The organism is Acinetobacter sp. ANC 5045, from assembly GCF_004331005.1.
GTDB lineage: Bacteria > Pseudomonadota > Gammaproteobacteria > Pseudomonadales > Moraxellaceae > Acinetobacter > Acinetobacter towneri.
In genome coordinates this window covers 172676-230346 of the sequence record NZ_SJNS01000001.1, presented here as the reverse complement: position 1 = coordinate 230346, position 57671 = coordinate 172676, and the positions used below count along the sequence as shown (strand labels likewise).

Here is a 57671-nt window from a genome sequence, read left to right as displayed (position 1 = left end):
AGCAGCTTGTTCTGCGCTGATTACTTTGTCGTGGAGGGAGGCTAAACGGATGCGATCTAAAGACATGGCGAACTCTCGTAAAATACTAGACTGATACCGATTGTACCGATCAAAAAAGGTATTTTGCATAGGTGTTAGGCTAAGGTCTAATTTTTTGCCTAAATGGTGGTATAAAAATATAAAATAATACATAAATAATTGAATTTAATCGTTTATTTATATATCAAAAGGTAAATATTACAATTTGTTTGATATATTTTTATACAATTTTGATATGCACCATCTGAATTTTTTACTTTGATCGTCCATCCGATTTGCTGTTGGTCTGAAATTGGTATATAGCAAGCCAGATAGAGATCAAAAGCGTCAGCCGTTTAGAAGTGTTCACTCAAACTTTGTTTGATTTTTTCCAGCGTGCCAACATTATTTTTTTCTTCAACGATTTCAGGTTGTAACGGCAGGGTAATGATGGCTTCAAGACCACCGTGTTCACGGTTTTGAATGGTGAGCTCGCCCTGATGAATATCGACAATACGTTTTACAATTGCCAAACCTAAGCCACTGCCTTGTACAGTACGTGCTTCATTGCCGCGTACAAAAGGCTGCATTAAATCGGCAATTTGGTCTTCTGGAATGCCTGTACCGTTGTCTGCCACGCTAATCCGAATGTGTTCATCCAGCACTTCTGCAGACAACTCAATTGGCTCTGCACCATAGCGTTTCGAGTTATTAATCAGGTTGCCAATCAGACGTTTCAGCGACAAACTGCGCGCCTGAATTAAAGGTAATTCTTGTGCGTTAAAGCGAATATCCAACGGTTTAAATTGAATAATCAATTCCTGCAGCAAAACATTTAAATCGGTTTCTTGTAATTCTTCATCGGAACCATCACGCATATAAGAAATGAATTGATTTAAAATCGCATCCATATCTTCTACATCGTAAATTAAGCCTTCTTTTAAAAAATCATCATCGGGCATCATTTCGGCACTTAAACGAATCCGTGTCAGTGGCGTGCGCAGGTCGTGTGAAATACCTGCCAACATGATACGACGGTCACGTTCAGTCTGTTCCAAGGTATAAATCATGTGATTAAAGGCTTGGTTGACCTCACGAATTTCCTGCGGACCGTGATTGGTTTCTAAATAAGGTGCTTTGCCTGTTTTACTGTAGCTATTGGCGGCATTTTGCAGACGACGCAAAGGACGATTCAGCTGACGTACTAGAGTTAAAATAATCGCTGCAGCAAAAAGCGGAATACCCAAAAGCCAGCCAAAGACCAGTTCAGGGCTGTAGTTGGCATAGGTTTTAAGGGGTTCACGTACCCAGTTGCCATTCATTTCTGGGGTTTGAATCCAAATACGCGGGCTTGGTTTGAACTGGAAATAGACCGTGACATCCTGCATTTTTAATTCAGTTGCCAGTTTCTTTTCTATTTGTTGGGTAAAAAACTCTGCAATGACTTTTTCCCGTACATTAGGAAACTCACGTGGATCGGTTACATATTCAATGCCGACCCGATTTTTAAGCCACGCATCGACATCGACTTCGGCTTCATTGTGAAAAATGCGCAAATCTGGATTGTTTAAAATTTCCAGTTCAACCGCTAAATAGCGGGCGTGTTGTTGAATTTCAGGTAAATACAAGGTGCGCCAAAAGAACCACAACGACATAAACAGGCTAAACAACACCACAAAAACCACCAGTACCGTGGTGCGCATGGCTGCAGAGCGTGGTTTGATTTTGTCCAGAAAACGCTCCCAGCGGGTACGTTTCTTTTCAGAATACGCCACATAGTCGGTAAATTCTTGTGGGTCGATGGGTTCGAGTTTCACATCTTGTCCTGTGGCAGAGGTTGTAAAGCGAATTTAGTGAGTGAAATTTTATGATGAATATACTTGTTATTGGAATGTCTGTTCTTTAAATCTAGCACAATGATCGGTGTGCATAAATGTTGATCATTGCATGAAGATGTGAGGCTGAAGCCTCACATCATTTTCAACTTATTCCGCACCATCTGGAACAAATACATAACCGACACCCCAAACCGTTTGAATATAACGTGCACGGGCAGGGTTTTCTTCAATTAAACGACGTAAACGTGAAACCTGAACATCAATCGAACGCTCCATCGCCCCCCATTCACGACCACGCGCCAAATTCATTAACTTGTCACGGGTTAAAGGCTCACGAGGATGTTGTACCAACGCTTTGAGTACTGCAAATTCACCTGTAGTTAGGGTCACGACCTGACCTTCACGTGTCAAAGTACGGGTCGATAAATCTAGTGACCATGGGCCAAAACCAACCACTTCCATTTGCTGACTTGGTGCACCTGGTACCTCGCGCACTTGACGACGCAATACAGCACGAATACGCGCTAACAGCTCATTTGGATTAAACGGTTTTGGTAAATAATCATCTGCACCTGCTTCAAGTCCTGCAATACGGTCAGAGTCACTGCCGCGAGCCGTCAGCATAATAATTGGCGTGTCGATGTTAGATTGACGTAAACGACGGCAAATACTTAAACCATCTTCAACAGGCAGCATAAAATCAAGCACGATTAAAGAGAACAGTTCACGCTGTAACAAACGATCCATTTGTGTCGCATCGTGGGCAGTTTTGACCACAAAGCCCTTATCTTCCAAGAAACGCTGTAACAGGGTACGTAAACGCACATCATCATCGACAACGAGAATGCGTTCAACGCGGTCAGTTTCGCTGTGTACGGCATCTGTTTTTTCAGCAGGTACAACTAAACTCATGATGTGCTCCTTTATTCTTTATTGTCATCGTAAACAAAAAGTTGAGTTGGCTTTGAGTATACGATTCATTGGTATCTATTGCCTATGCTCTAAAGCAACAAATATTGCAGACAAAATCAAGACATAGATACCAAATATATACAGCATTCCCATGCGAAAAACTGACATATTTGTCCGTTTGAGTCTAACATAAGCCTGAATTTTATTTAGATTTATAAAATTTAGCCGAATTGGCAAAAATCGCCAAAAAACCACCATTTATAAAATTCATAAAACAATTGTGGATTTTATAGTCTTGGTCTTTATAATCATGGCTTTTAGTACTTATCCTTGTAGGATCACACACGATGACTGACTTAGTTCAGCAGTTAGCAAAAGAACTTGCCGTACGACCAAATCAAGTAGAAGCTGCCATCAAACTTATTGATGAAGGTGCTAGCGTTCCATTTATTGCACGTTACCGTAAAGAAGTGACGCAAGGTTTAGATGATACGCAGCTACGTCAGCTCGATACACGTTTATCGTATTTACGTGATTTATATGAGCGTCGCGAAAAAGTAATAGAATCACTCAAAGAACAAGATAAATTATCTGATGATTTATTGGCACGGGTTAACGCTGCTGAAACCAAAAATGCTTTAGAAGAAATTTACGCGCCTTACCGTCCAAAACGCACCAGTAAATCGTTTAAAGCTAAAGAAGCAGGTTTAGGCCCAATTGCAGCGCAAATTTTTGCAGAACAGGTTGAGCCAAGCGAAGCTTTAGCAGGCTTTAGTCATGCAGACTATCCTGATGCAGACAGTCAGCTAGATGCGGTACAACACATTCTGATTGATGAATGGGCACAAAATATTGCCTTAACCACAGAATTAAAAGAAATTTTTGCCAAAACAGCGGTATTAAAAAGCTTGGTTGCTTCTGAAGAGAAAAAAGAAGTGGGCAAAAAATTCCGTGATTACTTCGATTTTTCAGAAAACCTCAACAAAGTGCCTTCACATCGTCTATTGGCGATGTTGCGTGGTCGCCAAGAAAACGTCTTGGGCTTAAAAGTTGATGGTGAAGACAGTGCGCCTTTGGCACGTATTGAAACTGAATACAATTTAGATCAGATTCAGCCGCAAGCACGTCAGGACTTTTTAAAGCAAACGGCAAAATTGTTCTGGTTGGGCAAAGTGCGTCCACAAATCGAACATTCATTATTGACTGAAAAGCGTTTGGCTGCCGAAGCTGAAGCGATGGATGTCTTTGCAGAAAACTTGCGTCATTTATTGCTTTCTGCACCTGCAGGTGCGCGTTGTACGCTGGGCGTAGACCCTGGCATCCGTACAGGTGTCAAACTGGCTGTGGTGAACCAATCTGGCGATGTGGTTGCACATAGCACGGTTTATCCATTTGCACCTAAAGAAGACAAAGCAGGCGCGATTGAAGAACTTGCTCGTTTATGCCGTGAGCACAATGTTGATTTAATCGCGATTGGTAACGGGACTGCAAGCCGTGAAACTGAAGCGGTTGTGGCAGAAATGATGGCGGCGCACAGTGACTTGAAATTAACACGTGTGTCTGTATCTGAAGCGGGTGCATCTGTGTATTCAGCTTCTGAATTGGCATCGCAAGAGTTGCCAGAACTAGATGTGTCGATTCGTGGTGCAGTGTCGATTGCACGTCGTTTGCAAGACCCATTGGCAGAGTTGGTAAAAATTGATCCAAAATCAATCGGTGTGGGTCAGTATCAACATGACGTGAATCAGGCAGGTTTAGCAAAAACCTTAGAAGCTGTGGTAGAAGACTGTGTGAACTCGGTCGGTGTCGATGTCAACACGGCATCTTCAGCAATTTTGGGTTATATCGCAGGTTTGAATAAAGCCATTGCACAGCAAATTGTTGAATACCGTAAAGAACATGGCCGTTTTGACAATCGCCAAGCTTTGAAAAACGTACCGCGTTTAGGCGAACGTACTTTTGAACAAGCAGCAGGTTTCTTACGTATTCAGGCAGGTTCTGAGCCTTTGGATGCTTCTGCAGTGCACCCTGAATCTTATGGTTTAGTAGAAAAAATTGTGGCTGCCAAAGCGACCACGGTTAAAGATATTATTGGTAATACTGAAATTATCCGTTCGGTGAATGCTGAAGAATTTGTGGATGAGCAAGTCGGCTTACCAACTATTCAGGATGTTTTGTCTGAATTGGAAAAACCAGGTCGTGACCCACGTCCTGAATTCCGTACGGCTAAATTCCGTGAAGATATTACTGAAGTGGCGCAGTTGACTGAAGGCATGCAGCTTGAAGGTGTTGTAACCAACGTGACCAACTTTGGTGCTTTCGTGGATGTGGGCGTACATCAGGATGGTTTGGTGCATATTTCTGAGTTGGCCAATGAATTTGTGGCTGATCCGCATAAAGTGGTGAAACCAGGTCAAATTGTTCAAGTGCGTGTGTTGCAGGTTGATGTAGAGCGTAACCGTGTGAATTTATCGATGCGTCCTGAAGGTTCGGCTGCACCTGCAAAAGCAGCGCGTGCACCACGTCGTGATCAAGAACAGCGTACAGAGCGTAAGCCACAAGCGAAACGTCCACAGCAGTCACGTCCTCAGACTGAGCGTCCACAAGCGAAAAAACCACAAGCCGCTAAACCACAAGAAAATAAAATTGGTGGTTTAGGTGCATTGTTGTTACAAGCAGGGATTAAAGGTTCGAAGTAATTTTGAATTGCTCTAACAAAAAGCTCCCGAAATTCGGGAGCTTTTTGTTTTGCAGGAACATTTTTATATACAGATTTTTTGATGGATTTTAAATCAACGGTACAATCCAACTCACCAAAATCAGCATAATTCCCAAATGTCCAAGTTTACGAGTCACTGCGACTAGTTTTGACGGTGGTGCTTCAAGTTGGCGAGCATATTCCTGAAGATTTAAACCTTGTGAGGCTTTGCTGCTAAATAAAAATACGCCCAAATCAATACAAATTAAAATCGTGCCGACATCGGCAACAACCTCTAAAAGTTCATATTCTTGCTGATAAAGCGCCGTTGCAACCTGATAACTCAGAAACAAGGCAAAGGCAAAACAGCCATACTGTAAAATGAGGGCCAGTGCTCGCATAATCCATTCAAAATACTTAAAACAGCTGTGTTATAGCATAAAAATGCGGTGCAATTGAATGTTTTGTTATGGTTGAGATTGTGGATCTTAAATAAGCAATTAACGGATTAAGCCTTGCAGAACAAAACTTGTGGCAATACTGCCTGCTGCCAATTTAGACATGAAATAACTGTAATTAGAAGAGGCAGAAACTTCGGACATCGCACCAGATGAATGCGACATGGACACGGCAAGTTGGCTGCGATAGCCCAATTCGACTAACAAGACCACCAGGCCTGTCAGTGTCATCACTTGAAATGTGTCTACATGATTGCGCGTAAGCTCAGTATATAAGTGATAAAAACTTAAGCCCGCAGCAGAAAAACAAAATAGCTTAAACAGATACAGAGTTTTCATGTGTTGTACCTTTCATTATTGTAATGTCATTTTGAATGCTATTTCTTAAACCAATATTAAAATCACATGAAAAGTTGCGGCTGCACAATTTAAAAATTGTTGAAGTGATGTTGTATTGTTGTGCGCTGTTCAACCTAAGCTGTAAAAACAAATAGGCGACCCGTAGGTCGCCTAAAGCAAAACTTGAATTGTGTATAAATTACCAGTGTTCACCTGGGAACAAGCGCGCATACGCTTTTTGTACCCAGTTCAGTTTTTGCTGCTCGCCCACAGAAGCGGTAGAGCTTGGGAATAAGTTATAACCAATCGACATGAGTTTGTTGTTAATGTCTGGTGCAATCGCATAAGTGATTGAAGCCAAACGACCCAAATGTGTCGCAATTTTCTTCGGACGTTTCACAATCGCATAAGCAATTAAATCTGCCGCTTGCTCAGGTGAAAGGGTGGGCACGTACTTATAAATTTTGGTTGGTGCGATCATTGGGGTACGAACCAATGGCATATACACCGAAGTAATCGCAATTTTGTGTGTATGCGCTTCTGCAGATAGACAGCGACTAAACGCATCCAATGCGGCTTTAGATGCCACATAAGCCGAGAAACGCGTTGCGTTGGCTAATACACCAATCGAGCTGATGTTGATGATGTGACCATCTTTACGGTGCATCATCTGCGGCAAAATATTGAGTACCAAACGCACAGCACCAAAATAGTTGAGCTGCATGGTACGTTCAAAGTCGTGGAAACGATCAACCGACTCATGTACTGCACGACGGATTGAGCGGCCTGCGTTGTTAATTAAAATATCAATATGATCGACAGAGGCAAGAATTTGTTGCGATACAGCATCAATAGAGTCCATATCGTTTAGATCACAAGGGAAAACTGAAGCCTTGCCACCACGTGCTTCAATTTCAGCTTTGACTTGTTCGAGCGTTTCCTGAGTACGTGCCACCAAAAGCACATGCGCACCTGCATCGGCTAGCTTATGTGCCACGGTTAAACCAATACCACTCGATGCACCTGTAATAAGGGCAACTTTACCATTTACACGCTGTTGAAAAAGTTTCTCTAATTTTGGCTTCACGCTAATATTCCTGATTTAGATTCCTGAGTTGTCATTTTTATTGAGATTGATGATTCAAATTTCAGACTGAATTTGAACTGTTTTACTTGGCTTTATGATAGCCGATTGCACAAAAAAAGCTATGGAATAAGTGGTTGAATTTAAAAATGAATTTAGAGTAATTGCTCTATTTTTGTGAGCTGTATATCTTTATTTTTACCATGAAATAAAGCTAATGCAAAGACATACAAAGAAAAATTAAAATAAAAAAGCATCCTGTTGAAATTAATCAGCAGGATGCCAGTACAAAGTTTGAACTGATGAGTTTTTATACGGCTGCTAAAGCTTGCTCTAAATCGGCAATTAAGTCATCGGCATGTTCAATCCCGATGGATAAACGCACCATATCTTCACTCACACCAGCCGCTTTGAGTTCATCTGCACTCAACTGACGGTGAGTGGTGGTTGCAGGGTGGCAAGCCAGACTCTTGGCATCGCCAATATTGACCAAGCGTGTGAATAATTGCAGTGCATCAATAAAGCGGGTTCCGCCTTCACGGCCATCTTGCACACCAAAAGACAGAATTGCAGAAGGTTTGCCTTTCACATATTTTTGTGCCAACGCATGTTGCGGGTGATCTTTCAAACCTGCGTAATTGACCCATTTCACTTTTGGATGTGCCTGTAAATATTCCGCTACTTTTTGCGCGTTTTCAGTATGGCGTTCCATACGCAGGCTTAAGGTTTCTAAACCTTGTAAAATTAGGAATACGTTATGCGGGCTAATCGCTGCACCTGTATTGCGTAGTGGTACTACACGTGCACGTGCAATAAATGCTGCAGCGCCTAAGGCTTCTACATAGTTCACACCATGGTAACTTGGGTCAGGTGTATTTAAGGCTTTAAAACGCTCAGGATATTTGCCCCAAGGGAATTTACCGCTATCGACAATAATGCCGCCAATAGACGTACCGTGACCACCAATATATTTGGTCAGTGAGTGAATGATGATGTCTGCGCCAAAATCAAATGATTTTTGCAAGACAGGCGTGGCTACAGTGTTATCCACCACCACTGGAATGCCGTATTCGTGCGCAATTTTCGCAATCGCTTCAAGGTCAATAATATTGCCCAATGGGTTACCAATGGATTCTACAAAGACCAGTTTGGTTTTGTCATCAATCAGGTCGCGTAAGCTTTCAGGCTGTTGATAATCGAAGAAACGTACTTCAATGCCTTGTTTAGGCAAGGTGTGGGCAAATAAGTTGTAAGTACCGCCGTATAAAGTTGATACTGAAGCAATGTTATCGCCTGCTTCGGTAATGGTCTGAATTGCGTAGGTAATTGCAGCCATACCCGATGCTAAAGCCAATGCGCCAATCCCGCCTTCAAGTGCTGCAACACGTTGCTCCAATACTGCAGTGGTTGGGTTCATAATACGGGTGTAAATATTGCCTTGTACTTTTAAATCAAATAAATCGGCACCATGTTGCGTATTATCAAAGGCATAAGAAGTGGTTTGGTAAATAGGCACAGCCACGGCTTTGGTGGTTGGTTCTGGGCTATAGCCTGCATGAATGGCCAAAGTTTCGTCTTTATAGGTCATGTTTACTTCATCTTCGTGAGTTAAATTGGTTTGAGTCTAGCACTTTTAAATATGAAAGAAAGTGTAAAAATGCTGCAATATTTAGCTGTAAATTTGATATAGCAGGCAAAAAGTCCTGTGCTTATCCGCTGATCGCTAGAGTTGTAACAAAGCATGCAAGATGTTTGTGGTGTCTTATTTTTTCTCCGTATTCAGGTATAATACCCGATTATTTTTTCGCTCATTAGAGCAGGGGCTGCTCATCTGAGCCCCAGATTTGGTTTTCTATTGAGGAGTCCTACGTGGCCCAATATATTTATACGATGAACCGAGTGTCGAAAATGGTTCCGCCTAAGCGCGAAATCTTGAAAGACATCTCCTTATCATTTTTCCCAGGTGCGAAAATTGGTGTGCTTGGTTTAAACGGTGCAGGTAAATCGACTTTGCTCCGTATTATGGCGGGCGTAGATAAAGATTTCTCTGGTGAAGCTCGTGCACAGCCAGGCATCAAAATTGGTTATCTTGAGCAAGAACCACCACTAGACCCGAGCAAAGATGTACGCGGCAACGTGGAAGATGGTGTGCGTGAAGCTTTAGATGCTTTAGAGCGTTTAGACCAAGTTTTTGCAGAATATGCAGATCCAGATGCAGATTTCGACAAACTTGCAAAAGAGCAAGAGAAGTTAGAAGCGATTATCCAAACTTGGGATGCACACAACCTGAACAATCAGCTTGAACAAGCAGCGGCAGCATTAAATTTGCCAGCTTGGGATGCTGATGTTAACAAATTATCGGGTGGTGAGCGTCGTCGTGTGGCTTTATGCCGTTTGTTATTGTCTAAACCAGACATGCTGCTTCTAGACGAGCCGACGAACCACTTGGATGCAGAATCTGTATCTTGGTTAGAGCGTTTCTTAAAAGACTTCCCGGGTACGATTGTGGCAATTACCCACGACCGTTACTTCTTGGATAACGTTGCAGAATGGATTTTAGAACTTGACCGTGGACATGGTATTCCATATCAAGGTAACTACTCTTCATGGTTAGAGCAGAAAAATAACCGTTTAGAGCAAGAACAGAAGCAAGAAGAATCTTTTGCTAAAGCCTTGAAAAAAGAATTGGAATGGGTACGTTCCAATGCGAAAGGCCAGCAAAAGAAAAACAAAGCGCGTATGGAGCGTTTTGAAGAGCTTAACTCGCGTGAATTCCAACAGCGTAACGAAACTTCTGAAATTTATATTCCACCTGGCCCACGTTTAGGGAACAAAGTGGTGGAAGTGGAAAACATCAGCAAGTCATTTGGTGATCGCTTACTTTACGAAAACCTTTCCTTTACTGTGCCGCCTGCAGCGATTGTGGGGATTGTCGGTCCAAACGGTGCGGGTAAAACGACTTTATTCCGTATGATGACTGGCGAGCAGCAACCTGATACGGGCAGCGTGACTTTAGGTGACTCGGTAAAAGTGGCTTATGTCGGTCAGATTCGTGACACTCTAGATGATGACAAAACTGTTTGGGAAGAAGTTTCTGGCGGTTTAGACATTTTGAAAGTGGGCGATTATGAAATTGCATCGCGTGCTTATATTGGTCGCTTTAACTTTAAAGGTCAGGATCAGCAAAAACGCGTTGGTGAATTGTCGGGTGGTGAGCGTAACCGTTTACAACTGGCAAAAATTCTACAGCAGGGCGCAAACGTGATCTTGCTGGATGAGCCATCAAACGACTTGGATATTGAAACTTTACGTGCACTGGAAGATGCAATTTTAGTCTTCCCAGGTACAGTGATGGTGGTATCGCACGACCGTTGGTTCCTAGACCGTATTGCAACGCACATCTTGTCATTCGAAGATGAGCAACCAGAATTCTTTACAGGTAACTATACTGAGTTTGAAGAATATCGCCGTAAGAAATATGGTGATGATCTGGCAACCAAACGTAGCAAATACCGTAAAATTGGCGCTTAAGTCTAAAAACTTGAGTTCTCATTAAAAAAACCAGCCGAGAAGGCTGGTTTTTTTATATTTGCTCGATGATGTGGTCTTGTGATCAACCTAGCAACATTTTTCTTAATCTAGATGTAGACCAGTGAGGTTTAAACTTCCCACTCATGTGCACATTCACGGCACTTCCATTTTTTTTGTGACTGCATAAAGGCTTGCATAGAAATTTTGAAATCAGGCAAATCACGATAAAACAAGAAACCTGCAATTACACACAGCACAAATACCGCCACAGTAATGCTTTGTAAGGTTGTGCCTGCACCATCACCAAAAATCCACATGGCGATACTGATCAAGACAAGAAGTAATAAGACAAATACCGCTGGAATAAGCATCACCAAGCTTTTTGGCACCACAGGACGCGGTGTTGTTTGACCTGCCTGCGCAACAGGCATGATTTTTGGGCTTTGACATTTAGGGCATCGGTATTGCATTACAACTCCAAAATTCTAATCTGATCGTTATTCTAACCAAATGTACGGCAAATCAAAAACAGTCTGTCAGAAAACAGGGCAATAAAAAAGCCCAAGTCATTGCTTGAGCTTTATTATAAGATGAAGATAAGTGAATTTATATTCATCTTGAATATGGCGTCCCTACGGGGATTCGAACCCCGGTTACCGCCGTGAAAGGGCGATGTCCTAGGCCTCTAGACGATAGGGACTTGATGAGGCAACACAGGTAAAGCCTTATTTAAACTTGGTGGAGTCAAGCGGGATCGAACCGCTGACCTCTACAATGCCATTGTAGCGCTCTACCAACTGAGCTATGACCCCAGTCTGTGTGAGCGCAATATTAGGGCTATTGCGCTCACACGTCAACAAAAAAATGAATTAAGCTGGATCAATTGCATCATTTTTCGGCAATTTGATGCTTTCATTCAGTTTTTCCCAGACTTTAACTTCTTTTTTGCTTGGTCCGCCAACCACTTCTAAGGCATGACGCAAACGCGCAAAGGTCAGGTCAGGACCAATGGTGACCATGGTTTGCATCACAGGTGTAGATGCGGTTGAACCTGCAATTGCAATAAAGAACGCAGGCATGAAATCACGCAATTTGATTTCCATTTGGTTGGCTAAATCCATTAGGGTTTGGCTCACCGTGTCGTTGTTCCAAGTAAATAGACTTTCTAAACGCCAAATTGCAAATTGTAGGCTTTGACGCACTTGTTCTTCAGACAGTTTTTTACTTTCAAACTGTTCCTTGCTCAAGCTTGGGAAATGGTTGAAGTAATGTGCAGACCAATTGACCGCTTCTGAGAGTAAATTAATACGCGGTTGAATCGCGGCAGCAATCTCTTCCAATTTGGCACGATCTGCTTTCCAAGCCAATAAGGTATCTAACAGCTCAGCAGGTGAAAGCGCTTTAATCCATTGACCATTCAGCCAATTGAGTTTTTCCACATCAAAGATAGGGCCGCCTAGTGAAACACGTTGAATATCAAAGTGTTCAATCATTTCGGCTAAGGTGAATTTTTCACTTTCATCTGGCATTGACCAACCCATGCGACCTAAATAATTCAGCAAAGCTTCAGGTAATACGCCAATGTCTTTGTAGTAGTTGATTGAAGTTGGGTTTTTACGTTTAGATAATTTTGATTTGTCTGGGTTACGCAACAATGGCATGTGGCATAACACAGGCATATCCCAACCAAAATATTGATAAAGCAATTGGTGTTTCGGTGCCGATGGAATCCATTCTTCACCACGAATCACGTGAGTGATTTGCATCAAATGGTCATCGACCACGTTGGCCAAATGGTAAGTTGGCAAGCCATCTGTTTTCAGCAAAATTTGCATATCGACTTGCGCCCATGGAATTTCCACTTCACCGCGCAGCATGTCATTAAATTTACATACGCCTTCGGTTGGCACTTTCATACGAATAACATGCGCTTCGCCTGCCGCTAAACGACGCTGCACTTCATCTGCAGACAAGTTTAAACCACGACCATCGTAGCGCGGGCTTTCACCACGTGCTTGTTGTTCTGCACGCATTTGATCTAGTTCTTCGCTAGTAGCGAAGCAATAGAAAGCATGCCCTTGTTCAACCAATTGCAAGGCGTATTGCTTATAAATATCCATACGTTCAGATTGGCGATACGGTGCATGTGGGCCGCCGATATCTGGACCTTCTGCCCAATTTAAGCCTAACCAACGCAATGAATCCAAAATCATTTTTTCAGATTCAGGGGTTGAGCGCAGTTGGTCAGTATCTTCAATACGAAGAATAAATTCACCACCGTGTTGTTTGGCAAAACATAAGTTAAACAAGGCGATATACGCTGTTCCCACGTGCGGGAAACCAGTAGGAGAAGGCGCGATACGAGTACGAACAGTCATAAGCAAAAATTAATTCAAAATGTAAATTGCAACCATTATAACGAAAAAGCCCAAGTACTTAATGTTAAATTCAACATTCTGTACTTGGGCGTTTCAACTGCATTTGAAAAGGGGATTAAAGGCAGTGAGTTTGATGCAGACTTATGAGTTACCTTGCGGGAATAAGGCTTGTACGAAACGGCTAAAACGCTGATTTTGCAAGGCAAAGAAATTTTGAGTTGGGGCAAGATTAATTGAAGTCAGCACTTTTAAATCATTATTCGATTCAAACTTTTGCTTGTCTGCCTGTTTTTGCTGGGTAATGGCTTTTTCAATTAAAGAGCCTTTTGCCTCAGTTAAATTGGTTTTGCTTTCAGCAGATTTGATCACTGCACTGTGACCGACTGTACTTAAGCTGAGTAATACTGCGAACATGAGTTTAGATTTCATTTTGATTCCCCCTTTCCTTTATGAGTGAACTCACAATTTATAAATTGTTTTAATCACTTTAATATTTAATCACAAACATCATAACAAAAGTAGATTTGCGTCACACTCTTAATAAGATCTTTATCATCATTTATTCACTATATACCGATTTTTCAGATGATCTTTGATTTAGAACATGTTGTAACAAACAACTGTGGAGATATCGTGAAGATTGTTACAAAAGTCACAATAAAATAGTTTTGAAGCGGGTTTGATTGCTGTGATGTCGCTTATTTTACCGTTGAGTCTAAAAACGGATCAAAGTTTTATTCACTTTTCATATATCTAATCCATAAAAAGGTATAAATTTGGAATAAACGCCGCATCTTGAATTAAATTGATTAAAAACAATTAATTAAAGCTAAATTATTTGAATTTAATCATTTTTTGCATGTTTTTTACAAATTGCGCAGCGCCTGAGCATTGCATATATTGAGCGACAGATTAAAGGTGATGTGTGCTGTAATGAAAACTCAATTGAAAGCTTTATTGGCTGCTGCGCTATTGGCAACAGGTTTTGCTGCAACGACTGCTCAGGCTGCAGATCGTCAGTTTTTAAATGTATCGTATGATGCGACCCGCGAATTTTATGATGAATTTAACAAGTCGTTTGGTCAGTACTGGAAAAAACGTACAGGTTTAGACGTCAACTTTAAACAATCACATGGTGGTTCAGGCAAGCAAGCGCGTTCTGTGGTCGATGGTTTAAAGGGCGATGTCGTAACTTTGGCATTGGCGAATGACATTGAAGAAATTGTAAAGTCAGGTCAAATCCAAGCAGGTTGGCAAAAAGAATTTCCTCATAACTCTGCGCCTTATACCTCGACCATCGTCTTTATGGTGCGTAAAGGCAATCCGAAAAACATTAAAGACTGGAATGACTTAACCAAACCAGGCGTACAAATTATTACCCCTAACCCGAAAACAGGTGGTTTGCCACGTTGGGTGTATTTATCGGCTTGGGGTTATGCAGAAAAGCAGCCGGGCGGCTCTAAGGCCAAAGCGCAAGAATTTGTGGGCAAGATGTACCACAATGTAAAAGTGATGGATTCGGCAGCACGTGCGTCGATGACTACATTTGCTGAACGTGGCATTGGTGATGTGTTGTTGACTTGGGAAAATGAAGCCCTTGTAACTTTAAAAACCTTAGGCAAAGACAAGTTTGATATTGTTTATCCATCTATTTCTATTTTGACTGAACCTTCGGTGGCAATCGTAGACCGCACAGTAGAAAAAAATGGCAATAAATGGTTAGCGACAGGCTATATCAACTATTTATATTCACCTTTAGGTCAGGAAATGGCGGCTAAGCATTTCTACCGTCCACGTAATGAAAAAGTCCTTGCAAAATATGCAGCACAATTCCCGAAATTAAAAACCTTCACGATTGATGAAGTGTTCGGTGGCTGGGAAAATGCACAAAAAACACATTTTGTGAATGGTGCGATTTTCGACCAAATTTATAATACTAAGCGTTAAACAGATATCCATTTTCGGCTAATCTTTTATTGGATTGGCACACAAAAAAATCTCTACGGAGATTTTTTTGTGCTTTAAAAAAGTCAAAAACGGTTTTCCCTATGGAAAGTAATATTTATCTACAAAAAGACGTTTGGAGCTTTGCCAAAACAAGGTAATAATGTGCAGTTACATTTTAGCTGTATTGATTGAACCTTATGTCGCATATTTCTGTATTACTTCATGAAACTGTTGATGCCGTGTTGGCAGATCGCAATACAGGAATTTATGTCGATGCCACCTTTGGACGAGGTGGACACACGCGTTTGTTGTTATCCAAATTGGATGCGCAGGCACGAGTCTATGCCTTTGATAAAGATCCACAAGCTTTGGCCGTGGCAGCAGAATTGGCGCAGCAAGATTCGCGCTTTCAGATTATTCATGCCAGTTTTGCCGATATGCAGCAAGCGTTGAATGATTTGGGCGTCACTCAGGTCGATGGTGTGATGGCCGATTTAGGCGTGTCGTCACCACAGCTAGATCAGGCAGAACGCGGTTTTAGCTTTATGAAAGATGGCCCGCTTGATATGCGTATGGACAACTCACAAGGCCCGACTGCGGCAGAATGGCTGGTGGATATTGAAGAAGAAGCCTTAGCCAATGTGATTTTTCAATATGGTGAAGAGCGTTATAGCCGCCGTATTGCCAAAGCCATTAAACAGGCGGGTTATATTGAAACTACCGCACAATTGGCTGAAATTGTAAAAGTTGCCCATCCGAAGTGGGAAAAAAACAAACACGCTGCAACACGTACTTTTCAGGCAATTCGTATTGCGATTAATAAAGAATTAGAAGATATTGAAAACTTCTTGCCGCAAGCCGTTGAGGTGTTAAAACCCGAAGGTCGTTTGGCGGTAATTAGCTTCCATTCTTTGGAAGATCGTTTAATTAAACAGTTTATTCAAAAAGAATCGAGCCTGCCTGAAGATTCGGGTTGGGGCTTGCCACAACAGCAACAAGATACACGTCGATTGAAAAAAATATCACGTGTGCGTGCCAGTGATGAAGAAGTCAAAGCCAATCCACGCTCACGCAGCGCATGGCTACGTGTTGCAGAACGATTAGCTTGAAAAGGCCAATAATGAAAACTGAAACCGTTGAAAAAAATCAATCTCAAGTGCGACTGAAAAAAATGGTCGCCTATTTTATTTTATTGGCGCTGGTATTTATCAGCGCGATTATGGTGGTGTTTCAAGTGTTTGAATATCGCCATGATTATCGTGAGCTGAGTTCTTATATGCGCGAGCGAGATGACTTAAATGCCGAATGGGGGCGTTTGTTAATTGAACAGCAGACCTTTGGTGCAACTGCACAAATTGGCACCCGTGCGGTGACGCAACTGCGTATGTATTCACCGCCCGCACCGCAAACTGTGGTGATTTCTTTGCCTACAACCTCAGAACAACAATAAGGCGAGTTGCACATGGTCGATACGCGTAAAAAGCAAACCCGAAAGAAACAGCAATCGGTAACTGGAAAAAATGCCATTCATGTAGAAATGTGGCGTTTTTACTTAATGTGGGCTGTGGTACTGCTGGTGTTCGTGGCACTGGTGGGACGTGCTTTTTATGTGCAAATTGTGAACCATGACTTTTTACAAAACAAAGCCAATGCCAATATTTTAAGAACAGAAAAGCTCAAAGCTATGCGCGGGGTGATTTATGATCGCCACGGTGTGCCTTTGGCAATTAGTACCCCTGTAATGAAAGTGGTGATTGATCCACGTGATTATTTTGACAATAAAAAACTGTTTGAAGAAATTACAGCCGAGTTGGAAAAAAATCCGACCAGTCGTAAATTGCAGCGTCAATTGCCAGATAAAAACTTGAATTTAGATGAACTTGCCGATGCAGTTGGGATGGATCGCCAAGAACTGAAAAATAAAATGAACGAGCGTCCGCGTTCACGTTATTTGGTTTTACAAAAAGAAGTGCCGCCGCAACAGGCAGAGCTGATTCTAAAACGTAATTTCCAAGGGGTATATACCGAGAAAAACTATAAGCGTTATTACCCGCAGCCACAGCCCAATGCGCAAATTATTGGCTTGACCAATAGCGAAGGCACAGGTATTGAAGGTTTGGAAATGCAGCTGAATACCCGCTTGGCAGGCGTGGATGGTGAACAGCAAATCGTGCGCGATAAAAAGGGTAACCGTGTCAAAGACCCAGAAGTGGTGAGAGAGGTTGAACCGGGTGAAAATATTACTTTAAGTATCGACTCGCGTTTGCAATACATCATGTACCGTGAGTTGACTGCTGCAGGGGTGGCCAATAATGCACGTTCTGCGACAGCCATTGCGGTAGATGTTAAAACAGGTGAAATTTTAGCGATGACCAGTTGGCCGTCGTATAACCCGAATGACAAAAAAAGTTTGTCCAATAAAGATGCCATGCGTAACCGTGGCGCGGTCGATTCTTTTGAGCCGGGTTCGACCATGAAACCGATGACGGTGGCAATGGCACTGGAAAGCGGTAAATATTCACCGAATACCGTGGTCAATTTAAGCGGTGGTTCAATGCGGGTGGGTAATCACACCATTCGCGATACTCATAATTATGGGTCACTGACTCTGGCGGGAATTATCCAAAAATCGTCAAACGTGGGTGTGGCGAAAATTGCTTTATCTTTACCGTATGCAACCTTACCGACTTTTTATAAGCGTTTAGGGTTTGGTGCACGTTCTGCTGTTAAATTCCCGGGTGAAAGTGCAGGTTTAATCTTGCCGCCAAGTAAATGGAATGTATCAGAAGTGGCGACCATGTCCTATGGCTATGGTTTAAATGCCACTGTGCTGCAATTGGCAGATGCCTATGCCATGCTGGCCAATAAAGGCGTTAAAATGCCGCTTAGCCTATATAAGCTGGAAGAACAGCCCAAAGGCGAACAAATTGTTGATGCTAAAATTGCCGATCAAGTTCTACTGATGATGGAAGCCGTAACGTTACCCGGTGGTACGGCACGTCAAGCCAATATTCCAGGCTATCGGGTTGCAGGTAAAACGGGAACAGCGCATAAACTTCGTGCAGACCGCAAAGGCTATTCACAGACTGAATATCGTGCCTTGTTTGCTGGGGTTGCGCCAGTCAGTGATCCGCGTTTAGCCATGGTTGTCGTGGTGGAAAATCCAACAGGACAGTATTATGGTGGTTTGGTGGCAGCGCCTGTATTTGCTCGTGTGATGCAAGAATCTTTACGTTTAATGAACGTACCTTTAGATAAACCTTTAGAAACTCCCAACATCCAATAACAGGTGACGCATGTCGATTCGCTTTCAAAATATTTATCGCAGTTCCCGCGTTGCAGATTGGATGATACAAGACTTTCAGGGCTTTCAACTTGACAGCCGCCATGTGACAGTAGGGCAAATTTTTATTGCCCTGACCAGTTTGTCGCAGCCTGAAAAAACCGCACAATTTGCACAAGCAGCTTTAGATCAAGGTGCTTTGGCGGTGATTTCGGAAACTGAACTGGCAGTTGCCAATAATTTGGTGGTGCCAGATGTGCGTCAGCGCATGGGACAGTGGCAAAAACAATATTTACAAGCACGACAGCCTGTACCTTTAGCGCGTATGCTTGCAGTCACGGGCACCAATGGTAAAACCACGATTTCCCGCTTAATTGCTGAGTTGTTAATGTTACAAGCCCAACGCTGTGCGGTAATGGGCACCACAGGCAACGGAATTTTGCCTAATTTGGAAGCTTCAACACATACCACTTTAGATGCCTTACAACTGCAAAATGCTTTATACAGCTATGCACAACAGGGGGCAAAATTTGCCGCAATTGAAGCCAGTTCACATGGTTTGGAGCAAGGGCGCTTAAATGGCTGCGATATTGAAATTGCGGTATATAGCAACCTGAGCCGTGATCATTTGGATTATCACGGTACTTTAGAGGCGTATGCTGCAGCCAAAGCCATGCTGTTTCAGTTTGCCAGTTTAAAAGTTGCAATTGTCAATTTAGATGATGAATATGCTGGGATCATGTTGCAAGCGGCGCAACAGAACCCTGCGCAACCGAAAATTTTGACTTATTCCACGCAGCAAGCGGCAGACTATCAAGTACAGCAGATTGAATACAGTCTGAATGGTGTACGTTTCCATCTACAAACTGCTACGGCAGAATATGTGGTGCAAAGTCCGTTGCTCGGACATTTTAATGTTGAAAACTTGGTCGCGAGTTTAATCGCAGCAGAGCAAGCAGGTTTTGCATTACAGGATTTAATACACACGACTGCACAACTCAAAGGCGCACCAGGGCGTATGCAAGTGTTGCGTGATGCAGAGCGTTTATTTGTGGTGGATTATGCACACACGCCAGATGCCCTAATTCAAGTGTTGCAAACCTTAAAACGCCATGTCAGCGCACAGCTTTGGGCGGTGTTTGGCTGCGGTGGAGATCGGGATCGTGGTAAGCGCCCACTGATGACCCAAGCGGCATTGGACTATGCCAATGTTGTGCTTTTGACTTCAGATAACCCACGTACTGAAGATCCTTTGCAAATTTTTGCCGATATGCAGACAGGTGTCGATTTGTCGGTGGCACAGAGCCATGAAATTCATGATCGTCGTGAAGCGATTAAATATGCAGTCAAACATGCACAGTCAGGCGATATTGTCTTGATTGCAGGCAAAGGTCATGAAAACTATCAAGAAATAGATGGGGTAAGACACTGGTTTGACGATGTGGTTGAAGTGCAATCTGCGATAGATGCACAGCATTGTTCACCTTCTGCTTATCCTGCCCAATAAGGAATTTGTATGCACACTTCCACCACCAGTACCGCAATTTTAGAACCTTGGACTGCCGAACAACTCAAACAGGCAACACAGGGTTATTGGTTCAATGGGCAAGCACCGCAAGGCGAGATTAAACGTATTTTAACCGATTCACGCCATGCTGAAGCAGGCGATGCCTTTTTGGCTTTAAAAGGTGAGCGTTTTGATGCGCATGATTTTGTGGCACAAGTAGCGACTCAGGGCTGTTCTATGGCAATTGTCAGCCAGCCTGTAGACGCAGATATTTGCCAATTGGTCGTGCCTGATACCCGTTTAGCTTTAGGACACTTGGGCGCATTTCGTCGTCAGCAACATCCTCAATTAAAAGTGATTGCGTTAACAGGCAGTAGCGGTAAAACCACCACTAAAGAAATGCTCGGTAGTATTTTGTCACGTTTGGCACCGACTTTAATTACCCGTGGCAACCTGAATAATGACTTGGGTGTGCCGATGATGTTGTTGGAGTTGAATGCAAGCCATCAATATGCAGTGATGGAATTAGGCGCCAGTCATCAAGGTGAAATCGATTACACCTCAAACTTGGTGCAGCCGCAGGTGGCAGGCATTATCAATATTGGTACTGCGCATTTGGGTGAGTTTGGTGGACGTGAGGGCATTTGTCGGGCCAAGTCTGAAATTTATGCACATATTGCCTCGCAAGGTACAGCGATTGTCCCTGCTGCCGATGATTTTGCCGAACAGATTCAGCAAGCGGTTCAGTCAGAACAGCGTCTAAGTTTTGGTGAAGGCGGTGATGTGTTTGCGACAGACATTCAGTTGCAGCCACAATTGGCAAGTTTTTGTTTAAATACCACGCATGGTGTGCGTCAGATTCATTTGCCATTTGCAGGTGAACACAATGTACAAAATGCTATGGCTGCTGCTGCTTTTGCACTGGCAATTGGTGTGAGTTTAGATGATATTGTCGCAGGCTTGGAACAGGCACAGGGGGCAAAAGGCCGTTTGAACTTTATTCAGCAAGGCACACATTTATTCATTGATGACACCTATAATGCCAATCCAACCTCTATGCGTGCTGCAGGTGAAGTCCTTGCACAGCAAACAGGTGTGCGAGTTATGGTCATTGGTGATATTGGTGAGCTGGGCAATAGCGCAGCACAACAGCACTATATGTTGGGGCGTGATTTGGTGTCTATTCGTGGCATCAACTTTGTGGTGGCAGTCGGTGAATTTGCACCTGCGACCCAAGAAGGTGCGCGCAGTACCCAATATGGAAAAAAATTACAGGCTTTTGTCACTCAAGAACAAGCCTTACCGTTTTTAATTGATCTGGTAAAAACACATCAACCTCAGTCCATGAGTTTCCTATTTAAAGGTTCTCGTTATACCCATATGGAAACGTTGATGGCTGCATTGATGGAGAAAATTTAAATGCTGTTATGGTTATTTGAACAGCTGGCGGGCTATAACAGCTCGTTTCAGGTGGTTCGTTATTTAACATTACGTTCATTACTGAGTGTATTGACTGCGCTTGGCATCGGTTTGGTGCTAGGCCCTGTGATGATTCGTAAATTACAAGCATTAAAATACGGTCAGGCAGTCAGCTCTTATGCACCTGAAGGGCATGCCAAAAAAATGGGTACGCCAACCATGGGCGGGGTATTAATCCTGCTTTCCATTGGTATTTCGACCCTATTGTGGGCAGATTTATCTAACCCTTACGTCTGGATTGTACTGGCAGTTATGGTCATTTTTGGCGCTGTAGGCTGGGCAGATGACTGGATTAAAATTCGCTACAAAGACAATGCGGGTTTGCCAGCGCGTAAAAAATTCTTCTGGACTTCGGTAGCATCATTGGGTGCGGGTATTGCATTGTATGTGATTGCAACCCAACAGCCAAATCCTGCACAAACTGCAGATATGCTGGATGTGTTGATTCCATTTTTTAAAGATTTCAGCATTCCATTGTCGTTGATTCCACTCGGTATTGGCTTCATTATCTTTACCTATTTGGTGATTAATGGTGCCTCAAATGCGGTGAACCTAACTGATGGTTTAGATGGCTTGGCGATTATGCCAATCGTATTAGTTGCGGCCGGTTTGGGTGTATTTGCCTACTTGGCAGGGGATGTTCGTTTTGCCGATTATCTGCATATTCCTTATGTGAAATATGCGTCTGAGTTGGTGGTAATCTGTGCCGCGATGATTGGTGCAGGCTTAGCCTTCCTGTGGTATAACGCGCATCCTGCACAAGTCTTTATGGGCGATGTCGGTGCACTGTCTTTGGGGGCAATGCTAGGTACGATTGCCGTCATGGTACGGCAGGAAATCGTATTTGCGATTATGGGCGGGGTGTTTGTGGTTGAAGCGATTTCGGTATTCTTGCAAATTGGTTCACTACGCATGCGCAATAAACGGGTATTCTTAATGGCGCCGTTGCATCACCACTATGAAAAGAAAGGCTGGCGTGAAACCCAAGTGGTGATTCGGTTCTGGATTATCACAATTATGCTGGTGGTTTTAGGTTTAATGACCTTAAAATTACGTTAAGCCTATCCAACCGAAAATTTTAAAAGTCGGCACTCGCCGACTTTTTATGTCGTCCACTCTGGAGAAAATGATGAATTTGCTGATGTGTCCTGTATGTCGTCAGGTATTGCAACTGCATGATCGAACATGGCGTTGTGCCAGCAATCACAGTTATGATGTTGCGAAACAAGGCTACGTCAATTTACATGTGGTGCAACATAAGCACAGTAAAAATCCAGGGGATACACCTACTTCTGTGCAGGCACGCCGTGCATTTTTAAGTGCAGGGCATTATGCGCCCTTGCAACAGGCGGTGGTGCAAAAAATTCGTGCCTTACGCATCGAAAATTTGTTGGATATTGGTTGTGGTGAAGGTTATTACACTGCTGCCATGCAAGGCGAAGTGTTGCAGTGTGTCGGGGTGGATATTGCCAAGAATGCCGTACAAGTAGCGGCAAAATTGAATTCCGCAGTGACTTGGGTGGTGGGGACAGGAGCAACCTTGCCTGTTTTGGAGCATTGTATTGATTTATGTGCCAGTCTGTTTAGCCCAATCCCGCAACATGAAATTTTACGGGTTTTAAAACCACTAGGTTATTTGTTGGTGGTGACGCCTGCGCCTGAGCATTTATTGGCGATGCGTCAAGCGTTGTTCGAAGAGGTAAAGCCACATGAACCCGAAAAATTTATCACCCAATTACAAACTACTTTTGATTTGATTGATGCCAGCGTGGTGGAAACACCATTACAGCTCAATCAAAGCGATTTAATTCATTTAATTGCTATGACACCTTATGCCTATAAAGCCAAAGCAGAGCGCCGTCAGGCATTGGAACAGCGAACCCAGTTTGACGTGACAGCACAGCATCAAATTTATCTGTTTCAGAAAAAATAAGTTTGAATAGCCCATAAAAAAGCCCTCATCTTTGCATAAGAGGGCTTTTTTCTGACTGCTTGTCTGTGGTTATAAGACTTCGTCAATTAAGTTTTCTAAAGCATCGGGAGCAGGTTTAGGTGCTGCATTTGGTTTAGCAGGGTTGTTGCTTGGCGCTTGCATGGCAGGCGGTGCAGCGTTGTCAGGAATTAATACTTCCTCGCCTGGTAAATCGTCAAAATCTCGCTCAGGCGCACGTGCTGGCGCAACAGGTGCAGGTCGATACAGTGGACGTGCCAATGGCGGTGAAGCACGATAATCCTGCTTCTGTTCTGCATTCATTTGATTGAGTTCACGTTGTGGCGCTTTGGCTTTGCTGTCTAAACTGACCCATGCTTCAGGTGTGCCTTTAAGTGCATTGCCCATAAAGTCTGTCCAAATTGGCAGCGCTGCAACCCCCCCATATTCACGACGTCCTAAAGTTGTTGGTTGGTCAAAGCCCACCCAAGCCACAGTCACCAGTTTGCCGTTGAAACCTGCGAACCAAGCGTCTTTTGCATCGTTGGTGGTTCCTGTTTTACCGCCAATATCACCACGACCAATTCTGAGCGCAGCACGTCCAGTACCATGTTGAATTACGTCACGTAAAATATTGGACATATCATACGCCGAGCTAGATTTTAAAATACGTTGTGCCTGTTTGTACTGACTACGCTCTGCCAATAATTGTGGATCCTGTTCAGCTTGTGCCAGTTTTTTATTGGTCACTTCAATCACTTCATCATCTGGTGTGGTGGCTTCGGCGCTTTCAGTCGTTTGTTCTTTGGAATTAATACAAGCAATACACGCATATTCAGGATTGGCTTGATAAATCACCTTGCCATAAGCATCTTCAATACGGTTAATGAAGTGCGGTTGAATACGGTAACCACCGTTGGCAAAAGTGGCATAGCCCGTTGCCATTTGAATAGGCAAAACTTGTGGTGTACCCAATGCAATGGTGTAGTTACGCGGAATCTGATCTTCCTGCAAACCAAAATCCATGAATAGTTGGCGGGTACGCTCAATACCGACTTCTTGTAATAAGCGTACCGAAACCGTGTTACGAGATAAATAGAGAGCACGACGTAACGGAATCATGCCTAGATGACGACCATCGGAGTTACGTGGTGACCATTTGCCAATGGTGATTGGACTGTCATTGACCATGGTGTGTGGCGTCATACCACGCTCTAAAGCCAGAGCATACACAAAAGGTTTGATGGTGGAACCCGGTTGACGCCAACCTTGTAAAGTACGGTTGAACTTAGATTGATAGAAATTATATCCACCGACCAACGCTTCAATGGCGCCATTATTTGGGTTAATTGCGACCAATTGACCTTGCACTTTTGGTACTTGTACCAATGACCAAGCAGTTTTATTTTCATTTGGACGTAAACGGACAATATCTTTAACTTTTACAATCTGTGCCGCGCGACTTGGCGCATTGCCTACACTGTTGGCATTGCGATAGGGGCGTGCCCAAGACATACCTGACCACGGTACAGTAACCGTTGTGCCATCTTGCATTAACGCTTCAAAAGAATTATTCAGCACTTTGCTGACTTGCGCAGGGTAGGTGTTGGCATAAGCACGAAACTCGTTCAGCGGTTTGTCGTGTGCCTCTGCGCCACGCCAACCGTGGCGACGGTCATAGGCTTCTAAGCCTTCTTGAACCGCCTGTTCTGCATACATCTGACGTTTGCTGTCTACCGTCGTATAAACTTTATAGCCTGAATCAACAGCTTGTTCGCCAAATTTACTGACCAGTTCAGCACGTACCATTTCCCCAATATACGGATGTTTATTGCTGATGCTGCGGTCTGGCATATCTAAATTAATGGGTTCAGCAATGGCTTTTTGATATTCATTTTGATTGATATAGCCCAGTTGCAGCATACGTCCCAAAATCCAGTTGCGACGCTCCAAAGCACGTTCAGGATTCACCACAGGATTGTAGCGCGAAGGTGCTTTAGGTAGGCCTGCAATCATCGCCATTTGTGCAATCGACAGTTCTTCTAGGCTTTTGTTGTAATAAATTTTGGCAGCTGCCGCGATGCCATAGGCATTTTTACCCAAAAAGATTTTATTGACGTATAAAGTCAAAATTTCTTCTTTGCTTAGGTTCTGTTCAATTTTACGTGCTAAAAAGATTTCGGTGAGTTTACGCTTTAAGGTACGTTCAGGACTGAGATAATAGTTTTTTGCTACTTGCATGGTAATGGTTGAGCCACCAGTTTGCACATTGGAGCCTGTTACCGCCTCGCTCAACGCGCGCCCTAAGCCTTTGAAGCTAATCCCACTGTGTTCAAAAAAGGCAGAATCTTCTGCAGCTAAGAATGCAAAAATGAATTTTTCAGGAATATGTTCATAATCGACAGGCACAGAAAGCTTGCCGCCATACTCGGCAATTAGCTCATTATCGGCACTATAAACCTGCAATGGTTTTAATAATGGCGCTTTTTTTAAGGTGGTCATTTCTGGCAAAGATGGGGCAATATAGAGATACATGCCATAGAAACCCATCGGTATTGCGACCAAAATTATAATTATGATCAAAAAAAATGGATGAACACGACCCGAACAAGATAGCTTTTTCATAACAAGTGCGTTTTAATAAGCGCTAATAGCAAACTAATTGCTGGTCAGTATAGCGAGTAGATTTACGGATTGTTAGATGAATTATTGTATCCGTAAAAAATTATAGACCAGCGCGGATTAGTAGGTTAAATTTTTTTGGGGATAAAAAAATAATAGGAATGGTACTATTGTGCGTAGGTTATATCGTAAGCCAAGTAAGGGGTTAATAGGTGTAGATATTAGTTCTACTTCTGTTAAGTTATTAGAACTCTCTGTTAAGAATGGTAGATACTGGGTCGAGAGCTATGCGCTGGTCCCACTTCCAGAAGGCAGTGTGGTTGAAAAAAACATTCTCAATCCAGAAGCAGTCGGGGATGCGCTTGAACGTGCATTGAACTTAGCAAACACGCAATCTACATCTGCAGCATTAGCAATTCCAACCTCAATGGTGATTACCAAAATCATTGAAATGGATGCAGATATGACTAGCGATGAGCGTGAAGTTCAAATTCGTATGGACGCCGAGCAATATATTCCATTCCCATTAGATGAAGTCAGCCTAGACTTTGAAGTCCAACCAGACCGTTTAGCCAATCCAAACCGAGTCAATGTGTTACTGGTTGCAACACGTTTAGAAAACGTAGAAGCACGAGTAGAAGCATTGGAGTTGGGCGGCTTGACAGCCAAAATTGCCGATGTCGAAAGTTTTGCCATCGAAAATGCCTTTAAAGTGTTCTCCGATACCCTGCCAATGGGTGTGAACACCATTGGTATTTTGGATATTGGTCATACCATGACCACCTTGTCGGTACTGCAAAATAACAAAATTATTTATACCCGCGAGCAAACCTTTGGCGGTAAGCAGCTGACACAAGAAATTCAAAACCGTTATGGTTTGTCGTATGAAGAAGCAGGACGTGCGAAAAAAAGCCGTACTTTGCCAGATGACTACGATGTAGAGGTGCTCGAACCGTTCTTAGAAGCGGTGGTGCAACAAGCGGCACGTTCATTGCAGTTCTTTTTCTCATCTTCACAATTTAACGAAATTGATCACATTTTATTGGCAGGGGGGAATGCCAATATTCCAGGTCTTGCGAAGTTGTTGCAGCAAAAACTGGGCTACCGTGTGACCATTGCCAATCCATTCTTACAAATGGGCTTCTCTCCACAAATCGACATTAAAAGAATTGAAAGTGATGCGCCGTCATTGATGGTGGCATGTGGTTTAGCAATGAGGAGTTTTGATTAATGGCAAAGATTAACTTACTCCCTTGGCGCGATGAGCTAAGAGAAAAACGTAAAAAAGAATTTATTGTATTTTGTATTGCAGCGGCTGCTGTTGGGGTGTTATTGGTGGCTTTGGCGTGGTTCTTCTACAACGCGAAGTTACAAGATCAAGAACAAGCCAATCAATTGGTGATCAGTACCAACCAAAACCTAGATGTACAATTAAAATCTTTAGAAGGCTTGCAAGAACAGCGTAATGCTATTGTTGAGCGCATGAAGCTTATTCAGGGCTTACAAAGTCAGCGTCCAATTGCCGTGCGTTTGGTGGATGAATTGGTGCGTGTGACACCAAGCAATATGTACTTAACCAAAGTGAGCCGTACAGGCAATAAATTCACTTTTGAAGGCAAGGCTGAAAGTCCAAATACTGTGGCTGAATTCTTGCGTAATTTGGAAGCATCGCCGTGGTATCGCAATGCATTTATGAATTCATTCTTAGCCAAAGAAGAAAATAAAGATAAAGCACCAAGCTCTGTGGTTCCTCGTGTAGAGGAAAGTTACGGTACTTTTGTAGTAACTTCAGATTTAGAAGAAATTGCAATTCCAGTAACACCAACAGAATCTAATTCAACATCAGCAGCGGGGGCAGCACAATGAGTCTCGATGAATTTGATGAAGTAAATCAGGATGCTGCTGTTGCTCCGAAAAAGAAAATGACAGTTGAAAAGTTTTTTCAACAGTTCAATACCCTAGATCCTAACAATTATGGTGCTTGGCCACTTTCGGTCAAAATTACCTGCTGGATTTTTATTATTTTCCTGATTCTAGCTTTAGGTTACTTTGTCGTAATCAAGCCAAAGTTAGATGCCATTGCAGCAGCACATACACAAGAACAAAACTTGTTAAATGAGTTCCGTGAAAAAGATTCTAAATTGCGTAATTTGCAGCAATACCAAGCGCAATTACAAGAAATGGAAGCGAACTTTAACCAACAACTTGAACAATTGCCAAAAGAAACTGAAATTCCAGGTTTAGTTGAAGATATTAACGTCACAGGCGTGAATTCAGGTTTGAAGTTTAAAAACATTCGTTTAGAGAACGAAATTAAACAAGAGTTCTTTATTGAACAGCCAATTTCAATTGAAGCGACAGGCGATTATCATGCCTTTGGTTCATTCGTAAGCGGTACAGCAGCATTGCCACGTATTGTGACCATGCACGACTTTGAAATTGTGGCGACTGAAAATAAAGACAAGAAAACCGATATTCCGCAAGTAACCTATAAAGCGCAAGCAAAAACTTATCGTTATGTAGGCAGTGCAGATGCGCAAACTACAATGGAAAGCAGTGCAACCGATACTGCTGCGAATAGCGAGAAGAGTAATAAAAGAGTAAATAATACTGCGAAAAGGGGTAAAAAATGAAAATTGAAAAGCTTTCGTTAGCCCTGTTGGCAACTGTATTAATGGTGGGATGTGATTCACGGATTGATGCAGTCAATGCACAAATGGCTGAAATTCGTAATCAGCCACCACTACCCATTGAACCTGCACCTGTGTTTGAGCCTGCACCAACCTTTAACTATGCAGCACACCAGCTCAAAAGCCCATTTATGCCAAGTTCATTGGCGGCAGAGCTTAAAATTATGGCAGGGAAGCGCGTTTATCCGAACCTTGCCCGCCAGCTACAACCACTGGAAAATTACGCACTTGAGTCACTGACCATGAAAGGCAGTATGCGTCAAAATGGTCAAATTTTGGCATTGATTCAAACACCTGATGGTGAAATTGAGCGTATCCAGCGTGGTAGCTATATGGGGGTAAATCATGGTCGTGTGGTGAATATTACACCTACACAAATTGATTTAATCGAAATTATTCCAGATGGTCGTGAAGGTTATGTAGAACGTCCAAGAAGTTTAGTTTTAATTGGGCCTGCGCCATAAATTAAAGGAATAAAAATGAATAACAGTGTGAAAGATTTTATTTTTGGGGATGGTAATACAATGAACAATTTGTTCCGTCAGTTTTCAATGGGCGCAGTCGCAATGGCAGTGATGCAAGTTGCCAATGCCCAAGTCAGCATTACCAACATCGTACCCATGCAAATTCCGGGACAGGGCACCGAAATTCGTGTCATGTTTAATGGTTTGCCACCTCAACCTGCTGCATATCAGCTGGAACAACCTTCCCGCTTGATTTTAGATTTTGATAAAGCGCAACAAACGCTGAAGCAAAACAGCGTTGCAGTCGCAACCAAAGAAGCCAGCTCTGTAGAGGTGAGCTCAGATGCACAGCGTTCACGTTTAACTGTGAACTTGGCCGATGCGGGCGCATTTACCACGCGTGTTGAAGGCAACACCTTTATTTTAAAAATTAACTCAACTACGGCAACGCCTATGGCTGCCGTGACTGCTCAACGTAGCGCACAAGGCGTATCCAATATTGGTTTCCAGCGTGGCGGTGAAGGTGAAGGTCAGGTGGTGATTGATCTACTCGGTAGCAATACTCCTGTAGATGTGCAGCAGCAAGGCAGCAAAATTGTGGTACGTACTTTAGGCAATAAAGTACCTGCACATTTAGCACGTCGTTTAAATGTAAATGACTTTGCAACACCTGTATCGACCATTGATGCACACAATGATGGCAGCAATGGCGTGATTACTATTCAAGCTGCAGGCAGCTATGAATATATGGCATATCAGGCAGAAGACAAGCTAACCATCAGCTTAAAACGCCCTGTCGATAAAAACCCGTTTAAACCACGTGCAGCTCAAAGCTATACAGGCAAAAAGATTTCACTAGATTTCCAAGACATCGAAGTGCGTCGTGTATTGCAGTTATTGGCTGATTTCACAGGCATTAACATGGTGGCAGCAGACACTGTGCAAGGCAACATTACCTTACGTTTAAAAGATGTACCTTGGGATCAGGCGTTAGACATTATCCTGAAAACCAAAAATTTGGATAAGCGTCGTAATGGCAACGTGATTTGGATTGCACCTGTTTCTGAATTGATTAAAGCCGAAGAAGAAGAAGCCAAAGCGATTGCGCAAAGTGTGAAACTGGCGCCACTACAAACTGAATATATTCAATTGAACTATGCCAAAGCGGCAGATATTGAAAAACTAATTACGCAAGGCAAGAATGCATCACGTGGTGGTTCAAATACCAATACAGGTACTGATCCATTAGGCGATAGCGTTGGTAGCTTGTTGAGTCCACGCGGTACAGTGTCGGTAGATCCACGTACCAATACCTTAATCATCAACGATACATCGGCAAAAATTGATCAGATTCGTCAAATGATTGATTTGCTAGATGTATCTGTGAAGCAGGTGATGATTGAAGCACGTATTGTTCGTGCAACCACAGATTTCACCAAGGAAATGGGGGTGAAGTGGGGCATCTTGTCACAAGGGATTACCAATAATAACCACTTGTTGGTGGGTGGTAGCGATACGACTTTGTGGAACTTGCGTGAACCAGAAAAAGATAGTGATACGGGTGGTTGGAAGTACGAAATTGAACGTCCACAAAACCTGAATGTCGATTTGGGTGTGACCAGTCCAGGTGCCAGCCGTATTGCATTTGGTTTAATCAGCTTGTCTGACTTTATGCTCGATTTGGAGTTGTCGGCATTACAAGCAGATGGTTACGGTGAAGTGATTTCGACACCAAAAGTTCTGACTGCAGATAAGCAAAATGCCAAAGTGGCATCGGGTACGCAAATTCCGTATCAATCTTCTGAAGGTGGTGGTGTCAATGCCGTATCTACTACAGAATTCATTGATGCGACTTTAAGTTTGGATGTGACCCCAAGTATCACGCCTGACGGTAAAGTCCAAATGCAATTAAATATCACCAGTGACTCACCAGGTGCACCTACACCTACAGGTCAGCTCACCATTAACAAGAACGCGGTGAATACCAACGTTTTGGTAGATAATGGTGAAACTGTGGTCTTGGGTGGTATTTTTGAGCAACAAACGGCTAACTCACAAACCAAAGTTCCATTCTTGGGCGATATTCCTTATATCGGACGTTTATTCCGTAAAGATATCAAGTCGGACAACAAACGTGAGTTGCTGATTTTTGTTACACCACGAATTGTTAATGACAGTGTTTCAAGAAATCATTAATATATTTTCAATTTAAACAAAATTTATAGGTGACTCCTTGCTAAGCAAAGAGTTTGACACCCTACCAAATATCTATTTGGTAGGGCCGATGGGGGCAGGCAAGACCACTGTAGGACGCCATTTGGCGGAATTGTTAGGGCGTGAATTTCTAGATAGTGATCATGAAATTGAACGCAAAACTGGCGCTACGATCCCTTGGATCTTTGAAAAAGAAGGTGAACAAGGGTTTCGTAGTCGTGAAACAGCGGTTATTGATGAGTTAACCACACGGCATAAACTTGTACTTGCTACAGGTGGCGGCGCGGTGACTCAAGCCCCGAATCGAGACTTCTTAAAACAACGTGGTATTGTTGTTTATCTATATACCCCTGTCGAAATTCAACTTCAGCGAACTTATCGCGATAAAAACCGTCCTTTACTTCAAGTCGAAAACCCCGAACAAAGATTACGTGATTTGCTTGCAGTGCGTGATCCGTTGTATCGTGAGGTGGCGCATTATATTATTGAAACCAATCAGGGTGCTGCGCGAGATTTGGCGCAAAAAATCTTAAATACGATTGTTTCAGAGCAAATATCTTAGGTAGAAAGCGACTTTTTCATGCAGACTTTACACGTTGAACTCGGCGATCGCCGTTACCCTATTTTTATTGGCAGTGATCTTCAGCCCCAAGAATTACTTGCACTTTATATTAAAGGTCAGCAAGTCATGATAGTGACTAATACCACGGTTGCACCTTTGTATTTAAGTCACTATGTGACGGCTGTTGAAGCACTTGGTAAGAAAGTGGCAACCTGTATTTTGCCTGATGGAGAAAAATACAAAGATATTCAGCATCTCACTCTTATTTTTGATGCCTTGCTGGAAGCTGGTTTTAACCGTGATTGTACGGTGCTGGCTTTGGGCGGTGGCGTGATTGGCGATATGGCAGGTTTTGCTTCGGCAAGTTTTCAGCGTGGAGTGTACTTCATTCAAGTACCGACCACTTTATTGTCGCAGGTCGATTCAAGTGTCGGTGGCAAAACAGGGATTAATCATCCATTGGGTAAAAACATGATTGGCGCGTTTCAGCAACCCCAAGTGGTGCTGGCCGATATGTCGCAACTGAATACTTTACCTGAGCGCGAGTTGTCTGCAGGCTTAGCCGAAGTCATTAAATATGCGCTTTTGGGTGATGTCGAGTTTCTAGAATGGCTTGAAACGCACATGGAAGCATTAGTCGCGCGTGATCCTGCTGTACTGGCAGAAGCGGTATATCGTTCATGTGCACATAAAGCACGTATTGTTGCCAATGATGAAAAAGAGCAAGGTGAACGCGCTTTATTGAATCTTGGGCACACCTTTGGGCACGCAATTGAATCTTATTTGGGTTATGGTGAATGGTTACACGGTGAAGCTGTCGCGACAGGGATGGTGATGGCAGCCGATTTATCACAGCGTATGGGCTGGATTTCTGCTGAAGATGTAGAGCGTACAAAAAATATCATTTCTCGCGCCAATTTACCGATAGTATGTCCGCAAATTCCACTGGATCAGTTTTTGGCTTATATGGCACACGATAAAAAAGTGCTGAATGGTCAATTACGTTTGGTGCTCATGAAGCAATTGGGTCAAGCCATCATCACCAAAGAGTTTGACTTAGAATTGATGAAACAGGCGATTTTAGCCAATCAAGCATAAAAGGCAGCATATGACAGCACTGCGTACACACTGGCAAAAAATTCAACAGTCAATTTGGTTGCTGGGCGCGGTGCTGTGTTTATTGGCGGCACTGATTTTTTGGGCGGTGACAGACCGTGAAGAACTGGTTGAAATTGAAAAACAACCAGAGTCTGAAATTGAATTACAAATTCAACCCGAAAAGGTTGCTGCAACCACCTATTTGGGTGGTTTGCAAGAAGAAGTCCGCCCTTTGGAACTCACCACGCGTTTAACAGCTTCTGGTTTGCATGAGGCTGAATTTCGGGGTACTAAATTTATTCAGGAACAAAAAAATAACAGCACAATTGAATTGTTTCGGGTCAGTGATGAAAACATCATAAAAAGTTTTATTAAAAAGCAAACAGATCGGAGCAAGCTGTTTTATATTCGTTTAAGCGGTGAGGGGCAGTCTGAACAATATGTGATGCTATATGGTAGTTTTGGCAATAAACGCGAAGCTGCACATGCTTTGACAGCGCTGCCATTCAAATTTCCTGAAACCATTCAGCCTGTAGTGGTGCAATTTGCTGACTATCGTCCTTATGTCAATGATTTAGGGGCGGATGAAATGGGACTGAGCACCAAGTTATATGCGGTAAATTTACGTCCAGCAGCTGTGCCTAAAATAGATGAAAGTGCTTTGGCACGTCCACCTGCAACCACAACGACTGCACCGACTACGCAGGCTGTTGCACCGCAAAATAGTACCACCAGCACTACAATTACCCGCCGTGATCAGGAGGGTAATGTCGTTGATGTACAAAAATCACAAAGTGGTACAGCACCAACTCAGCCAGATGCACCTGAACCTGAAGTACGTGATCCTTTTAACTAATCATAAACACTTCCAATACGCTTTTTAGCTCAAGTCGAGTCATTCAAATAGCTACTTGAGCTTTATCCTTTTTGTTTATCTCCAAGTGAAAGAGGACTCCACCCGTCAGTCAGGGTGGAGGTGAATTTCACAAATTTCAACCTTGTTGATTCTGAATATATTGTTTGATTATTTCCAAAGGCGCACCACCACAAGACCCTGCAAAATATGATCTTGACCATAAAACAGGTTTTGTATAATTCCCTCTCAAGTCTAAAAACTCATTTCGCATTCTTCTACTTGTTACAGACTTTAAATTATTAACCAATTTGCTTAACTGTACCGTTGGTGGATACTGAATAAGCATGTGAACATGGTCGGATTCACCATTACATTCCTTTAATTCAGCATCAAAATCTTTACATATTTCAGTTGCACACTCATTGAAATATTTATGATGCAACTCACTTAGTATTTTTTTTCGATATTTCGTTATAAAAACTAAATGAACATGAAGATTAAAGGCTGAATGTCGGTTTTTATATATCTCACTCATTGAAAAAATATACCTAAAATGTTAGAATCAGCACCATATTAACAGATACACACTCATTAATGAAAATCAACAAAGCGTATAAATTTAGGCTTGAGCCTAATGTCGAGCAAGAGGTTATTTTAAATAATCTCGTTGGCTCTGCACGCTTTGTTTGGAATCAAATATTAGCAATTTCATTTGAAATGTTTGCTCAAAATAAACACATTAATGCGGTGAATCTAGTAAAAAAGATAACAGCACTGAAAAAGAATCCTCAGTTTAGCTTTTTAGATGGAAATTCAAATGCTGTGTCACTTCAACAAAAAGTTCGTGATCTTGCATCAGCATGGGGGAAGTTTTTCAACCCTAAAGAACATGCTCGACTAAAAGAAAAAAAGCGCAAACCTAAGAAACCTAAATTTTTTAAATTGGCTGATGGTACTGAGGTTCAGTTGCGCCCACTTATGCCTAGATTTAAGAAAAAATCAGACGGTTATGATTCCATTCGCCTTGTACAATTCGATAAATACTGTTGGGTTAAAGGAAATAAACTCAAACTCCCTAATGGCGTAGGTGTTATTAAATTCAGGAAGTCGCAAGAGATTCTAGGCACAATAAAAAATGTGACGATCAGTAAGGTGTCAGGACGTTGGTACGTTTCATTCTGTACTGAAACAGAACTTACTGAAATGCCGATCCACCCATCAAAATCAGCGATTGGTGTTGATCTTGGTGTTAAGAAATTAATCACTACCTCAAATGGTCAGGTCTTTGACCCGATCAATAGCTTTAAAACCAATCAGATTAAATTAGCTAGACTTCAACGGAAGCAGAGAAAGAAAGTTAAATTTAGTCAAAATTGGAAAAAACTGAATTTTAAAATCAATAAACTACATCATCACATTGCCAATATTCGTCATGACTACTTGCAAAAAATCACTACAACGCTCAGCAAAAACCACGCAATGATTGCTGTTGAGGATTTAAAAGTAGCAAATATGTCGAAGTCAGCAAGTGGCACAATCGAAAATCAAGGAAAGAATGTAAAAGCTAAGTCAGGCTTAAACAAATCAATCCTAGATCAAGGTTGGGGCATGCTCGTTAGTATGTTGGAATATAAGCAACAATGGCGAGGTGGATTACTTGTAAAAGTTGATCCGAAGTACACAAGTCAAACCTGCTGTGAATGTGGTCATGTAGCAAAAGAAAACCGACAAACTCAAGCTAAATTTGAGTGTGTCGGATGCGGTTATGTTGCGAATGCGGATTTAAACGCATCTCGTAATATATTGTCGGCAGGACATGCCGTTTTGTCTGTGGAGGGTGGATGCGGTAAAGGTCGCCCTAAGAAGCAGAAAGCAAGCGAAATCCGTGAGGAAGTCGCCTAAGAGCTTTGCTTTTAGAATCCCCCACTTGAGTGAAAACGAAAGTGGGGGGAGTATGTCAATTTGGCTCAATTGCACCAATTTGATCTAAAAAAATTATTCTTCTCACTAAAAAATGCGTTCTAAAATGGCGCAGCATGGTGTATAAAAATAATGAAATGCACAAAAATAGTGCGAATTTGACTTAAAAATGTGATCTGATTTTACATTTTTAGGGTTAAAGCTGAGATTTGGCTCATGTGCGAATAAAAAATAAAGTTGGCATTGTTTTTGCTTTTATTGGTGCGTGAATTGAGTTGTTGTCCCTATTTTGGCGCAAAAAAGATTCAATGATTGTGCGAAACTGTCAAATTTGCCTGCTACATTAAAGTGTAAAAGTTGCGTAAATGATGAATCGGTCACTCAGGCTTTTTAATCGGTATTGATTGAAATAAATGTGTGACATTTCATTTACCCAAGGTTGATGTTTAGAGTTGTAAATTGAGTTAAATCGCAAAAACAGATTGTTTAATTGGCCCAATTGGGCAAGTAAAAGAAGGGTACGCTATGCACATGCCATCGCCTAATACTGTAGCTCCCACTCAAGGTTTATACCAACCAGATGAGTTTAAAGATAACTGTGGTTTCGGTTTAATTGCCCATATGCAGGGTGATGCAAGCCATGATCTCGTCAAGACTGCCATTCATAGTTTAAGTTGCATGACCCACCGTGGTGGTATTGCTGCAGACGGTAAAACGGGCGATGGATGTGGTTTGCTGTTGGCAATGCCAAAGCAATTTTTCCGTGAAGAAGCAAAACGCTTAAGTGACATTACCCTGAGCGAAATTTTTGCAGTGGGTACAGTATTTCTGAACCTAGACCCTGCTTTGGCGACACATGCTAAAAATATCCTGACCAAAGAAATTGAAGCTGAAGGCTGCAAAGTATTGGCTTGGCGTGTGGTGCCAACCAATAATGAGGCATTGGGCGAAATCGCCATGCAGTCTTTGCCTGCTTTTGAGCAAATTATTGTCAATTGCCCATTGGGTGTGACTGAGGTTGAATTTAACCGTAAATTATTCTTGGCACGTCGTCGTGCCGAGCAGCAATTGACTGCTGATCCATATTTTTATGTGACCACGTTATGCTCAACCGTGATCAGCTATAAAGGTTTGATGATGCCTGCTGCTATTGCAGACTTCTATACCGACCTTGCCGATGCGCGTTTGGCATCACATATTGTGGTGTTCCACCAGCGTTTCTCGACCAACACCTTGCCACGTTGGCCGTTGGCACAGCCGTTCCGTTATTTAGCACACAATGGTGAAATCAACACCATTACTGCCAATCGTAATTGGGCAATGGCACGTACCCCTAAATTTGAAAATCCATTATTACCGGGTTTGACTGAGCTTACGCCAATTGTAAACCGTACAGGTTCAGACTCATCTAGCTTAGACAACATGCTGGAAATTCTAGTGGGTGGCGGAATGGATTTATTCCGTGCCTTACGCATGTTGGTTCCGCCTGCATGGCAGAACGTCGAAACCATTGATGCCGATTTACGTGCCTTCTATGAATTTAACTCTAAACACATGGAAGCGTGGGATGGTCCTGCAGGTTTGGTGATTCAGGATGGTCGTCATGCCATCTGTATGTTAGACCGTAATGGCTTACGTCCTGCGCGTTGGGTGATCACTAAAAATGGCTACATCACTTTGGCCTCTGAAATTGGGGTGTGGGGTTATGAACCTGAAGATGTAATTTCTAAAGGACGTGTTGGCCCTGGGCAAATTTTGGTGGTGGATACCTTTACAGGCAAAGTGCTCGATACGCAGGATGTAAATAACCATCTGAAAAGAATGCGTCCTTATCGTGAATGGTTACGTGAAAATTCAATCCGTTTACAAGGTAGCCCAGAGCTTGAAGAATATTTGTGTGATCAGGGTTTAAAAGGTGATGCCTTAAAAGCTGCACAAAAAATGTTTATGGTGACCTTTGAAGAGCGTGATCAATTATTGCGTCCAATCGCAGAAAGCGGTCAAGAAGCCGTGGGTTCCATGGGTGATGATACGCCAATGGCAGTATTGTCGCGTCAGGTACGCCATGTGTCGGATTATTTCCGTCAGCAGTTTGCGCAGGTGACCAATCCACCGATTGACCCATTGCGTGAATCGATCGTGATGTCTTTGGAAACCTGTTTAGGGCGTGAACAAAACGTATTTGAGCAAGGCCCAGAACATGCAGACCGCTTGATTATCTCAAGCCCTGTGTTGACCAACTCCAAAATGCACCAAATTCGCACTTTGGGCCGTAAAGGCTATGAAATTGCCGACATCGACCTGAACTATGCCGAAAGCGAAGGTTTGCAAGCTGCAATTCAACGGATTTGCGAAACTGCTGCACAAGCGGTGCGTGAGGGTAAAACTTTATTGGTACTCACCGATAAAAAAATCCGTGAAGGTTACTTGCCTGCGAATGCGGTCATGGCGACTGGTGCGGTGCATCACTACTTAATACAAGTCGGTTTACGTACCGATGCCAACATTATTGTGGAAACAGGCTTTGCCCGCGATCCGCACCAATTTGCAGTATTGCTCGGTTTTGGTGCAACTGCAGTGTACCCATATTTGGCTTATGATGTGATCAATGACTTGATTGCCAAAGGTGAGTTATTGGGCGATCCAGTCTATGCGCAAAGCAATTTCCGCAAAGGCATTGAAAAAGGTTTGCTTAAAGTCTTATCCAAAATGGGGATTTCAACTGTAGCCTCTTACCGTGGTGGTCAGTTGTTTGAAGCAGTCGGCTTATCTGCCGAAGTGGTGAATACTTGCTTTATTGGTGTACCAAGTCGTATTCAGGGTGCAACCTTTGCCGATCTGGAAAATGATCAGAAAAAACTAGCGGACACTGCATGGAAATCACGTAAACCAATTGATCAGGGTGGTTTGCTGAAATTTGTATTTGGCAAGGAATACCATGCCTTTAACCCAGATGTGATCAATGCCTTACACAAAGCGGTGCGTTCAGGCAATTATGCAGATTTTAAAGAATATGCAGAAATCGTAAATAATCGCCCAATTGCTACCATTCGTGATCTCTTTAAATTGAAAACAGACCATTCAATTGCCTTAGATCAAGTTGAATCGGTTGAGCAAATCCTGCCACGTTTTGACTCTGCGGGGATGTCTTTGGGTGCGTTGTCACCAGAAGCGCATGAAGCGATTGCGATTGCCATGAACACTATTGGTGGGCGTTCAAACTCAGGTGAGGGCGGTGAAGACCCTGCGCGTTATGGCACGATTCGTAACTCGAAAATCAAACAGATTGCTTCGGGACGTTTTGGGGTCACACCTGCTTACTTAACCTCTGCAGAAGTGTTGCAGATTAAAGTGGCACAGGGTGCAAAACCAGGCGAGGGTGGTCAGTTACCGGGTGGTAAAGTGAATGGCTTGATTGCCCGTTTACGTTACTCTGTGCCAGGTGTAACTTTGATTTCACCACCACCACACCACGATATTTATTCGATTGAAGACTTGTCACAATTGATTTTTGATTTAAAACAAGTCAATCCACAAGCCATGGTATCGGTCAAACTGGTGTCTGAACCGGGTGTGGGTACCATTGCAGCAGGTGTCGCTAAAGCCTATGCCGACTTCATTACCATCTCGGGTTATGATGGCGGTACCGCAGCATCGCCACTGTCCTCTATTCACCATGCAGGTTCACCGTGGGAGTTGGGTTTAAGCGAGGCGCATCAGGCACTGCGTGTGAATGACTTGCGTGGCAAAGTCCGTGTGCAAACCGATGGTGGCTTAAAAACTGGTTTAGATGTGGTGAAAGCGGCAATTTTAGGTGCGGAAAGCTTCGGTTTTGGTTCAACGCCAATGATTGCCTTAGGTTGTAAATACTTGCGTATCTGTCACTTAAATAACTGTGCAACAGGGGTAGCAACGCAGCAAGATCATTTGCGTCAGGAACACTATATTGGTGAACCACAAATGCTGATCAACTTCTTCACATTTATTGCTGAAGAAACTCGTGAATGGTTAGCAGCATTGGGTGTGGCGAGCTTAAAAGACTTGATTGGTCGTACCGACTTACTGGAAATTTTACCAGGTGAAACTGAAAAACATGCACATCTTGATTTAAGTGCCTTGTTAGAATCACACCCTGCGGCAGAAGGCAAAGCGCAATACTGTCAAGTTGAAGGCAATGCACCATTTGACAAAGGCGTCTTGGCTGAAAAAATGATTGCAGAGATGTTGCCTGCAATTGAAGCAGGTACAGGTGGCGAGTATTACTTTAATGTGAGCAACTGTGACCGTTCTATTGGTGCACGTATTTCAGGTGAAATTGCCCGTCGTTATGGTAACTTGAGCATGGAACATCATCCTGTCAAAGTGAATCTTACAGGTACTGCAGGGCAGTCTTTAGGTGTTTGGAATGCAGGTGGTTTGCATATCAAACTTGAAGGTGATGCCAATGACTATGTGGGTAAAGGCATGGCGGGTGGACGTATTTCCATCTTCCCACCAAAAGGTTCGCCTTTCCAAACTCAAAACACAGCGATAATTGGTAATACCTGTCTCTATGGTGCAACCGGTGGTAAATTATTTGCTGCAGGTACGGCAGGTGAGCGCTTTGCGGTGCGTAACTCAGGTGCCTTCGCTGTGATTGAAGGGGCAGGCGACCACTGCTGTGAATATATGACTGGCGGGATTGTCACGGTATTGGGCAAAGTGGGACACAACTTTGGTGCGGGCATGACAGGTGGATTTGCCTATGTACTCGATTTGGATAATGACTTTGTAGACCGTTACAACCACGAATTGATTGAGCTGAATCGTATTTCGACTGAAGCGATGGAAGAACATAAAGCATTCTTAGGACGTATTTTAGATGAACATATTGCCGAAACAGGCAGTGCGTGGGCGTATAAGATCCGTCATGAGTTTGATTTCTATAGCCGTAAATTCTGGTTGGTAAAACCAAAAGCTGCCAACTTGCAGACTTTGTTGAAAACCACCCAAGCAGATCCACAATAATCCACGACTCAGCATTCGGCAGATGTGGATAACTTTAGACTTATACCCAGTGTAAATGTCGCGTTATCCACATCCACCTACGGAGAAAGACATGGCAGAACGCCTACATAATGACTTTCAATTTCTGGATGTAGCACGCCAAGATCCAGAGAAAAAAGATCTCGATGTCCGCAAAAATGAGTTTGTGGAAATTTATAAACCGTTTACTGCAGAAGTAGCGGTCAATCAGACCCATCGTTGTTTGGGCTGTGGTAACCCATACTGTGAATGGAAATGCCCCGTGCATAACTACATTCCGAACTGGCTTAAACTAATTTCGGAAGGTCGTATTTTTCAGGCAGCAGAATTGTGCCATCAAACCAATACTTTGCCTGAAGTTTGTGGACGTGTTTGTCCGCAAGACCGTTTGTGTGAAGGCGCATGTACCTTAAATGATGGTTTTGGTGCAGTCACCATTGGCAATGCCGAAAAGTACATTAACGATACAGCTTTTGCCTTGGGCTGGCGTCCAGACATGTCGCATGTGAAATGGACCGATAAAAAAGTGGCGATTATTGGTGCAGGCCCTGCAGGTTTAGGCTGTGCCGATATTTTGGTGCGTAATGGGGTTAAACCTGTGGTCTTTGACAAACGGCCTGAAATTGGCGGCTTGCTGACTTTTGGTATTCCAGAATTTAAAATGGAAAAAGACGTGATGAAACGCCGCCGTGAAATTTTTTCGGGCATGGGGGTTGAATTCCGTTTAAATACTGAAATTGGTACAGATATCACGATTGAACAATTGCTTGCAGATTACGATGCGGTATTTATGGGTATGGGCACATACACCTATATGAAAGGTGGCTTTGCCGGTGAAGATTTAGATGGTGTTTATGATGCGCTGGATTTCTTGATTGCGAATGTCAACCGTTGCCAAGGCTGGGAAAAAGACCCTGCAGAATACATCAGTGTTGAAGGTAAAAAAGTGATTGTACTGGGTGGTGGTGATACTGCCATGGACTGTAACCGTACATCAATTCGTCAAGGTGCGCAGGAAGTGACCTGTGCTTATCGCCGTGATGAAGCCAATATGCCAGGTTCACGCCGTGAAGTGAACAATGCCCGTGAAGAAGGTGTGAATTTCTTATTTAACCGTCAACCAATTGAAATTGTCGGTGAAAATGGTAAAGTCACAGGTGTAAAAGTGGTCACCACGCAATTGGGTGAGCCAGACAGCCGTGGTCGTCGCAGCCCAGAGCCTGTACCAGGCTCAGAAGAAGTTTTAGCTGCAGATGCCGTGTTGCTAGCTTTTGGTTTCCGTGCTAGTCCTGCAGATTGGTTTGCCTCTGCCAATATTGGGGTAGATGGTTCAGGTCGTGTAGTGGCAGCAGAACAGCAAACATTTAAGTTCCAAACATCTAACCCGAAAATTTTTGCAGGGGGCGATATGGTGCGTGGTTCTGATTTGGTCGTGACTGCAATTTGGGAAGGTCGTCAGGCGGCAGAAGGTATTTTAGATTATTTAGAGATCTAAACGAGTTTGTTTTGCTTAGATCTTGAAAGGGCTGAGTTTTAAGGAATTCAGTCCTTTTTTATTGGATATTTTATCCAGCTCATCTTCTTGTGGAATATATTGCCATCCCTGATTCATATAAGGTTTAAGAGCTGAAACTTCAATATCAATTCAATCTGCTGTAGAAGGTTATTGTTTGATGTACGCAGTTTGGTGGTTCGCTCGATTAAACAAAATAAACAAACAGGTCAGAATTTCACGTTAGAATGAAATCATTTCATACAAATACAAAGAAAATTTTGAGGTTAATTTATGAATTTCACAAAAAAAACCATGCTCGCGGTGGCTTTAACCAGTACTTTGACATTAAGCGGCTGCGGCTATAACACCTTACAAGTGAAAGATGAAGCCGTGACTGCTTCTTGGTCAGAAGTCCAAAACCAATATCAACGCCGTGCCGATTTAGTGCCAAACTTGGTGAATGTGGTCAAAGGCTATGCCAAACATGAAGAACAAGTCTTGACTGAAGTCACTCAGGCACGTGCCAATGTCGCAGGCTTAAAAGTGGATAAGTCGGTATTAGAAGACCCTGCGTTATTCCAGAAATATCAGGAAGCACAGGCGCAAATGACCAGTGCCTTGTCGCGTTTAATTGCGGTGTCTGAAAATTATCCAGACTTAAAAGCCAATGAGCAATTCCGTGATTTACAAGTACAACTAGAAGGCACAGAAAACCGTATTGCCGTGGCGCGTAACCGTTACATCAGCACAGTGCAAGACTTTAACAGCTATGCACGTCAATTCCCGCAAGTAATGACCGCTAAAGTCATTGGTATGGACACCAAACCAAACTTCAGTGCCGAGCAAAGCGCACAAACAGCACCGAAAGTTTCGTTTGAATAACGCCTAGGAGGATGTCTGGATGCTGCAATTGCACAGCAAGACCTGTATAAATCTAATGCAGATGCTGCTGCTAATGGTTGTTATGTGTTTCAGTTGCTTTGCATATAGTGAAGTTGCCACTGCAACCGATGAAACCGCCGAAGCTGTGGTGCTGGGTAAAATTGTGCAGCAACAGCATCCTCAAAGTGCAAACCCCATCCCAGATCTTGCAAACTCACGCCAGTCTACATCGAGCACTCAGCAAGCGCCTGTAGGATCACCTGTTCAGCAACCGCAAATTGCCCATGATATGGCAGAGGGTGAATCTATCCGTGCTTTGCCGACCTTGAATCAGCCCGTAGTAGATCAAGCAAATTTGCTCACTGCTGCAGAAAAACAGCAAATCAGCCAGCGGATTTTAAATTTACATCAACACGCCAAAGCGCAAATTGGGGTGGTGATTGTACCGACCACAGGGCAGGAAGATATTTTTGATTTTGCCATGCGGGTCGCAGAACAATGGCAGTTGGGTTCTGCCAAGCAAGACAATGGTGTGTTGATGGCAATTGCAGTGAATGACCGCCGTATTCAAATTTTAACAGGTTATGGTTTAGAGGGCGTGCTGCCCGATATTGTAGTCAGTCGGATTATTAACCAACGTATTACACCGTATTTTAAACAAGCGCAATATGCTCAAGGCATTGACGCAGGCTTGGCAGAAATTGAACGGATTTTAAACTTAGACCCCGAAGTTGCTGCACAAGCGGCGCAAGAGCTCAAACAACGCCATGAACAAGCCTTACAGGAACAACAGGCGCATGAAAAAACCTTGAGCACTGCTTTATTTATTTTAATTGCAGGGGTAATTGGCTCACTGATTGTCGGAAAACGCTTAAGTGCTTCAACCGCTGCCGTGGCAGGTACAGTGGCAGGTTTGATCAATGGTGCAGGCTTAATCACCAGTTTAATGATTGGCGCGGGAATTTTCTTTTTACTCATCACTGCCATTGCACAGACCATTTTCCAAATTTTCTTGTCCTCTGCAGGGCGTGGAGGCGGACGTGGTGGTGGTTTTGGCGGCGGCGGTTTTGGTGGCGGTGGCTATAGCGGCGGCGGTGGTGGCTTTGGTGGGGGAGGAGCATCAGGATCATGGTAACCAAAACAGATACAACAGAAATTATTACTCAACCGAAAATGGTCATTGTAGCCCGTCCGAGTGTAAAGCGTTGGCTGAAGCATTTCTTTTATTTACCTGCCACCAAACGTTTTTTTAATGCGCAGGATCAGCATGCCATTGCAGAAGCGGTGACTGCTGCCGAGCATGGGCATGTGGGTGAAATTCAGGTGGTGATTGAAGGTTGTTTACCCTCGCGGTTGGCGTATGCGATAGATACGCATACACGTGCTCGCCAATTATTTGCAGAATTGGGTGTTTGGGATACTGAATTGAACAGCGGGGTGTTGCTGTACCTGAATTTGTGCGAGCGCAAAGTGGAAATTGTGATAGACCGTGGCATTAAAAGCGCGACCACGCAACAGGTATGGGATGAGGTCTGTGCGCATATAGTGCAGGGTTTGGCACAGCAGCAGTATAGGCAAGCTGTCATCACAGGTGTGCAAGAAATTGGTGAAATATTGGATGCTTTTTACGACCGCCAGTTGATAGATCGTGAGAATGAATTGAGCAATGCGCCGATTATTTTGGGATGAGTGTTGTTGGTGTTTTTCTTTTTTTAATTCCTTCCTGAGCACAAACTTAAGCACGGCTTTACATGACTCACCTTTTTCAAAGGGGGAAGTTTGCACAAGTTTATTTGGGCGATGTGCCAAAAAGTGAAAACTTGCGTACTATTAACTTTTTATATGAAATCAATTTTATAATGAATGTCCCTCTCTTTTTTAAAGAGAGGCTAGGAGAGATTTTTTAAACATTGGCAGCTTTCACTACATCTGGCTCACTTTTTTAAAGGGGGGAAGCTGTGTGAGTACAAAAGACAACCATTGCACACAAGCTAAATTTGCTGAAATTTGAATCAAAAATACGAATAAATGCGTGATGGGTTTATTTTTAAAATTATAAAATGTGACTTGTTGATCTAAAATTGACAAAATTTGTTAAATTCACAATTTACACCTGACAATTATTGTCACTTTTTAACAAAAATATACAGCAAAATTTATAGTCTGAATTTTTTTATGTATAAGGTGCTGTTTTTCTGTGTAAATTGTCTATAATAAAAGTTGGCACGTTTAGTGCTACTATTAAAATAGCTTACAAAGCTTATAACTAAATTAACAACATTTGTGGAGAATGTTTATGAACGCTCAAAAAGGCTTTACGCTGATCGAGTTGATGATTGTTGTCGCTATTATCGGTATTTTGGCTGCAATTGCGCTTCCTGCATATCAAGATTACACTGCACGTGCACAAGCTTCAGAAGGTTTTAAAGCTACTTCTGGTTTACAATCTGATATTGGAACATATTTAGCTGATCGTGGTGCTTTACCTGATGTTGCAGATCAGGCTGCAGGACAACCAGCAGAATCGCTTGCTACACAAGCAAGTGAGTTGGAAGGGAAATATTTCGGTGCAGGTGATGTAACATTGCTTGATGATGGTGTTATTGATGTTCAGTTCACTGCTGGTACTAATAGTGGTACAGGTATGATTTTGACTCCAAACTTATCAACTGCTGGTAGCCAGATTGCTAGTTGGACTTGTGCACCGAGTGCGACTAACCCAATTGAAGCTAAACGCTTACCAACTAGTTGCCAATAATAGCTAGTTATAAAAAAAGAGAGCATAAGCTCTCTTTTTTATTAGATAATTAGCATGGGGTAAGTCTATGAAACAAAAGGGTTTTACACTTATAGAGTTAATATTAGTTCTTGCTATAGTTGGTATTTTAGCCTCAATAGCTGTACCCGCGTATCAAGTTTATATTGGGCGTACGCAAGTTATGGAGGGTTTTAAGGCTATAGATGGATTACGCTCAGAAATAGCTGTTTGGAGTGCAAATTATAAAGCATTTCCTGATAATTCTGCTGTAACACAAACTGGTTACGTTGGAGCAATAGCACATCAAATAGATGGCAAATATATTCAGCAGTATGGAGTAGTTGTAACGGCAAATACGGGCGTCATAACAGTTAATTTTGATGCAGGTAATATTTCTGGTAAAAACTTAGTGTTAACGCCCGCTTTAAATACGAATAATAATGAGCAAATAATAAAATGGCAGTGCAGTGGCTCTGTTCAAGTGCAGTACTTACCAACTTCTTGTCAGTAATTAATTAAAAATTAAGGCATTTATGTACTTAGATAATTTTAAAATACAATATTTTTTAGTTCATTTGGCTTTATCTATTCTTGTTGCTGCTTGCTGTGTGTGGATTGTTTTTTTTCTTTGGCATCCAGAACCATTAGCTAAAGCAATTGGGGTAACAAATATTTTTGTAATGATGCTTATTATAGATGTAATTTTAGGTCCATTATTGACACTACTTGTTGCCAAACAAGGCAAAAAGACACTTAAATTTGACTTATTTATAATTTTTTTATTGCAGATTTCCGCATTAACATACGGTGTATATAATATTTCTATCAGCCGACCAGTTTGGCTAGCCTTTGATACAATGAGATTCGAATTAGTTCAAGCAAATAGTATTCCAACAGAGATGCTCCAAGAAGCCAAATTTCCATATAATCAATTAAGTTTTTTGAGACCCAAATGGGTTGCTATTAAAGTGGCAAAGAATGAAGAAGAAAAAGCTAGCCGTACCTTTTTAGAATTGCAAACGGGGGTTTCTCCAAGTATGCAGCCATCTTTATATGAACCATTAGTGAAACAGGCTCAAGTAATACAAAAGAAGGCAAAGAATCTAGGAGAATTGGAACAATACAACTCAAAAGCAGACGTTGAAAAAACTTTAGCCAAATATCCAAAAGCAGATGCGTGGTTACCTTTGAAAGCCAATACCGTAGATATGGTGGTCTTAGTCGATAAAGAATCTGCAAGCATCATCAAAATTGTAGACTTAAGACCATGGAAATAATTTTTTAGGTTAAAAATGGGAGCCAATGCAATAGATATGGTGGTCTTAGTCGATAAAGAATCCGCATCTATCATCAAAATAGTAGATTTAAGACCATGGAAATAATTTCTTGAGTTAAAATGGAGAATTTCAGTATTCCCCATGCGATCATTCCATTTTAAAAGTGGCAGAATTCCAATCAAACTTGCTACACAAAGCACTATTATCTTGCCAAAAAAAATATAAGATAGAGCCAGTTTTTTAGTCTAGTTTTCTTATGAAATCTGCATTGCTACTTTTGGCTGCCATCCTCATCTCCCTTGCATGGATTTTGCCCATTCACTACCGTCCGTGGGTCACTTATACAGGCGAACTCTACGCATTTTTTGCCCTGTTTGCCCTTGCAGCCTGCCTTTTTAAAGCAAAATTACAAATACCCAAAATCAGCCTGCCCTTGCTAGCATTGTGCAGTGTTCCACTCATTCAGTGGGGCCTTGGCTTAGTCTACTTCTTTGACAAAGCCTTGCTCAGCAGCGTGTATATCTTCAGTTTTTGGTTGGCAATTATTTTTGGCTATAACCTTACTCAAAATAGTATTGAACGTGAACGCATCTTCGCAGGCTTTAGTTATGTGCTACTCGGAGTAGGAAGTGTGACCGCATTCATGGCAATTTGCCAGTGGCTCACACTCGATCAATACCTGCCTATTATGGTAGATATTAAAATCGGGCAACGCCCTTATGCTAACTTCGCCCAACCCAATAACATGGCGACCTTTTTGGTAATGTCATTCATGGCATGCCTATATTTATACGAAAAACAAAAACTTAAAACCATGTGGATTGTGATTGCAGCTGCCATGATTTTGGTCGGTGTGGTACTGAGTCAATCACGGACTTCATGGTTGGCGTCACTGTGTCTCTTGACCTATTTGAGCTATCAACAATACCGTGGTGTGATGCGGATTAAATGGCGCTATAGTTTGCTGTGGTTTGCCGCATTTATCGGGCTGATTTTTATCGCACCTGCTTTTAGTCAATTGCTCTCACAAAGTGCAGACCTTTCGGTGCAATCTCGTGATGTGGTACAGCGCGCCACAGGTGATATGTCACGCTTGGCAATTTGGCAGCAAATGCTCGCTGCAACTGAACATCAACCATGGTGGGGCTATGGTTGGCATCAAACCAGTGTGGCGTATGTCACGATTAGTGAATTTGTGCAAGGTCCTGTGTGGATTCGTAGCGCACACAATTTTATTTTGGACTTTTTACTCTGGAATGGTGTGTTACTGGGCGTGCCATTTTTGGCGTATTTGGGTTATTGGGGTTACCAGTTGCATAAATATACCCAGTCGGTTGAATCGGTTGTGGGGATTTTAATGCTCGGCGCATTTAGCGTGCATGCCATGCTGGAATTTCCACAAAACTATGCCTACTTCTTGCTGCCTGTGGGTTTTATTATCGGCATGGTTCAATCACAACGTGTGTTCAAAAGCTTCACTTTATCTGCAATTTATTTACGCACGACTTTTGTGATTGGTGCGTTATTGTTGATGCTGATTTATCGTGATTATGAGGTGATGGTGCCTAAATTGAATCAGTCGGTACGCTATGAACAGACACCTGAAAAAATCACCCATCAAGAGCGTATTTTGGTACTCGATGAATTTAACCGCCGTATTGCGTGGATTCGATTAAATCCGTATAGCCAGCAAACACCTGAACAATTGCAGGATATCCATGAAATTGTGTTGAATTATCCAACCCGCTACGATTTATTGAAATATGCGCGCGTATTAGCATTTAACGGTTATGAAGCAGAAGCCAAAAAGCAATTATGGTTGTTAAGCACTTTGTGGCAGGTCAATGTAGATTATGCAACTTTGTTGGATGAGGCAAAGCCGCGCTGATTTGTGTAGCGCAAGGAGGGGGATTTGAAAATAGTGAGCCAAATATGGTGAAAATTTTCAATGTTGAAAATCTCTCCCAACTTCTCTTTAAAAAGAGAGGGGGTATTCATTATAAAATTGATTTCATGTGCGAAAATTTAAAGAGATGCTGAACTTTTGTTCAGATAAAGGGAGTTGTGTTAGAATTGTATGATCTATTCAAACAATAAGGCATGCTGATGGCGAGAACTACAAGTGTAACAATTGGCCCACAACTCGATAACTTTGTGAGCAAACTGATTGAATCTGGACGTTATGGTTCAACCAGTGAAGTGATGCGATCTGCACTAAGATTATTGGAGCAGCAAGAAAATCAAACTGCAGCTTTAAAGCAAGCGATTGAAGCAGGTGAGAACAGTGGAGAAAGTACACTTAGCCTAAAAGATATTGCGGCTCAAGTGAAGCAGAAGCATCGTGTATAAGCTATCAAATTTAGCTGTCGACGACTTCACTGCTATTTATGAATACACCTTACTTAATTTTGGTGTAGCTCAAGCTGACCAATACACGCAACATTTGGAAAATACCTTTCATTTGTTAGTGAGTTCACCGCTGATTGGTTATGCATGTGTAGATATTGGCGAGGGAATACGCCGTCACGATCATCATCAACATGCTATTTTTTATAAAAAACAGGATTATGGAATTTTTATTATTCGGATATTGCATCAACAGATGCAACCCATGAAACATTTTTTTGCGTTATAAATACTTTTTTATAAATTCAAGAATTTAAAATGCGCATAAGTAAAATATATTGATATTGAGAGCTTCTTCATTAGAGATAGGCAAGATACTGAATTTTAGGTAAAGTGCCCCAAAAAACAAAAGACTGGAAAACCAGTCTTTTGAGTTATCTAAACCAGATGAATCTTAGAGTTGGCTTTGAATATAGTTTTCAATACCCACAGTTTCAACCAAATCAAGCTGTGTCGTTGCCCAATCTAAATATTCTTCTTCTTTCTCTAAAATTTCCTGAACCAAATCACGGGTTACATAGTCCAATTGTTGCTCTGCTAAAACCACCGCTTTTTGAATCGCTTCAATATTTTCTTGGACTTTACGAACATCGCAATTCAAAACTTCAACTGTATGCTGACCGATATACAATTTGCCCAAGTGTTGTAAGTTTGGTAGCCCTTCTAAAAATAAAATACGTTCAATAATTTTGTCAGCATGTTTCATTTGACGAATCGACTCTTTATATTCAGCCGAGCCGAGTTGTTCAATGCCCCAATCATTAAACATACGTGAATGTAAAAAATATTGGTTAATTGCAGTCAGGTGATGATACAAAACTTGGTTGAGTTGATTAATCACATCACGATTGCCTTTCATTGCAGCACTCCATCAACAATTTCTGCCTTAAACCGCTTAAGGCAATCTATATTTCTATCTTAAACAAGACTGGGCAAAATGGCGAGTGATTTAGGGGCTATTTATACTTCATAAATGGTTTGCGCTGTCGGCTAAAACTGAGCAGATAAGGCATGAAACGAAGGGAATAGCGAGACTATTGCCAAGTTTCATAACGCAATCTGAGAAAGTTTTAGCCACAGCCTTTCAGGACAAGCATATTTTTTGCTGCTATTGCGTTATGTGCCAGTCATTTAGAATGACTAAATTTCCTGTCCCATGCCTTATATCAGCTAAAAAATATGCGTCGTCGCAAACGTAGATGAAGTATAAATAGACCCCAGACGGCAAATGAAAATCGCAATCAAAAACAATTGGCTAGGCAATGTGGAAAAATGTAAGCCAAGAAAAACCCGCTGTAGTCGGAAGCGGGGGAGGAAAAACACGGTAAAAATTTAAATAACTAAATGTGGGGAAATGTATTAGAAAATATGAGATTTATGCAGCAATGGCGAGACGAGACGCAATTTGAGCAATTTCATCACTGATGATGGCACGAGTTTCAGGTGCACAGCGACCACAGCACGTACCTAAATCAAACATATCGCGAATTTCACGATAGCTGTCTGCACCATTGGCAACGGCTTCTTTAATGTCTTGATCTGTAATACCACGGCATAAGCAAACGTACATGAATGCAACCACAATAATGAAATAAGATAAGAGTTATTATTGATAATTATTATCGTTTGTCAATAAAAATCATTTGAAAAGTCATTTATTGTAATTGGGTTTTTGAATTAAAAAATGCCACTTAATAGGTGGCATCGTTTATTTGTTTTTAAGCATTTGAATAATAATGACTTATGAATTGATAATCACCACGCCATCCATTTCAACTAAAGCACCTTTAGGTAAGCTAGCCACACCTAAGGCTGCACGCGCAGGATAAGGTTGTGCAAAATATTCACCCATAATCTGATTGACCAATTGGAAGTGTGATAAATCAGTCAGGAAAATATTGAGCTTGGCAATATCGGCCAAAGAGCCACCCGCCGCTTCGCAAACGGCTTTTAAGTTATCAAATACGCGGCGAATTTGCGCTTCAATGCCTTCTACCAATTCCATGCTGTATGGGTCTAAACCAATTTGACCTGATAAATAAACAGTATTGCCAACTAAAATGGCTTGAGAGTACGTACCAATTGCTGCAGGTGCATTTTCAGTATGGATGACTTGGCGAGACATTGATTTCTCCTAAAATAATTTATAAACATCATAGACCATCAGACTGCATCACAGTAGTCTTATTGGTAAATAATGCGAAAAGTAGTGTCTGTACTGTGTAGGCGAATTGCCTTGCCAAGCCTTAACAGGCTTTGGCTTCTTCGGCAATGCTGATGGGACGCGCTAAGCGGCTAATTCGTGGAAAACCGAAGTGCATACGCAAATCACGAATAATTTTGGCAATTTGCTTACGGTTATTCACCACAATATTCACATGAGTCTTGCCATCGTGGCTGCGTACCATTTCCACACCCGTTTTGGCCTTACGACATTGATAGATCAAATCGGAAATTTGTTCGTCATTCATATCCATATCAATGCTGAGGTAAGCGGTAAAACTCACGTCATCCACATCTTCTGAAGTCCATTGTAGCGGCATGATATTTTCAGGATGCAGGTGCTGCTCATGCAGTAAGTTGTTGCAGCGCGCACGATGCACAATCAAGCCGCGACGTGACAAGTTGCCCTGAATCGGGTCGCCCAGCACAGGGTTGCAACAGTGCGCATATTTCACGTCAATGCCTTCTGTGCCCTGAATCAGACGGTCAGAATGTTCGTTGCTGTCCTGATCGAGAGCGTAAATGTGATTTGCCACCAACTGCGGCAATAAGTCACCGACTGCAATTTGCTCAAATAAACGGTCTTTGGAGTCGATATGACGCCATTGCAACACATTTAACCAATCTGCTTCGGTTAGGTCTTGAATCGAGTGATTAAACAATTTTAGCGCACGGTTCAGGGCTTGCTGCCCCACCAAACGCTGTTCTTCAATATCCTGATCACGCAGAATGTTTTGTAAGGCACGACGGGCCTTTTGGGTATTAATAAAACTTAGCCAGTCTGGGTTTGGTGTGGCTAAAACATCGGTGATGATTTCGACCACTTGCCCGCTGATCAGTGGCGTCGAAAGTGGTTTACTTTCACCATTAATTTTTGTACCGACTGCGTGGTTACCTAAGAATAAACTGGCTGCATAGGCAAAATCAACCGCGGTGGCGCCTTGCGGCAATTCATGTAAATGTCCGTGCGGGGTATAAACATGAATTTTCTCTTGGTGCAGATAATCCAGTAAATCGCTAAATGTAGTTTTGGCACATTCACCATCAACCAACACGTTTAAGCTTTTCATAGAGGCTTGAATGGCAGAACGGCAGGCTTGTGGTGCGTTTTCACCCAAGACTACGCCAAAACGTGCGGCTTTACGCATCAATTCAGTTTGAATGGTGAGTGATAAGGTGGTTTGTTCACCTTTTAGACGCATCATGAGTGATTGGTTACCGCCTGGTAGGGGGCGACGGATATGATCTTCATAATGCAAGACCTGAAAGTTGTCACGTAAAATATCGGCCAAACGGTCACAGTCGGCAATGCTTTGTAAAATAATTTCAAACGCATGGCTGTGGGTCAGTTCTTGTAAATCAATATCGTTTTTAACAAAGTGGCGCAGTAATTCAATGTTGTTATTTTTCTTTTTAATACGACCTGCAATTTGATTGTCTTGCAGTAGGTCGGCAAGGTTTTGTTCCCATTTGGACTGGTATTCACAGCGTTTTGGCTTGGTGTGCAAAAGGGCGGCTTGCACATCGTTATACATATCTAAATCAAGATTTTGATAACACAGATGTTCGAGGTTATCTGCCATTTCATTCATACCCACGATACGTGCCATGGGTACAAATACATCAAAGGTTTCTTGGGCGATACGTGCGCGTTTGTCTGGTCGCAGCGCATCTAAAGTGGTCATGTTGTGATAGCGGTCTGCCAGTTTCACAATAATGACACGTGGATCCTGTAAGGTCGCTTGCAGAATTTTACGGAACGATGCGGCTTTGTTGTATTCCTTGTCGCTGGAATGGCTAAGTTTGGTCACACCATCGACTAGTTCGGCAACGGTGCGTCCAAATTTTTCTGTGATGTCATCTTTGCTGTAGTCAGTATCTTCAATGACGTCATGCAATAGGGCAGCAATGAGCGTGTCGGCATCCAAACGCATGTGCGCCAAAATACAACTGACCGCAATCGGGTGTAACACATACGGTTCACCACTTTTACGGGTAACGCCATCATGCGCATGTTCGGCATAATCGCAAGCCGTAAGCACCTGTTCGACTTCACTTACACTCAGGTAAGGTTCGATCATGGCTTGAAGCTGTTGTTTGGCTTGGCTAACCTCTACGCCTGGCATATAACACCCTTTAAAATACAAGTGATAACGAATCTACAGTTAGACCTTATAATGAAAAGCATATTGCATGACTTGTCAATTTTTTTGTACCAAAACATAAGGTCATTAGACCATTTAAAATCAGGTCTTAATCCTTATGTTATAACGGTTTTTAGCGCAAGATTAAAGTTCAGACAACAAAAAAGCCTAGTAAAAAACTAGGCTTTTCAGAAAGTCGTTCTTATTGGAAAGAAAAACCATCTAAATTCAAGTTATTTGCTGAAAGTGCGAGGTCAAGACTCGAAGTTTGATAGTCTTGATCACGTTGTTTCAAAATGTCTTTGGAAACGTGACCTTCTGCAATTTCACGTAAAGCAACAACGGTAGGTTTGTCGTTGTCCCACTCAACGGTAGGTTCTATGCCTTGACGTGCCAATTGACGCGCGCGCTTGCTTGCCACTAGTACAAGCTCAAAGCGGTTGTCTACATGGTCTAAACAATCTTCAACGGTAACGCGTGCCATAAGAATTCTCGTTCGAATAATAAATTTAAACAGACTGTGCAGTATAAGGTGCTTTGCTTATAGACTCAAGTTTTAATCACGCGCTTGGCGGGCTAATTAACTTTTCAATCAGGGCTTGATGACGATGTGCCTGCTGCGCCATCACCAAACGATTAGCCGTAATCACCGATTCTAAATCGTGCAGGGCCTTATTAAAGTCATCATTAATAATCACATAGTCAAAATTGACATATTGTTGCATGTCTTCAACTGCACAGCCTAGACGATGTTCAATCACATCGACTGCATCGGTGCCACGGTTAGACAAACGCTCGCGTAAATCAAACTGACTTGGTGGAAGAATAAAAATTTGCTTCGATTCAGGAAAAAGATTGCGTACTTGCTGAGCGCCTTGCCAGTCAATTTCAAGCAACACATCGTGACCTTTGGCTAACTGCTCTTTAACCGTCGCTTGCGCGGTGCCGTAATAATTGCCAAACACCTCTGCATACTCAATAAAACCGCCTTGCTCTACCAAGTCGATAAAATCTTGTTTTTGCGTGAAGTGATAATGCACACCATCGAGTTCGCCGGGACGTTGACCACGTGTTGTGTGAGAAACTGAAACGTGTAAATTATTCACACGCTCAAGCAGGGCTTTAACGAGGGATGTTTTGCCTGTTCCTGAAGCGGCAGAAACGACAAACAATAGACCCGACATGATATTTTTCCTGATATGATAAAATATCTTCTCTATTTTAGAGTAGACGCCCCTTAAACAAAATAGCCAAGATGGCTTTTGTTGGCATAAATTTTAAAACATCCCACCTATTTAACTTCAACATAGAGGGTTCTATGGAAATTGTATTGGCGAATCCACGTGGTTTTTGTGCAGGTGTAGACCGAGCAATTGCGATTGTAAATCGTGCCCTTGAGTGTTTTAACCCACCTATTTATGTGCGTCACGAAGTGGTTCACAACAAATTTGTGGTAGATGACTTGCGTCAGCGCGGTGCGATTTTTGTCGATGAGCTAGATGAAGTGCCAGATGACAATATCGTGATTTTTAGTGCGCATGGCGTATCTAAAGCGGTGCAGCAAGAAGCGGAGCGTCGTGGTTTAAAAGTATTTGATGCGACTTGTCCATTGGTCACCAAAGTGCATATTGAGGTGACTAAGTATGCGCGTGAAGGCAGCGAAGCCATTTTGATTGGGCATGAAGGCCACCCAGAAGTTGAAGGTACGATGGGACAATATGACAAGAAAAATGGCGGCGAAATTTATTTGGTGGAAGATGAAGATGATGTGGCTGCACTTGCAGTTCAGCATCCAGATAAAGTGGCTTTTGTGACACAAACTACCTTATCGATTGATGATACTGCCAAAGTGATTGATGCCTTACGCCAAAAATATCCAAATATTCAAGGACCGCGTAAAGACGATATTTGCTACGCCACTCAAAACCGTCAGGATGCAGTGCGTGACTTAGCCAATCAGTGTGATGTGGTGTTGGTGGTTGGTTCTCCAAACTCATCTAACTCCAACCGTTTGCGCGAGTTAGCCGAACGTATGGGGAAACACGCCTATTTGGTGGATAATGCAGACGAGTTGGAGCAAGCATGGTTTCAGCCGAATACAAAAATTGGGGTGACTGCGGGCGCATCTGCACCAGAAATTTTAATTAAACAAGTGATTCAGCGTTTGCAAGACTGGGGTGCAACTGCCCCTGAAGAGCTTGCAGGCCGTGAAGAAAATATTACCTTTAGTTTACCGAAAGAGTTACGTATTCCTGTAACTCAGGCTTAAACTGAGAAATAGATAACAATCTAATTTTTATTTTAAAAATAAGCAGATGATTGTGATATGACAGTCATCTGCTTTTTTATGCCTTTTATCCTGAAGTGTGCGGGTTTTGTAAAGTTGTTGGTTATTATTTTTAATAGGGCAAAGTCTGTGTCTTGGGGGGAGTATGCGAAAAAAAGAAAACGGGTTCACCTTAATTGAGTTGATGGTGACCATTGCGGTGTTGGCGATTATCGCGATGATGGCGGCTCCTGCATTCAGAGACATGATGCTCCGACAAAACTTAAATAGTAGTAGCCAAGAGTTAATTGCTGTATTGACTCAAGCAAGGGCAAAAGCCGTGCTTGAGCGTAGAGTAGTAGAGGTGCAGCTCAGCACAGCTCGGTTGGATACTCCAGTTGGAAATACTGAAGATGAATTAAATTGGATGCCGAAAGGTAATGCAATATTAGTTTCAAGCCCTACTTCAATCGAATTTGCAATTAACGGGAGTGTTCGGGGGGCGAATAGCGATACAACTTTTAATATCTGTAATGAGGCAGGTGGATCTACTTCAAGAATTGTGAGTATTTCTAGAATGGGGACGATTCAACAGGTTGCAGAGGGGACTTGCTAATGAAAACAATGAGTCAGCAACGTGGTGTGGGTTTGGTTGAAATCTTGGTGGCATTACTTATTCTTGCATTAGGTGTATTAGGTTTTGTGGCATTGCAATATCGAGCTATTGAGGCTTCGTCTGAGAGCACCTATAGAGTGCAAGCTGTAAATATTGCAAGAGACTTGGCTGAAAGAATCAGGGTGAATCGTGGGGGAGTGGGGGAGTATGTTTGTGAGTTTAGGAATGCAGATACATCTATTACCTGTCCTGCGGAGCAAGCAATTGCAACACAAGCCACTTTAAGAGCTTTTGCAAGGAACTGTATTGAAGAAAATTGTAACTCTACAGAAATGGCTGATTTTGATGTCGCGCAAGTCGCTGTTAAAGCAGAAACGATAGGTATGACAGTGAACATGTTGCCTTGTCAGGGTAATGTTAATGAGCGTCAGTGTATTTATGTGGCGTGGAATGATACAAGTGCAACCAATGGGGATGGTGCTGACGATTGTACAAATGGCGCAGCCTATAATGCTAATTCTACTTGCCTAATTATGGAGGTGTATTGAGATGACCAAGCAGAAGGGCTTTACCCTGATTGAGCTCATGATTGCACTTGCTTTAGGTTTGGTGATTACTGCATCTGCAATTTTGTTATTTTTCACAGGACAGAAGGGTTATTTTTTGCAGCGAGGTATGGCTGATGTACAAGATAATGCCAACTTTGGTCTAAATCAAATCACAAAAGATATTCGTTTAGCAAATTTAAATG

The 57671-nt window shown here is 42.5% G+C and carries 52 protein-coding genes, 2 tRNA genes and 1 pseudogene (2 of these 55 running past the window's edge); 35 read left to right on the top strand and 20 right to left on the bottom strand.

What is annotated here, in order from left to right; translation table 11 throughout:
- From E0H79_RS01170 to ompR, 3 genes are all read right to left on the bottom strand, one after another.
- Window positions 1–66, bottom strand: partial view of an acetyl-CoA hydrolase/transferase family protein gene (locus E0H79_RS01170; protein WP_004974412.1) — the start only. It extends 1458 nt beyond the left edge of the window; the window shows 66 of its 1524 coding nt (coding positions 1–66); its start codon is at window positions 64–66; its stop codon lies off the left edge, out of view.
- Between the two features lie 308 nt (window positions 67–374).
- Window positions 375–1835: an ATP-binding protein gene (locus E0H79_RS01165; RefSeq protein WP_131260650.1), complete on the bottom strand. Its 1461-nt coding sequence runs from the start codon at window positions 1833–1835 to the stop codon at window positions 375–377.
- Between the two features lie 168 nt (window positions 1836–2003).
- On the bottom strand, window positions 2004–2768 hold the full coding sequence (gene ompR / locus E0H79_RS01160) for a two-component system response regulator OmpR (RefSeq protein WP_104852661.1): 765 nt from the start codon (window positions 2766–2768) through the stop codon (window positions 2004–2006).
- A gap of 347 nt (window positions 2769–3115) precedes the next feature.
- Here ompR and E0H79_RS01155 point away from each other — a divergent pair, with 347 nt between their 5' ends.
- Window positions 3116–5467 (top strand): Tex family protein, encoded by a 2352-nt coding sequence (locus tag E0H79_RS01155; RefSeq protein WP_096901295.1) that lies wholly within the window; start codon window positions 3116–3118, stop codon window positions 5465–5467.
- An 88-nt stretch (window positions 5468–5555) separates the two neighbouring features.
- On the opposite strand, the gene E0H79_RS01150 is transcribed toward E0H79_RS01155, so the two are convergent.
- The 4 genes from E0H79_RS01150 to E0H79_RS01135 form a co-directional block, all read right to left on the bottom strand.
- The gene (locus tag E0H79_RS01150; protein ID WP_019838218.1) at window positions 5556–5867 is read right to left on the bottom strand and encodes a hypothetical protein; all 312 of its coding nucleotides are present in this window, start codon (window positions 5865–5867) and stop codon (window positions 5556–5558) included.
- Window positions 5868–5966: 99 nt separating this feature from the next.
- Window positions 5967–6263 carry a hypothetical protein gene (locus tag E0H79_RS01145; RefSeq protein WP_004974421.1) on the bottom strand — a complete coding sequence of 99 codons (297 nt, stop codon included), beginning with the start codon at window positions 6261–6263 and terminating at the stop codon, window positions 5967–5969.
- Between the two features lie 199 nt (window positions 6264–6462).
- Window positions 6463–7350 carry an SDR family NAD(P)-dependent oxidoreductase gene (locus E0H79_RS01140; protein WP_004974423.1) on the bottom strand — a complete coding sequence of 296 codons (888 nt, stop codon included), beginning with the start codon at window positions 7348–7350 and terminating at the stop codon, window positions 6463–6465.
- Between the two features lie 307 nt (window positions 7351–7657).
- Window positions 7658–8935 carry an O-acetylhomoserine aminocarboxypropyltransferase/cysteine synthase family protein gene (locus tag E0H79_RS01135; RefSeq protein WP_004974425.1) on the bottom strand — a complete coding sequence of 426 codons (1278 nt, stop codon included), beginning with the start codon at window positions 8933–8935 and terminating at the stop codon, window positions 7658–7660.
- Window positions 8936–9216: 281 nt separating this feature from the next.
- Between E0H79_RS01135 and ettA the strand changes: the two genes are divergently transcribed.
- Window positions 9217–10878, top strand: coding sequence for an energy-dependent translational throttle protein EttA (gene ettA / locus E0H79_RS01130; protein ID WP_004974427.1), 1662 nt, complete (start codon window positions 9217–9219; stop codon window positions 10876–10878).
- Window positions 10879–11006: 128 nt separating this feature from the next.
- Here ettA and E0H79_RS01125 read toward each other — a convergent pair whose 3' ends face one another.
- The 5 genes from E0H79_RS01125 to E0H79_RS01105 all read right to left on the bottom strand — a co-directional run bounded on the left by E0H79_RS01125 (window position 11007) and on the right by E0H79_RS01105 (window position 13685).
- Window positions 11007–11348 carry a hypothetical protein gene (locus E0H79_RS01125; RefSeq protein ID WP_004974430.1) on the bottom strand — a complete coding sequence of 114 codons (342 nt, stop codon included), beginning with the start codon at window positions 11346–11348 and terminating at the stop codon, window positions 11007–11009.
- Window positions 11349–11502: 154 nt separating this feature from the next.
- Window positions 11503–11578: transfer RNA gene (locus E0H79_RS01120), tRNA-Glu, on the bottom strand.
- A gap of 36 nt (window positions 11579–11614) precedes the next feature.
- Window positions 11615–11690 (bottom strand) — tRNA-Ala (locus E0H79_RS01115).
- A 57-nt stretch (window positions 11691–11747) separates the two neighbouring features.
- Window positions 11748–13256 carry a glutamate--tRNA ligase gene (gene gltX, locus E0H79_RS01110; RefSeq protein WP_096901292.1) on the bottom strand — a complete coding sequence of 503 codons (1509 nt, stop codon included), beginning with the start codon at window positions 13254–13256 and terminating at the stop codon, window positions 11748–11750.
- Window positions 13257–13397: 141 nt separating this feature from the next.
- Complete coding sequence (locus E0H79_RS01105) at window positions 13398–13685, bottom strand: hypothetical protein (RefSeq protein WP_004974433.1); 288 nt, start codon at window positions 13683–13685, stop codon at window positions 13398–13400.
- A 504-nt stretch (window positions 13686–14189) separates the two neighbouring features.
- On the opposite strand from E0H79_RS01105, the gene E0H79_RS01100 reads away from it, so the two are divergent.
- From E0H79_RS01100 to E0H79_RS01065, 8 genes are all read left to right on the top strand, one after another.
- Window positions 14190–15203 carry a sulfate ABC transporter substrate-binding protein gene (locus E0H79_RS01100; RefSeq protein ID WP_096901291.1) on the top strand — a complete coding sequence of 338 codons (1014 nt, stop codon included), beginning with the start codon at window positions 14190–14192 and terminating at the stop codon, window positions 15201–15203.
- A gap of 197 nt (window positions 15204–15400) precedes the next feature.
- Window positions 15401–16312 carry a 16S rRNA (cytosine(1402)-N(4))-methyltransferase RsmH gene (rsmH, locus tag E0H79_RS01095; RefSeq protein WP_004974437.1) on the top strand — a complete coding sequence of 304 codons (912 nt, stop codon included), beginning with the start codon at window positions 15401–15403 and terminating at the stop codon, window positions 16310–16312.
- A gap of 11 nt (window positions 16313–16323) precedes the next feature.
- Window positions 16324–16653, top strand: a complete 330-nt coding sequence (ftsL, locus tag E0H79_RS01090; RefSeq protein ID WP_104852659.1) for a cell division protein FtsL — start codon at window positions 16324–16326, stop codon at window positions 16651–16653.
- 12 nt (window positions 16654–16665) lie between these two features.
- Window positions 16666–18489 carry a penicillin-binding protein PBP3 gene (ftsI, locus tag E0H79_RS01085; protein ID WP_131260649.1) on the top strand — a complete coding sequence of 608 codons (1824 nt, stop codon included), beginning with the start codon at window positions 16666–16668 and terminating at the stop codon, window positions 18487–18489.
- Window positions 18490–18499: 10 nt separating this feature from the next.
- On the top strand, window positions 18500–19993 hold the full coding sequence (locus E0H79_RS01080) for a UDP-N-acetylmuramoyl-L-alanyl-D-glutamate--2,6-diaminopimelate ligase (RefSeq protein WP_131260648.1): 1494 nt from the start codon (window positions 18500–18502) through the stop codon (window positions 19991–19993).
- 9 nt (window positions 19994–20002) lie between these two features.
- Window positions 20003–21412, top strand: a complete 1410-nt coding sequence (locus E0H79_RS01075) for a UDP-N-acetylmuramoyl-tripeptide--D-alanyl-D-alanine ligase (RefSeq protein ID WP_131260647.1) — start codon at window positions 20003–20005, stop codon at window positions 21410–21412.
- Window positions 21413–22531, top strand: coding sequence for a phospho-N-acetylmuramoyl-pentapeptide-transferase (mraY, locus tag E0H79_RS01070; protein WP_019836136.1), 1119 nt, complete (start codon window positions 21413–21415; stop codon window positions 22529–22531).
- Between the two features lie 70 nt (window positions 22532–22601).
- Entirely contained in the window at window positions 22602–23405 is an 804-nt protein-coding gene (locus E0H79_RS01065) for a putative RNA methyltransferase (RefSeq protein ID WP_131260646.1), read from the top strand.
- 69 nt (window positions 23406–23474) lie between these two features.
- Here the strand turns inward: E0H79_RS01065 and ponA are convergent, their stop codons facing one another.
- Window positions 23475–26027 carry a penicillin-binding protein PBP1a gene (ponA, locus tag E0H79_RS01060; protein ID WP_131260645.1) on the bottom strand — a complete coding sequence of 851 codons (2553 nt, stop codon included), beginning with the start codon at window positions 26025–26027 and terminating at the stop codon, window positions 23475–23477.
- Window positions 26028–26196: 169 nt separating this feature from the next.
- On the opposite strand from ponA, the gene E0H79_RS01055 reads away from it, so the two are divergent.
- Genes E0H79_RS01055 through E0H79_RS01020 form a run of 8 tightly spaced genes read left to right on the top strand, consistent with a single transcriptional unit; the run spans window position 26197 to window position 33908 of the window.
- A complete protein-coding gene (locus E0H79_RS01055) occupies window positions 26197–27255 on the top strand; it encodes a pilus assembly protein PilM (RefSeq protein ID WP_004974460.1) in 1059 nt (352 codons plus the stop codon).
- Window positions 27255–27890: a PilN domain-containing protein gene (locus tag E0H79_RS01050; protein ID WP_004974461.1), complete on the top strand. Its 636-nt coding sequence runs from the start codon at window positions 27255–27257 to the stop codon at window positions 27888–27890. Before E0H79_RS01055 ends, E0H79_RS01050 begins: the two co-directional genes overlap by 1 nt.
- On the top strand, window positions 27887–28657 hold the full coding sequence (locus tag E0H79_RS01045; RefSeq protein WP_131260644.1) for a type 4a pilus biogenesis protein PilO: 771 nt from the start codon (window positions 27887–27889) through the stop codon (window positions 28655–28657). The genes E0H79_RS01050 and E0H79_RS01045 overlap by 4 nt, the downstream gene beginning before the upstream one ends.
- The gene (locus E0H79_RS01040) at window positions 28654–29178 is read left to right on the top strand and encodes a pilus assembly protein PilP (RefSeq protein ID WP_104852650.1); all 525 of its coding nucleotides are present in this window, start codon (window positions 28654–28656) and stop codon (window positions 29176–29178) included. The genes E0H79_RS01045 and E0H79_RS01040 overlap by 4 nt, the downstream gene beginning before the upstream one ends.
- Window positions 29179–29238: 60 nt before the next feature.
- On the top strand, window positions 29239–31374 hold the full coding sequence (locus E0H79_RS01035; RefSeq protein WP_165492511.1) for a type IV pilus secretin PilQ: 2136 nt from the start codon (window positions 29239–29241) through the stop codon (window positions 31372–31374).
- Between the two features lie 37 nt (window positions 31375–31411).
- A complete protein-coding gene (gene aroK / locus E0H79_RS15460; RefSeq protein ID WP_004974468.1) occupies window positions 31412–31954 on the top strand; it encodes a shikimate kinase AroK in 543 nt (180 codons plus the stop codon).
- An 18-nt stretch (window positions 31955–31972) separates the two neighbouring features.
- Window positions 31973–33052, top strand: coding sequence for a 3-dehydroquinate synthase (aroB, locus tag E0H79_RS01025; RefSeq protein ID WP_004974469.1), 1080 nt, complete (start codon window positions 31973–31975; stop codon window positions 33050–33052).
- Window positions 33053–33062: 10 nt separating this feature from the next.
- Entirely contained in the window at window positions 33063–33908 is an 846-nt protein-coding gene (locus E0H79_RS01020) for a hypothetical protein (protein ID WP_131260642.1), read from the top strand.
- A 136-nt stretch (window positions 33909–34044) separates the two neighbouring features.
- Here the strand turns inward: E0H79_RS01020 and tnpA are convergent, their stop codons facing one another.
- Window positions 34045–34443: an IS200/IS605 family transposase gene (gene tnpA, locus E0H79_RS01015; protein WP_131260641.1), complete on the bottom strand. Its 399-nt coding sequence runs from the start codon at window positions 34441–34443 to the stop codon at window positions 34045–34047.
- A 59-nt stretch (window positions 34444–34502) separates the two neighbouring features.
- On the opposite strand from tnpA, the gene E0H79_RS01010 reads away from it, so the two are divergent.
- From E0H79_RS01010 to E0H79_RS00950, 13 genes and pseudogenes are all read left to right on the top strand, one after another.
- On the top strand, window positions 34503–35810 hold the full coding sequence (locus E0H79_RS01010) for an RNA-guided endonuclease InsQ/TnpB family protein (protein WP_131260640.1): 1308 nt from the start codon (window positions 34503–34505) through the stop codon (window positions 35808–35810).
- Window positions 35811–36359: 549 nt separating this feature from the next.
- The gene (gene gltB, locus E0H79_RS01005; RefSeq protein ID WP_171458197.1) at window positions 36360–40835 is read left to right on the top strand and encodes a glutamate synthase large subunit; all 4476 of its coding nucleotides are present in this window, start codon (window positions 36360–36362) and stop codon (window positions 40833–40835) included.
- A gap of 91 nt (window positions 40836–40926) precedes the next feature.
- Window positions 40927–42348, top strand: coding sequence for an FAD-dependent oxidoreductase (locus tag E0H79_RS01000; RefSeq protein ID WP_131260638.1), 1422 nt, complete (start codon window positions 40927–40929; stop codon window positions 42346–42348).
- Window positions 42349–42639: 291 nt separating this feature from the next.
- Window positions 42640–43230, top strand: coding sequence for a LemA family protein (locus tag E0H79_RS00995; RefSeq protein ID WP_019836149.1), 591 nt, complete (start codon window positions 42640–42642; stop codon window positions 43228–43230).
- A 19-nt stretch (window positions 43231–43249) separates the two neighbouring features.
- The gene (locus E0H79_RS00990; RefSeq protein ID WP_131260637.1) at window positions 43250–44365 is read left to right on the top strand and encodes a TPM domain-containing protein; all 1116 of its coding nucleotides are present in this window, start codon (window positions 43250–43252) and stop codon (window positions 44363–44365) included.
- Window positions 44359–44919, top strand: a complete 561-nt coding sequence (locus E0H79_RS00985; protein WP_131260636.1) for a TPM domain-containing protein — start codon at window positions 44359–44361, stop codon at window positions 44917–44919. Before E0H79_RS00990 ends, E0H79_RS00985 begins: the two co-directional genes overlap by 7 nt.
- A gap of 607 nt (window positions 44920–45526) precedes the next feature.
- The gene (locus tag E0H79_RS00980; RefSeq protein WP_165492510.1) at window positions 45527–45988 is read left to right on the top strand and encodes a pilin; all 462 of its coding nucleotides are present in this window, start codon (window positions 45527–45529) and stop codon (window positions 45986–45988) included.
- A gap of 67 nt (window positions 45989–46055) precedes the next feature.
- Window positions 46056–46499: a pilin gene (locus E0H79_RS00975; RefSeq protein ID WP_131260634.1), complete on the top strand. Its 444-nt coding sequence runs from the start codon at window positions 46056–46058 to the stop codon at window positions 46497–46499.
- 22 nt (window positions 46500–46521) lie between these two features.
- Window positions 46522–47265: a TfpX/TfpZ family type IV pilin accessory protein gene (gene tfpZ, locus E0H79_RS00970; protein WP_131260633.1), complete on the top strand. Its 744-nt coding sequence runs from the start codon at window positions 46522–46524 to the stop codon at window positions 47263–47265.
- 21 nt (window positions 47266–47286) lie between these two features.
- Window positions 47287–47370: pseudogene (locus E0H79_RS15615) on the top strand (type IV pilin accessory protein); the annotation flags it as partial.
- Between the two features lie 151 nt (window positions 47371–47521).
- The gene (locus E0H79_RS00960; RefSeq protein ID WP_131260632.1) at window positions 47522–49153 is read left to right on the top strand and encodes a PglL family O-oligosaccharyltransferase; all 1632 of its coding nucleotides are present in this window, start codon (window positions 47522–47524) and stop codon (window positions 49151–49153) included.
- A gap of 218 nt (window positions 49154–49371) precedes the next feature.
- A complete protein-coding gene (locus E0H79_RS00955; protein ID WP_004974509.1) occupies window positions 49372–49614 on the top strand; it encodes a type II toxin-antitoxin system ParD family antitoxin in 243 nt (80 codons plus the stop codon).
- Entirely contained in the window at window positions 49607–49900 is a 294-nt protein-coding gene (locus tag E0H79_RS00950; RefSeq protein WP_070153485.1) for a type II toxin-antitoxin system RelE/ParE family toxin, read from the top strand. The genes E0H79_RS00955 and E0H79_RS00950 overlap by 8 nt, the downstream gene beginning before the upstream one ends.
- Before the next feature lie 165 nt (window positions 49901–50065).
- Here E0H79_RS00950 and bfr read toward each other — a convergent pair whose 3' ends face one another.
- The 6 genes from bfr to gmk all read right to left on the bottom strand — a co-directional run bounded on the left by bfr (window position 50066) and on the right by gmk (window position 55222).
- Window positions 50066–50530: a heteropolymeric bacterioferritin subunit Bfr gene (bfr, locus tag E0H79_RS00945; RefSeq protein ID WP_131260631.1), complete on the bottom strand. Its 465-nt coding sequence runs from the start codon at window positions 50528–50530 to the stop codon at window positions 50066–50068.
- Window positions 50531–51046: 516 nt separating this feature from the next.
- Complete coding sequence (locus E0H79_RS00940) at window positions 51047–51241, bottom strand: bacterioferritin-associated ferredoxin (RefSeq protein WP_131260630.1); 195 nt, start codon at window positions 51239–51241, stop codon at window positions 51047–51049.
- A 171-nt stretch (window positions 51242–51412) separates the two neighbouring features.
- The gene (locus E0H79_RS00935) at window positions 51413–51796 is read right to left on the bottom strand and encodes a RidA family protein (protein WP_004809961.1); all 384 of its coding nucleotides are present in this window, start codon (window positions 51794–51796) and stop codon (window positions 51413–51415) included.
- A gap of 121 nt (window positions 51797–51917) precedes the next feature.
- Window positions 51918–54020 (bottom strand): RelA/SpoT family protein, encoded by a 2103-nt coding sequence (locus E0H79_RS00930; RefSeq protein WP_131260629.1) that lies wholly within the window; start codon window positions 54018–54020, stop codon window positions 51918–51920.
- Window positions 54021–54240: 220 nt separating this feature from the next.
- Entirely contained in the window at window positions 54241–54522 is a 282-nt protein-coding gene (rpoZ, locus tag E0H79_RS00925) for a DNA-directed RNA polymerase subunit omega (protein ID WP_004809957.1), read from the bottom strand.
- A gap of 76 nt (window positions 54523–54598) precedes the next feature.
- On the bottom strand, window positions 54599–55222 hold the full coding sequence (gene gmk / locus E0H79_RS00920; RefSeq protein ID WP_131260628.1) for a guanylate kinase: 624 nt from the start codon (window positions 55220–55222) through the stop codon (window positions 54599–54601).
- Between the two features lie 134 nt (window positions 55223–55356).
- Between gmk and ispH the strand changes: the two genes are divergently transcribed.
- The 4 genes from ispH to E0H79_RS00900 all read left to right on the top strand — a co-directional run.
- Entirely contained in the window at window positions 55357–56307 is a 951-nt protein-coding gene (ispH, locus tag E0H79_RS00915; RefSeq protein WP_131260627.1) for a 4-hydroxy-3-methylbut-2-enyl diphosphate reductase, read from the top strand.
- Between the two features lie 163 nt (window positions 56308–56470).
- Complete coding sequence (locus E0H79_RS00910; RefSeq protein ID WP_131260626.1) at window positions 56471–56920, top strand: pilus assembly FimT family protein; 450 nt, start codon at window positions 56471–56473, stop codon at window positions 56918–56920.
- Window positions 56920–57468, top strand: a complete 549-nt coding sequence (gene pilV, locus E0H79_RS00905) for a type IV pilus modification protein PilV (protein ID WP_171458196.1) — start codon at window positions 56920–56922, stop codon at window positions 57466–57468. The genes E0H79_RS00910 and pilV overlap by 1 nt, the downstream gene beginning before the upstream one ends.
- 1 nt (window position 57469) lies before the next feature.
- Window positions 57470–57671, top strand: partial view of a PilW family protein gene (locus E0H79_RS00900; protein WP_131260624.1) — the 5' portion only. It continues 836 nt past the right edge of the window; only the first 202 of its 1038 coding nucleotides appear in the window; its start codon is at window positions 57470–57472; its stop codon lies off the right edge, out of view.

Bases quoted from the DNA above. Each gene is read 5' to 3' on its own strand.
- ompR (WP_104852661.1), bottom strand. From the start codon at position 2,768: ATGAGTTTAGTTGTACCTGCTGAAAAAACAGATGCCGTACACAGCGAA.
- E0H79_RS01155 (WP_096901295.1), top strand. From the start codon at position 3,116: ATGACTGACTTAGTTCAGCAGTTAGCAAAAGAACTTGCCGTACGACCA.
- E0H79_RS01150 (WP_019838218.1), bottom strand. From the start codon at position 5,867: ATGCGAGCACTGGCCCTCATTTTACAGTATGGCTGTTTTGCCTTTGCC.
- E0H79_RS01145 (WP_004974421.1), bottom strand. From the start codon at position 6,263: ATGAAAACTCTGTATCTGTTTAAGCTATTTTGTTTTTCTGCTGCGGGC.
- E0H79_RS01135 (WP_004974425.1), bottom strand. From the start codon at position 8,935: ATGACCTATAAAGACGAAACTTTGGCCATTCATGCAGGCTATAGCCCA.
- E0H79_RS01125 (WP_004974430.1), bottom strand. From the start codon at position 11,348: ATGCAATACCGATGCCCTAAATGTCAAAGCCCAAAAATCATGCCTGTT.
- gltX (WP_096901292.1), bottom strand. From the start codon at position 13,256: ATGACTGTTCGTACTCGTATCGCGCCTTCTCCTACTGGTTTCCCGCAC.
- E0H79_RS01105 (WP_004974433.1), bottom strand. From the start codon at position 13,685: ATGAAATCTAAACTCATGTTCGCAGTATTACTCAGCTTAAGTACAGTC.
- E0H79_RS01100 (WP_096901291.1), top strand. From the start codon at position 14,190: ATGAAAACTCAATTGAAAGCTTTATTGGCTGCTGCGCTATTGGCAACA.
- rsmH (WP_004974437.1), top strand. From the start codon at position 15,401: ATGTCGCATATTTCTGTATTACTTCATGAAACTGTTGATGCCGTGTTG.
- ftsL (WP_104852659.1), top strand. From the start codon at position 16,324: ATGAAAACTGAAACCGTTGAAAAAAATCAATCTCAAGTGCGACTGAAA.
- ftsI (WP_131260649.1), top strand. From the start codon at position 16,666: ATGGTCGATACGCGTAAAAAGCAAACCCGAAAGAAACAGCAATCGGTA.
- E0H79_RS01080 (WP_131260648.1), top strand. From the start codon at position 18,500: ATGTCGATTCGCTTTCAAAATATTTATCGCAGTTCCCGCGTTGCAGAT.
- E0H79_RS01075 (WP_131260647.1), top strand. From the start codon at position 20,003: ATGCACACTTCCACCACCAGTACCGCAATTTTAGAACCTTGGACTGCC.
- mraY (WP_019836136.1), top strand. From the start codon at position 21,413: ATGCTGTTATGGTTATTTGAACAGCTGGCGGGCTATAACAGCTCGTTT.
- E0H79_RS01065 (WP_131260646.1), top strand. From the start codon at position 22,602: ATGAATTTGCTGATGTGTCCTGTATGTCGTCAGGTATTGCAACTGCAT.
- ponA (WP_131260645.1), bottom strand. From the start codon at position 26,027: ATGAAAAAGCTATCTTGTTCGGGTCGTGTTCATCCATTTTTTTTGATC.
- E0H79_RS01050 (WP_004974461.1), top strand. From the start codon at position 27,255: ATGGCAAAGATTAACTTACTCCCTTGGCGCGATGAGCTAAGAGAAAAA.
- E0H79_RS01045 (WP_131260644.1), top strand. From the start codon at position 27,887: ATGAGTCTCGATGAATTTGATGAAGTAAATCAGGATGCTGCTGTTGCT.
- E0H79_RS01040 (WP_104852650.1), top strand. From the start codon at position 28,654: ATGAAAATTGAAAAGCTTTCGTTAGCCCTGTTGGCAACTGTATTAATG.
- E0H79_RS01035 (WP_165492511.1), top strand. From the start codon at position 29,239: ATGAACAATTTGTTCCGTCAGTTTTCAATGGGCGCAGTCGCAATGGCA.
- aroB (WP_004974469.1), top strand. From the start codon at position 31,973: ATGCAGACTTTACACGTTGAACTCGGCGATCGCCGTTACCCTATTTTT.
- E0H79_RS01020 (WP_131260642.1), top strand. From the start codon at position 33,063: ATGACAGCACTGCGTACACACTGGCAAAAAATTCAACAGTCAATTTGG.
- tnpA (WP_131260641.1), bottom strand. From the start codon at position 34,443: ATGAGTGAGATATATAAAAACCGACATTCAGCCTTTAATCTTCATGTT.
- E0H79_RS01010 (WP_131260640.1), top strand. From the start codon at position 34,503: ATGAAAATCAACAAAGCGTATAAATTTAGGCTTGAGCCTAATGTCGAG.
- gltB (WP_171458197.1), top strand. From the start codon at position 36,360: ATGCCATCGCCTAATACTGTAGCTCCCACTCAAGGTTTATACCAACCA.
- E0H79_RS01000 (WP_131260638.1), top strand. From the start codon at position 40,927: ATGGCAGAACGCCTACATAATGACTTTCAATTTCTGGATGTAGCACGC.
- E0H79_RS00995 (WP_019836149.1), top strand. From the start codon at position 42,640: ATGAATTTCACAAAAAAAACCATGCTCGCGGTGGCTTTAACCAGTACT.
- E0H79_RS00990 (WP_131260637.1), top strand. From the start codon at position 43,250: ATGCTGCAATTGCACAGCAAGACCTGTATAAATCTAATGCAGATGCTG.
- E0H79_RS00985 (WP_131260636.1), top strand. From the start codon at position 44,359: ATGGTAACCAAAACAGATACAACAGAAATTATTACTCAACCGAAAATG.
- E0H79_RS00980 (WP_165492510.1), top strand. From the start codon at position 45,527: ATGAACGCTCAAAAAGGCTTTACGCTGATCGAGTTGATGATTGTTGTC.
- E0H79_RS00975 (WP_131260634.1), top strand. From the start codon at position 46,056: ATGAAACAAAAGGGTTTTACACTTATAGAGTTAATATTAGTTCTTGCT.
- tfpZ (WP_131260633.1), top strand. From the start codon at position 46,522: ATGTACTTAGATAATTTTAAAATACAATATTTTTTAGTTCATTTGGCT.
- E0H79_RS00960 (WP_131260632.1), top strand. From the start codon at position 47,522: ATGAAATCTGCATTGCTACTTTTGGCTGCCATCCTCATCTCCCTTGCA.
- E0H79_RS00955 (WP_004974509.1), top strand. From the start codon at position 49,372: ATGGCGAGAACTACAAGTGTAACAATTGGCCCACAACTCGATAACTTT.
- bfr (WP_131260631.1), bottom strand. From the start codon at position 50,530: ATGAAAGGCAATCGTGATGTGATTAATCAACTCAACCAAGTTTTGTAT.
- E0H79_RS00940 (WP_131260630.1), bottom strand. From the start codon at position 51,241: ATGTACGTTTGCTTATGCCGTGGTATTACAGATCAAGACATTAAAGAA.
- E0H79_RS00935 (WP_004809961.1), bottom strand. From the start codon at position 51,796: ATGTCTCGCCAAGTCATCCATACTGAAAATGCACCTGCAGCAATTGGT.
- E0H79_RS00930 (WP_131260629.1), bottom strand. From the start codon at position 54,020: ATGCCAGGCGTAGAGGTTAGCCAAGCCAAACAACAGCTTCAAGCCATG.
- rpoZ (WP_004809957.1), bottom strand. From the start codon at position 54,522: ATGGCACGCGTTACCGTTGAAGATTGTTTAGACCATGTAGACAACCGC.
- gmk (WP_131260628.1), bottom strand. From the start codon at position 55,222: ATGTCGGGTCTATTGTTTGTCGTTTCTGCCGCTTCAGGAACAGGCAAA.
- ispH (WP_131260627.1), top strand. From the start codon at position 55,357: ATGGAAATTGTATTGGCGAATCCACGTGGTTTTTGTGCAGGTGTAGAC.
- E0H79_RS00910 (WP_131260626.1), top strand. From the start codon at position 56,471: ATGCGAAAAAAAGAAAACGGGTTCACCTTAATTGAGTTGATGGTGACC.
- pilV (WP_171458196.1), top strand. From the start codon at position 56,920: ATGAAAACAATGAGTCAGCAACGTGGTGTGGGTTTGGTTGAAATCTTG.